This window comes from Arthrobacter sp. R3-55 (assembly GCF_054161505.1).
Genome location: NZ_CP096423.1, coordinates 223,211 through 277,067, shown reverse-complemented (window position 1 = coordinate 277,067; position 53,857 = coordinate 223,211). Strand labels below are relative to the sequence as shown.

The window sequence follows — 53,857 nt, the reverse complement described above, 5'->3', positions numbered from 1 at the left end:
CTCTTCAGGAATGCGAAGTACGTGGTTTCAAGAAGGTGATCGCCCGGAGCCAGCGGGAGCGGTTTACGCCGGCCCAGGGCATCACCGACGCTCGGCAGATTGGTCTCCCGTACCCGGTCAAGCAGTAGCACTGGATGCGGCGAGGATGTCACCGCCTGGGCGAGCAGTACCGTTCCGTCCGCACTGGTGAAATGCCGATCCGTCCCGGCATCCTGGGCGTTCTTCAGGACCTCCGCCACCCGGCGCGCAGGAAAGGGACGGTTGAGCTCGTCACCGTTCAACTGTTCGATGCGCCAGAACTGCACACTGCGCCGTGCCATCCATACTCCCCTGCCGTGGTGGCTTTTCCTTCTGATCCCAAGGTATCGGCGGGGTCCGACATTAAAGGCGGGCGCCGCCGTCGTGCGTTGCATCAGCTCACATGCTGTACTTGGGTCCCTCCACAAACAGTGCGTCCATCTCGTCGTGGCTACGCGTACCAGCGAGACCGGCCCAGTTGCCGTCACCCAGGATTTCTTTAGCCACCCGCGCAACTTTGGCGTAGGCCGCTTTGGCAGTGTTGCCGCCGATGCTGACGCGGCGCACGCCGGCGTCGTGCAGTTCCAGCGGGGATGGCGCACCTACTCCCGCCAGGGCGTTCAACGGCGCCGGTATCCGGCTGGACAGTTCGTGGAGAACATGAAGATCGACGACGCCGGGCACGAAGACGCCGTCCGCGCCGGCCGTAAGATAGGATTCGGCACGCCGCAATGTCTCGTCGAAGGCTGTGTCCTCGAAGCCACCGGACAGATAGGTATCCGTGCGGGCATTGATGAACAACGGGATCCCGCGGTCGTCTGCGGCCGCACGGATGAGGGCGATCCTGCGCGATTGTTCGGCGATATCGGTGAGCGGTTCCATGGCGGAGTCCTCGATGTTGATGCCTACGGCCCCTTCGTCCAGGACGGCGTGGACGGTAGCCCTCAGTTCATCGTCGGTACGCCCGTATCCGGTTTCGATGTCGGCGGTGACTGGCAGCGTGGTGGCGCCGACTACGCGGCCCAAGGCTGCCATGGCCAAGCCCCACGGCACATGGTCCCCGTCCCGGAAACCCAGGCTCCAAGAGACGGCGGAGCTTGACGTAGCGATCGCCGTCGCCCCTGCGTCCTGGACCACCCGGGCGGATGCAGCGTCCCACACGTTGACCAGCACCAGCGGCGTGGGCCCGGCGTCATGGAGTTTGTGGAATTGCTCGGCCTTGGTCACGGATCCGCGGTGCGCTGTCATAGCTACATTCCAGCCCTTCCGCATCGCAAGGTAAAGCGCCGAATGCCAGACTAGGAGATATTTGAAAACAACTGTTGCCTCATTAGCAACATCCAGGAGTATCCTGTCACTGTGACCCACGAAACATTGGATGCCGGCGCAACGTTGCCCGCTGAAGCCATCGACGCCATTGAGCGTGCCGCCACGGCCGCCCACCCGCACGAGGAACTGTTCTCGGCGCGGGCCGCCAACATCAAGCAGTCCGCAGTTCGGGATGTCTTCGATATCTCGATGCAGCCAGGACTTGTCTCCCTCGCCGGAGGCAACCCCTACCTTCAATCCCTGCCGCTGGAAAAGCTGGGACAAACCGCCGCCCGCATCATCGCCGAAGAAGGAATGACCGCACTGCAGTACGGCGGCGGCCAAGGTACCGAGGAACTCCGCCGGCAGATCTGCGACGTCATGGCAGCCGAGGGCATTACCGATGCCCTGCCGGAAAACGTGGTGATCACCGCGGGCTCACAGTCGGCACAGGACGTTGCCACCAAGGTCTTCTGCAACCCGGGCGATGTTGTCCTCGTGGAAAACCCCACGTACGTGGGCGCGCTGAATACTTTCGAGGCGTACCAGGTTGAGGTGCAGCCGATCGACATGGACGACGACGGCCTGGTACCCGAGCTTCTCGAGGCCAGGATCGCAGCGCTCCAGTCCGAGGGCAAGAACATCAAGTTCCTGTACACCATTCCCAACTTCAATAACCCCTCCGGGATCACGCTGGCGGAAGAGCGCAGGCAGCGGATCGTTGATATATGCCGCAACGCGAATATTATCGTCCTTGAAGACAACCCCTACGGACTCCTGCGCTTCGACGGGCACCCGATCGCACCAATGCGCGCCGCCAACCCGGATGATGTCATCTACTTCGGCTCCTTCTCCAAGATCTTCGCTCCCGGGCTGCGCATTGGCTGGGCACTGGTCCCCGCGCACCTGCAGCGACGTTTCTACCTCGCGTCAGAGGCAGTGACCCTCTGCCCGCCCCCGCTGAACCAAATGCTGGTCTCGGCATACCTCCGGGAATACGACTGGAAAGGCCAGATTGACACGTACCGGACGCTCTATGCCGAACGCTGCCAGGCGCTTCTGTCCGCGCTCGATGAGTACATGCCCTCAGGCCTGACATGGACGCGGCCGGACGGCGGCTTCTTTGTATGGGTGACGTTGCCCGAAGGCGTGGATACCTATCCGCTGCTCGGAAAAGCGATTGACGCCGGCGTCGTCTTCATCCCCGGCGCAGCTTTCTCCCCAGCCGACGGCCCTTCCAACAAGCTCCGGTTGGCTTTCAGTGCGGTGCCGCCGGATACGATTGCCGAAGGCGTCCGCCGCTTGGCACCAGTTTTGGCAGCAGCCATCACAGCCATCAATGAAGGAGCAGCACAATGACCGGAGTTGTGATTGTCGGAGTAGACGGCAGCGAGACGGCAATGAGGGCAGCCGAGGCCGCCCGGCAACTGGCGATCGGCCTCGGGGCCAGCCTGCGCGTTGTCAGCGCGTTCGACAGCAACCGCACAGAGGTGGTTGAGATTGGCACCGACAAATGGATCGTGTCCGACGCCGCCGAAGCAGAAACCGTAGCCCGAACCGTTGCCGAACGCCTGGCGCATGAGGGCCTCACCATCACCTACTCCGCAGCCCGCGGGAAGCCCGGCGAAGCCTTGGTGAAGGAAGCCGAAATGCAGGATGCCAGCCTGATCGTGGTAGGGAACCGCCGCATGCAGGGACTGGGCCGGGTACTCGCCAGCGTGGCCAACACCGTGGCGCACACTGCCCCGTGCGATGTCTACATCGCCAAGACCGACCAGCCGTAAAGCGAGCCGCATCACGCCGCCGGGTGGGGAGCCTCACCCGGCATTTGGCGTTTTTTGGGCCTTGCCCCTGAAGTCATCGTTATAAAATCGAGATGCCCCAATGGCGCGTGCTACCTCCACTTACTGACTTCAAGGGATCATTTTCTTGCTTACTTTGCAGCCGCGCCAGCGCGTGGGACACGACATCCTTCTTGCCCGCCACGGGAACAGCATCAGCACCATGCGCTATGACCGCAGCAACGACCGCATCATCGCGATGCTCGACGACGGCTCTTGGGACAGCGCCCCCAACGTCATCAGCCCCGGCCTGGACATGCCGGAGACCTTTGGCAGCGTGTTCCGCAAGGACTGGCGCTTCCTGTCCCTGGCATGCGTGGCGATGGTTACCATCGCAGCTGTTGCCATGGGCATCAGCGTGGAAATGGCCAACAACATGTCCACCACCGAACTCCAGGCACTCCTGGTCAGCTACCCCGCGTTCTAGGCCGGAACGCTGGGCCAACGCTGCGGATTGTGCCAGTGGTTTCGAAAGCCTAGAGCATCCATTCCCGCAGCAGCCACCACAGCCCGGCAATCACCACTCCGCCAAACAGTGAGCCAACAATCACCTGGCCCAGGGTGTGGGCGCGCAGGACCAACCGCGACCAGCCCACCGCCGGTACCAAAAGCAGCACAGGCAACCAAGCAGGTCCAAACATCGCGACCACAATGACCGCCGCCGCAGCCAGGGCAGAGGCATGCCCGCTCATCTTCCAGAAGGCGCTCACCACTGCCAGTATGGCGATCCCGCCAATGAGCGCGATGATCATTACCGAGACGCTGGCGGGGCCGTCCAGCAGCTGCAACACTCCCAGCCCGACCACCACCGAGACCAATGCCATCAGCAACAACGCCGGCCGTTGGCGACGGTCGCTGACATGGTGGTCCGTGATCCTGCCGAGCCTGACCATGACCAGCACGTATGCCAGTGGCAGAACACAGACGAACACTGCGGCCAGGAGACCGAACCACATGGTCCCGGGAAACCCTGGTTCGATTGCAGGGCTGATCAACAGCAGGACCATCACCACAACCGGCGGTTGAAACACTTCCGTCAGTACCCTGGCAACGGTGCGCCATGCCCCCGTGACCAGCTGAGGGGGTACATGCCCGGAATCCGTGGCCCCAGCCTCGGGGTAGGAAGCCGTCCCCGGACCCCGAGATGCTGACCCGTCAGTCAAGCAACAGCGCCGGTTCTTCAAGAATGGCTGCGACATCGGCCATGAAGCGTGCAGACAAGTCGCCATCCACCACCCGGTGATCGAACGAACCGCCCAGCGTGGTGATCCAGCGCGGAATGACTTCCCCGTCCAGGACCCACGGTTTCTGCTTAATCGTTCCGAAGGCAATGATGGCCACCTCGCCCGGATTGATGATGGGCGTTCCGGTATCGATGCCCAAGGCGCCGATATTTGTGATGGTCAGGCTTCCGCCCTGCATCTCCGCCGGTTGGGTCTTGCCCGCGCGCGCCTTGGTGGCCAGATCGTTGAGGGCCAAAGCCAATTCCTTGAGGGAAAGGTCCTGGGCGTCCTTGATGTTGGGGACCATGAGGCCACGCGGGGTTGCGGCCGCGATGCCCAGGTTCATGTAGTGCTTGACCTGGATCTCGGCGTTTCCGTTTCCGTCCGCGTTGTCCACCCACGTGGCGTTGACGCTGGGGTTGCGTGCCGCGGCCCAGATCACGGCCTTGGCGAGGATCAGCAAGGGTGAAACCTTGATGCCTTCGAAGTCCCGGGATACTTTGAGTCGTTTGACGAACTCCATGGTCCGGCTGGCATCGACGTCCACAAAGATGCTGACGTGCGGGGCCGAGAACGCCGACTCCACCATGGCCTTGGCGGTCGCCTTCCGCACACCCTTGACGGGCAGGCGTTCGATGCGCTGATCCTGCGGCTTCTTGGACGCACCCCAGAACGAGTCAGCCTGATCGTGCTCGGCATCGCGCTGCGCTTGGTAGCTCACCAGATCCTCACGGGTCACCTCGCCGCGATGGCCTGTGGCCACGACATCCGCGAGGTCAATGCCCAGGTCACGGGCAAACTTGCGGACCGGCGGCTTAGCCAGGACCCTGTTGACCAGGCCGCTGATGGTGCCGCTGAGGGCAGCACCGCGGGATACCGCTACCGGGGTTCCCGCTCCTTGGCTTGGCTGCACGGTCGGCGTTTGGGTAGCCGGCGTTTGGGTAGCCGGTTGCTGGGTGACCGGTTGCTGGGTGACCGGAGAGGCAGTGACGGACCCGACAGCGGTGCGTGCCGGCGTCGTGCGGTGCGCAACCGGCACTTCGGCCGCCTTTGCTTCAACGACTGCCTGGTGGTCCTGGACTGTGCCTTCGGCGTTTTCGGCGATCGTGGCTGCTTCAACGGCACCGGCCGGACGCTTCCGCGCACGGCGCTTGACGGCATCGGCCTTTGGTCCGGAGCCCACCAACGGGCCCCCGGCGGGACGGTTGTCGTCTTGGTCTTCATCAACGGACAGCTTGCCGTACATCGGCATCTCGAGGGCGGGGGCTTCCGGTGCTGCGTCGCCCGTGGAGCCTGCTGCGTCCCCGGTGCCTGCGGTGCCGCCGGCACCTGCTGCGTCGTCTGCGCCTTCGGATACAGCGATGATCGCCGTGCCGACCTCCACCGTGATTCCCTCTTCCACCAGCAACTCCGTCACCGTTCCGGCGAAGGGAGATGGCAGTTCAACGAGGGATTTGGCCGTCTCGATCTCACACAGGACATCGTTGATTGCCACGACATCGCCCGGCTTGACCTTCCAAGCCACTACCTCGGCCTCGGTCAGTCCTTCGCCGACGTCCGGCAGGTTGAATTTCTTTACAGTCACAGTGGTCCTCGATTTCCGGTTACCAGGCAGCGAAGCCGGGCAGGATCAGGGCGGTTGAGTAGGCCAGGCGGGCGCTTAGTAGGACAGCGAACGGTCGAGTGCTTCGAGGATCTTGTCGATGTCCGGCAAGTAGTCCTCTTCCACCTTGGCGACGGGATACGGCATGTGGAATCCGCCGACGCGGATCACGGGAGCTTCCAAGTGGAGGAACGCCCGTTCGCTGATGCGTGCTGCGATTTCGCCTCCGATGCCGCCGAAAGTGGGGGCCTCGTGGGCGACGATCAAACGGCCCGTTTTCTTCACTGAGGCTTCCACGGTGTCGAAGTCCAGAGGTGAGATGGAGCGGAGGTCAATAACCTCGATGCTCCGTCCGTCTTCGGTGGCGGCATTGGCTGCCGCCAGGGCCACGGGAACCAGCGGTCCGTAGGCGACGATGGTGGCATCGGTGCCCTCGCGGACAACGTGCGCCTTGAAGGGGTCTTCTGAAAGACCGGCATTCTGGACATCCACTTCGCCCTTGAGCCAGTAGCGGCGCTTGGGCTCGAAGAAGATGACAGGGTCCTGGCACTCAATGGCTTTCTGGATCATCCAGTAGGCATCGTGGGCATTGGACGGGGAAATGATGCGCAATCCCGCGGTGTGGGCGAACAGTGCTTCCGGCGACTCGGAGTGGTGTTCGATCGAGCCGATACCGCCACCGTAGGGAATGCGGATGACCACCGGAACGGTGAGTTTGCCAAGGCTGCGGGCATGGATCTTGGCCAGCTGGGTGGTGATCTGGTTGAAAGCGGGGTAGACAAAGCCGTCGAACTGGATCTCGCACACGGGTGAGTACCCACGCAACGCCAACCCAATGGCCGTACCCACGATGCCCGATTCCGCCAACGGCGTGTCCAGGACGCGATCATCACCGAACTCCTTGATCAGGCCATCGGTAACGCGGTAGACACCGCCAAGGTGTCCGATGTCCTCACCCATGAGCAGTGACTTGGGGTTGTTCGTCAGAGATGCGCGGAGACCCTCGTTGATGGCCTTCGCAATGGTCATTGTTGCCATCAGTGAGCTGTCTCCTCGTCACTTTCGAAGCCGGCCGAGTATTCCTCGAACCAGGCCAGTTCCTCCGCAATCAGCGGGTGTTGTTCGGCGTAAACGCTGGCAAAGGCCTGCCGGATGTCCGGAACCTCAAGGCCATGCGTGGTGCTGCGGACGTACTTGGCCAGTTCATCGCCGTCGGCCTTGACCTGATCGAAGAATGCCTCGTCGGCAAGCCCTTCGGCGCGAAGGTACTTCTCCAATCGGTCCAGCGGATCCTTCTCCCGCCAAGCGGCTTCCTCGGCGGATTCGCGGTACTTGGTGGGGTCATCGGCGGTGGTGTGTGCGCCCACGCGGTATGTATAGGCTTCGATGAGGACCGGACCGCGGCCCTCCCGGGCATGTTCCAGGGCCCACTCGGTGACGGCATGGACTGCGATGACATCATTGCCATCCACCCGGATTCCCGGGAAGCCGTAACCCTTGGCCCGGTTGGCCAGCGGAACCTTGGTCTGGACTTCAGTAGGCACGGAAATGGCCCAGTGGTTGTTCTGGCAGAAGAACACCACCGGCGCGTCGTAGGAGGCGGCGAAGACCATGGACTCGTGGACATCGCCTTCCGAGCTGGCTCCATCGCCGAAGTAAGCGATGACGGCGGCCTTCGGGTCCGTGGCATCCGTTGCTGCTGTAAGCTTCTGGTCGCGCTGGATGCCCATGGCATAGCCAACGGCGTGCAGTGTCTGGGCTGCCAGGACCAGGGTGTACAGGTGGAAGTTGTTTTCGCGGGGATCCCAGCCACCGTTGGAGACACCCCGGAACTGCTTGAGGAGTTCGGCAAGGTCTACGTTGCGGACAAGTGCCACGCCGTGTTCACGGTACGTGGGGAAGATGTAGTCCTGGGGCTGGCTGGCGTGGCCCGAACCGATCTGCGCAGCCTCCTGGCCGGTCAACGGCACCCACAGCGCCAGCTCACCCTGACGCTGCAAGGCGGTGGCTTCCTGGTCGAAACGACGGATCCTGGCCATGTCCGCGTAAAACACGCGCAGCTTCTCGGGGTCGATCCGCTTGGCATAGTCCGAGAAGACCGGATCCGAGCCCAGCTTTCCGTCAGAGCCTAGCAACTGAACCATTTCCACCGGTTCGCCTGGCGCGGCTGCTGCCGCGGAGGTTGCCGCGAGAGTGTCTTCCGTCCCGGGGGGCAGTTGTGTCGAGCCCATTCCGTCTCCTTGCTTGCCGCGGCGGGGCGCCGGGCAATGTCTGTCGCTGGGATATATGCCCGTTCCGGAATGCATTCCGGAACGGGCATACTATTGGCTTTCGTCCCTTACTTTATCGGCAGTAAGTTCGGTTTTAGCATTTGTTAACCGCTAGGAACGCAGCGGTGCCTTTGTATAACCTGCACAGAGTTCCAAGAACCGGGTGTTGGCTTCCACCTCGCCGATGCTTACCCGGACACCCTCATTGGCGAAGGCGCGGACAGACAGCGCACGCTCCGCCGCCAAGGCCGCAAACTCGCCACTGTGCTGACCAAGGTTCAGCCAAATGAAGTTACCCTGAGCCTCCGGAACAAACCATCCAAGCTCGCGGAGGCCGGCCGTGACGCGGTCTCTTTCGTCCACCAGGCTTTGTACCCTTTCCACAACCTGATCGAAATTCTCGATAGAGGTCACGGCGGCGCGTTCGGCGATCTGGGAAACGGCGAATGGCGTGGCAGTGACCCGGAGATGCTGCGTGAGCAAAGGGCCCGAAACGCTGTAGCCGACCCTCAGCCCGGCCAGTCCATGCGCTTTGGAGAAGGTCCTCAGGACCACCACGTTGGGATACTTGCGGTAAAGCTCGATGCCGTCCACGGCCTTCGTATCCCGAACGAACTCTTGGTACGCCTCGTCGATGACCACCACCACGTTGGGGGGAACGGACTGGATGAAGCGCTCAGTTTCCTCTGCCGTGAGGATGGGACCCGTGGGGTTGTTCGGTGTGCACAGGAGGATCACTTTGGTGCGGACTGTGACGGCCGCAGCCATGGTCTCGAGGTCGTGTCGCCCATCAGCCAGCAGCGGGATCCGAACACTGGCTGCCCCAGCGAGACCCACACAGATGGGGTATGCCTCAAAGGATCGCCAGGCGTAGATGACCTCATCCTGCTTGCCATCGTCATTCTGCCCCGCGAATGTTGCAAGAATCTGGTTCAGTGCCCCCAGGCTGCCTGCGCCGGTGACAACATCGTCAGCCGGAACGTCAAGGAAGCCTGCCAGAGCGGTTCGCAGCTTGGTGGCGAGTGGATCGGGGTAGCGGTTGATATCGGATTGGTCGGCGATTGCCTGCAACACTGCAGGAATCGGAGGCAGCGGGTTCTCGTTGGACGACAATTTGTAGCTGGTGAGGCCCTCGATCGCGGCGGGGGGTTTTCCTGCCGCATACTTCGGGAGCCTGTCCACGACCGGGCGAGGGAGTACGCCCTCCGGTACGTTGTCAGTAGTAGTCATGGCTTCAAGCCTACTTGCCTGCTTATGGCTGATGCTGAGCTTATTAACAGGCGCATGTGAAAGCATGGGCCCATGGGTTCATTCATCATTCGCGTCCTCATTAACGGGCTTGCCCTGTGGGTAGCCACTTGGCTGCTGCAAGGCATGGATATCACTACCAGCGCTACCGAGAAGGCTGCCACCAATGCAGGACTGACCCAAGGCGCCGATACCGCCGGCATCATTCTGGCGTACCTGTTCATCGGCCTGATCTTCGGCGTGGTGAATGCAGTGGTCCGCCCCCTGGTCAGGCTTCTGTCACTGCCGGTGACCATCCTGACGCTTGGCCTGTTCACTATCGTGATCAATGCAGCCATGCTGTACCTCACTGCCTGGCTGAGCTCATTCACTCCGGTACACCTCACCCTCGATTCGTTCTTCTGGACTGCCATCCTGGCTTCCCTCATCATCAGCATCATCTCGATGGTGGCAGGACTGATCCCCGGTACCCGCAAGCGCTAGGAGCACGGCAACTACCGTGTTCCAGACCCCGCTTTGGTGTCCTGGACGGTGGGCTGACCAGGTTGCAATGCCCACGGGGAAGCGGGCATCGGCGCCCTTTCCAGTTTGATCCGGCTCACTCTTGCTACCCCACCGGTGCCCACAATGCCCGCGAAGACGGCAGTTGAAGCCATCAGTGACTCGTCCCGGCTTGCAGCAACCAGCTCTGCTCCTGCTGCATAGTTCTCCTGGTCATGTCCGGGACCAAGGCCGGGATCTTGTCCTGCTGGTGTCTTAACCTCGTTGGTCAGCGACACCGTCACCCTGTCTTTCGTATCACTGTTCACCCGGCCATCTGCTCCCGGGACCCAGTCCTGAACATGTTCCAAATGGAGTGAACTGATACCAGGTTCGGGGGTAATTCCGCCTACAGGAGCCCCGGCCGTCAGCACATACTTGAGGTCGAATTCACTGAGAAAGGCCTGGTTCCGGCTGAGGTTCATGGCGTGCACGCCTCCTTGGCTGTGCCCCACCGCCACTACCTGCTCTCCGGCGTCCGCGCCGGCCTCACGAAGAGCCTGACCAACGGCGGCGACTACTTCCTCCGAGTCGTAGGCAACAGCATCACCGATTCCCGGGATATCGAGTGGGTTCGTGTTCGGTGAGAAGGGCTGGGTGCCGGGTATCAGCACCATCCAGGATGAAGAACCGTTCTGTTCGAACTGGATGACCTCAATCTCTCCGCTGTTCCTTGCATGCAGCCTCTCCAGGCGCCGGAGGCTCTCCGCCATGGAGGGCTCGATCTGTTCCGCGGACTGCTCCATCGCCCCGATGCTGACGTGTCGGGGCTGAAGTGCCCCCAAAAGCGGCGACTCCAGAATTCCGTGCAGGATATCCCTCGTTTCCGTCCAAGGGGGAACCAGCACTCCCCTGACGATGTTATGCGTCATGTCACGGCCAGGGAGCAACCATCCGACCCCGGAAAACCTTATCTCTCGGAGGCTCAGCTCACGCCGGAAACCATTTGAGGCCTCCACTAGCTCGTAGTCACGGTGGCTGGCCCGCACATTCGCGCTGATCTCCACCAGGTTCTGGCGAACCCTTGCCACGTCCTTCCGGCTTTCGGCAACAGCGTCGATGGCAGCCGGACCGGTGTCGTAGGAGTCGTACAGAAACGTTTCCAGAGAGTCCTGAACCCGAATAGCCTCGTCCTCGATGTCGCGAAGCTGCTGGACCACCTCATCCAGCTGAATTACGCCCCGCAAGAGTTCTTCCAGCTGGAACGACATCCCGCCCACTCCACCCCGTATGGTGAGGAAGCCGTCCGCTGCCGGAGGCAAGGGCCGGGGCGCTCCTCCGGCTCCCACTGGAGCTGAATCGGCCATTACTGTCCCCTCTCGCTGGAAACTGAGACGTTCTGGGAATGGCGAAGTACCAAGGCAACGGCGGCATCCATGGACTCACGGGCACGCATCAGCGCCGAAGCATGCAATGCAATGGTTGTTCGGTAGGCGCGTCCCGCAGGAGACTGCCAATCGTTCAGTTGGATTCTTCGCAAAGAGGCAAGAACAGCGTCTGCTTGGTCCACGCACGTCTTGATACGCCAAGCGAGCCGTTGGACTTCATGGCTTCGGGAAGCACACTCCAGGGGGTCGAAGGTGGGCGGGTTGGCTGCAGGCATCAAGCCGACGCTCATGTACGTATACTCCGTTGGTTGTTCTGCTGTTCGGTACGATCGACGCTACGGAGCGGCAGAACCCAACGGAAGCAGCGTTGTCGCGTATGTGGATAACCCGGGACGCCGTCCACATAGCCTTGTCACCGACTCGGGCACCATGGCGGAACATGAAAGAATAGGCACCATGGCTGAATCCCCTCGCGTGTCCCTCGCTTCCGAACCCCTCGCCCTTGGCGCCCTTGACGGCCGCTACCGTGCTGCCGTCGCGCCCCTCGTTGACTACTTGTCCGAGGCTGCACTTAACCGCGACCGCGTTCACGTCGAAGTCGAGTGGCTCATCCACCTGACCAGCCAGTCCGTTTTGCCCGGCGCGGGCCCTCTGTCCGAGGATCAGATCGCCCGGCTGCGAGCGATCGTCACCGAATTCAACGCCGCATCGGTCAATGAACTTGCCGAGATCGAGGCTGTCACCGTCCACGACGTCAAGGCTGTGGAGTACTACATCGGCCGTCGCCTTCCGGCCATTGGCATCGAGAACCTGACGGCCATGGTGCACTTTGGCTGCACATCCGAGGATATTAACAACCTCTCCTACGCCGTAGGCATCAAGGGCGCCGTGGAGAACGTGTGGCTTCCGAACGCCGCTGCCCTCGTGAAGCAGATCGAAGCCATGGCGGAAGAGAACCGCGCTGTGCCCATGCTGTCCCGTACGCATGGACAGCCGGCCACGCCCACCACGCTCGGCAAGGAACTGGCGGTGATCGCCCACCGCCTGAACCGCCAGCTGGCACGCATCGCCAAGACCGAGTACCTCGGCAAGATCAACGGCGCCACCGGCACATACGCCGCGCATGTAGCGTCCGTCCCCGGCGCTGACTGGGAAGCCGTCGCCAAAACGTTCGTGGAGGGTCTGGGCCTCACCTGGAACCCACTCACCACGCAGATCGAAAGCCACGATTGGCAGGCCGAGCTCTACGCCGACATCGCCCGCTTCAACCGCATCCTGCACAACGTCTGCACGGACATCTGGAGCTACATCTCCATCGGCTACTTCCGCCAGATTCCGGTGGCCGGGGCTACCGGCTCCTCCACCATGCCGCACAAGGTCAACCCCATCCGCTTCGAGAACGCCGAAGCCAACCTGGAGATCTCCAACGGACTCCTGGACACCCTCGGCGCCACCCTGGTTACCTCCCGCTGGCAGCGCGACCTCACGGACTCCTCGTCACAGCGCAACATCGGTGTCGCTTTCGGACACTCACTGCTGGCTATCTCCAACGTCGCCAAAGGACTCAAAGCACTGGACGTCGCCGAGGAAGTCCTCGCCGGTGATCTCGACACCAACTGGGAAGTCCTGGGTGAGGCCATCCAGATGGTCATGCGCGCAGAGGCGATTGCCGGCGTCGAAGGCATGGAAAACCCTTACGAACGGCTGAAGGACCTCACTCGCGGCCAGCGCGTGGATGGTGCCCGCATGCAGGAATTCGTCCAAGGCCTTGGCCTCTCCGCGGACGCGGAGGCACGCCTGCTCGCATTGACTCCGGGCAAGTACACGGGCATCGCCGACAAGTTGGTGGACCACCTGCACTAGGACCGAATCCTCGACGACGGCGGGCCGGGGCTGTGCCCGGGTCTGCCGTCGGCGTTTAAGCTGGATTGGACACCACGGACACGAAGGCAGCAAGGCAGCGCCGCGAACGCCCAGCAGCCCAGTCCAGTCCAGTCCAGCAGCCCAGCAGCCCAGCAGCCCAGTCCAGTCCAGTCCAGCAGTCCAGCAGTCCAGCCCAGCAGTCCCGCCCAGCAGCCCAGTCCAGCAGCCCAGTCCAGTCCAGGGGACCCGGACCACTAACGATGTAAGGAGCGGAGCACCCATGAAGCTCCTGTTGATCAGGCACGGACAAACACCCGGCAATGTTGCGGGTCAACTGGATACGGCCTTCCCCGGCCCCGGGCTGACCGAACTCGGTGAACGCCAGGCAGCGGCCCTCCCGGACGCTTTGGCCGACGAGGCCATTGAAGCGCTGTATACCTCCACACTGCTGCGCACCCAGCGGACGGTCGCTCCCTTGGCGAAGGCCACTGGTTTGGACCCTGCCATTCTGGATGGGGTCCACGAGATTGAGGCAGGTGCCCTTGAGAAGAAGACCGACCATGAATCGCACCTGCGCTACTTGAGCACCGTCTTTGCCTGGGCGGACGGGGATTTGGACGTCCGGATGCCGGGGGCTTTCGACGGGCACGATTTCTTCGCACGGTTCGATGCCTCCGTTGAGAAGGTCGCGGCCGCGGGGCACGGGACAGCTGCAATTGTCAGCCATGGTGCTGCCATCCGATGCTGGGCAGGACGCCGTGCAATGGACATCGACACGGTGTTCGCTGAAACCCATCAACTGCCCAACACCGGAACCGTAGCTCTCGAAGGCGACCCCCGGAGTGGCTGGAAGGTTCTGCACTGGGACCAGATTCCTGTGGGTGGCCTGGCCTTGGCAGATCCAACCGCCGAGGACCCCACTGGCGAGGCACTTCAACCCTGAGCCCGGCAGGACACAGGGCGGAGCAGCAATTCTCCCGACGCTTACGCGCAGGAAACACCGCGGTAACCACAGCTCCGTAGGCTTGAGACGCATAGACACCTCCCCGAAACCCGGCGAAATGAGGCAAGATGCAGACCAACCCACGGCTCAACATCCGGCAGGTCACGTGGGCCAACCCCGTGGGCGCTGACCTCCGTGCCGCGCAGCAGGCTGAGCTGGATGCACGGTTCGGAAGCACGGATCATGAGCCCGGACCGTCTCCCTCGGAGTCGGACACCGCCGTATTTGTGGTGGCCTATGAGAAATGCTCCGGACAACCACTGGGCTGCGGCGGGCTGAGGATGCTCGATGAAAAGACGGCGGAGATCAAAAGGCTCTATGTAGTCCCCTACGCCCGTGGTTCGGGAGTGGCGAGCTCGATCCTGGCCGCTCTTGAAGCCCAGGCCCACTCCCATGGCTTCACAGTGATCGCGGCGGAAGCGGGTTCAGCCCAGTCGGACGGCCGCAGCTTCTACGAGAGCGCAGGATTTGCCTTGGTCCCCAACTTTGGGCCGTACATCGGCGTGGATGAATCGTATTGCTACTCCAAAAGGATCGATTCCTACAGTGCCTCGCACACGGCGATGGCCTGAGCCGTTACGATCGCTTCGACGCAACGTCAAGCGGAGGTCGCCCCAGTTCGATAATCTCAGATTATGGAAAAAGCAGACATCACCTTCCGAACCCGCAAATGGGTCCGGCCCGAGGACCTTAACGCCAACGGCACACTCTTCGGTGGCAGCCTGCTGAAGTGGATCGACGAAGAGGCCGCGATCTACGCCATCCTCCAATTGGGCAACGGGCGTGCCGTGACCAAGTACATCTCCGAGATCAACTTTGTCAGCTCCGCAGTTCAGGGCGACCTGGTGGAAATGGGCCTGACGGCGAAGCGCTTCGGCCGCACGTCCCTGACCATGCGTGCCGAGGTCCGCAATATGATCACCCGCGAGGCCATCCTGACCATCGAGGAAATCGTCTTCGTCAACCTCGGTGCCGACGGACGTCCCCAACCGCACGGGTACACCGAAATCACGTACGACCGCGACCGCATCCCCACGCATCACCTGACGGAAACGCTCGACGAAGACTGAGCCGCCCGGCGTCGTGCGTTTTAAGTAGTTAAAACAGCCTCACCAGCAAGGCGGGATGCCGCGTAAACTGCCCGGCCCACCGTTGAACCCGTTCGAGCAGCAGGGTAAAACGGAAGGATGAGCGATGTGAACTCCTGGATGGATCAGTACGAACGTGCATGGACCTCGAACGATCCCGAAGACATCCGGGCTCTCTTCACCGAGGACGCCGTTTACAACGACCGCCCCCACACAGCGAAACCGTGGAACGGCCACGAGGAAATTGTGAAGGCGTGGGCCGATGCCGGCGACAAACCGGAAGATTGGACCTTCGAGTGGACGCTCCTTGGCCAGGACGGCGACACAGCGTTCGTCCAGGGGCTGACCACGTACCTGAACGACGAGCCCACCTACGACAATCTGTGGGTCATCCGTTTCGCCGAAGACGGCCGGGCACGCGAATTCACCGAGTGGTACATGGCGCGCAAATAAGGCAGGCCGGAACCCTGGAGGTCAGCGGGAGCGGATCAGCACGTTGTGGTGGATCTTGGTCCACCCCTGATACTTCGGCTGGCCGGCGTCCACGCCGTCATTAATGAGCTTCGCTTGGGTCTGGTCAGACGTCGTCAGCGTGAGGATCTCCTCACCCGTGGCAACCGCTGCGCACCCCGCCCTCCATCGCTCCGGGAGACCTGCAGGCACCGCATACAAGCAAACGGATCCGCCAGTCTTGCTCTTGGCCGCGTAATACTTCACGTCGCCGTGGGTGGCCAACAGACGGGTCGAGCCGGGCTCCACCTCAAGATCCACGCCGGTAAGGCTAACGTTCCCCGGAAGTTCGTCCTCCGCTGTCGCTTCCCTAGCCAGGACATCCGGTCCGGTCGGCTAGGAACAACCAGCCAACCCCAACGCAGCAACGACGGCAAATACAGCTATGACACGACGATTCATGGCACTGCCCCCTCAGGCTCTCGTTTCATCGAGCCTAGCCCACCGCTTCACCCACCCACGGCACGTCAGTAGCTTTCGCGCTCAGCCGTTTCGGACACCGGGATGAACGTTGCTGCGAACCCCTCGGAGGCCCGGGCGAGGACAGCAACGTCCGCGCCCACCAGCACGAAGGAGGCACCGGCGTCGAGATAGGCGCGGGCTGTTGCCTCGTTGAAGGCGTTCACGCCGGCGGGCTTACCTGCCGCTTTGGCGGCTGCAAGGCAGTGTTCGACGACGGCCCTCACCAAGGGATTTTCCTGCTGCCCCAGCAGGCCCATGGAGGCGGCGAGGTCCGAAGGGCCCAGGAAGATGCCGTCAACGCCATCGACGGCGAGGATCTCTTCCACCGCTGATGCCGCAGCTTCGGATTCGATCTGCACCGTGAGGCTGATGGATTCCGAAGCGGACGCCAGGTAGTCCGGTACCCGGTTCCAGCGTGATGCCCGGGCAAGCGCCGAACCCACACCCCGGACCCCGTGCGGCGGATAACGAACTGCGGAAACCGCAGCTGCCGCTTCGAAGGCCGAGTTCACCATGGGAATCAGCAGGTTTTGCACGCCAAGGTCCAGGTATTGCTTGATGACCACGGTGTCATTCACGGGAGGCCGGACCATGGCCTGGACCGGATAGCCGCTCACGGCGTGAAGCTGGGCAAGGATGGATTCGAGCCCGTTGGGACTGTGTTCAGCGTCAATCAAGACCCAGTCCAGGCCGGAGCCGGCGCAGATCTCCGCTACCAACGGACTGCCCGAGCACACCCACATGCCGGCGAGTGGACGGCCGGAACCGGAGAGGGCCGAATAGAAAGTGGGGCCTAGCTGAAGTGGCATGTCACAACTCCCAACGGTCCGTAGTCCGCGTGCACGGTATCACCTTTGTACACCCAGAGGGGGCGGGTAAACGAGCCCGCCAGGATGATATCTCCGGCTTTCATGGAGTCCCCATGCGCGGCGATTTTGTTGGCCAGCCAATGCACCCCGTTGGCCGGGTGGTCGAGCACTCCGGCGGCCACCCCGGTCTCTTCCACGGTCTGGTTTTTGTACAGGATGGCGGAGACCCAACGGAGGTCGACGGCGTCGGGCCGCACCGGTCGGCCGCCCACCACCATGGCGCCCATCGCGGCATTGTCCGAGATGGTGTCCACGATGGTCCGGCCCTCCATTTCAATCCTGGAGTCCAGGATTTCGAGGGCCGGAACCACGTAGTCGGTGGCGTTGAGGACGTCGAAAATGGTGCAGCCAGGGCCCTTAAGGCCTGACTTCAGCACGAAGGCCAACTCCACTTCCACCCGGGGGTGCGTGTACTTGTCCCATGACACGGAGCAGCCGGTTTCGAGGACCATGTCATCGAAAATGGCGCCATAGTCCGGCTCGGTGATGCCTGTGGCGGCCTGCATGGCCTTGGACGTGAGGCCGATCTTCCGCCCCACCAACGTGCGCCCGGCTTCCTCGTTCCGCCGCATCCACAGCTGCTGCACGGCGTAGGAATCCTCCACCGTCATGTCTGGATAGCGGGCGGTCAGCCGAGGAACGGGCGTACGGGAACGTCCGGCTTCGAGGAGCCCGTCGGCAATGGCTTCGATCGTCTTCGCGTCCAGCATGGCTTAGACCTGCGCTCCGAGCTTGAAGCCTTCGGCTGCTTCGTCCGAGCCGCCGGAGGGGCGGGTGTAGGAGAAGCCGTCGGCGCCCACGGTGACTGCCATTTCGGACTTGTCCTCGCGCTCGATGATCGGCTGCGGCTTGCCGTCGAGGTCCAGGACCAGGGACGCTTCGGTGTACCAGGACGGGACTACGGGGTTGCCCCACCAGTCGCGGCGCTGGTTGTCGTGGACGTCCCAGGTGACGGTGGGGTTGTCCGGGTCTCCGGTGTAGTAGTCCTGGGTGTAGATCTCCACGCGGTGGCCGTCCGGGTCCAGGATGTAGAGGTAGAACGCGTTGGACACGCCGTGGCGTCCGGGGCCGCGTTCAATGCGGTCGGAGATGCGCAGGGCGCCCATCTTGTCGCAGATCTGGATAATGTTGTGCTTCTCGTGCGTGGAGAACGCGATGTGGTGCAGGCGCGGGCCGTTGCCGCCGGTCAGGGCGGTATCGTGCACGGTCTGTTTCCGGTGCATCCACGCGGCGTACGTGACGCCGTCGGAATCCTTGATGTCTTCGGAGACGCGGAAGCCGAGGTCCTCCAGGTATTTGCGGCCGCGGGGGACGTCCGGGGTGACCTGGTTGAAGTGGTCCAGCCGGACCAGTTCGCCGGCGGAGTAGAGGTCATAGCGCTGGGTGAGGCGTTCGACGTGCTCCACGTCGTAGAAGAACTCGTACGGGAAGCCCAGCGGATCCTCCACACGGACGGAGTCGCCTACGCCCTTGGTGAAACCTTCCTTCCGGCGCTCAACCCGGCAGCCCAGTTCGCGGTAGTACGCCTCGGCGGCGTCGACTTCGGCCGGGGACTTCACCCGGTAGGCGAATGCTGCGGCTGCGGCCACCGGGCCCTTGCGGAGGACCAGGTTGTGGTGGATGAACTCCTCGAAGGAGCGCAGGTAAATGGTGTTCTCATCTTCCTCGGTGACGTGCAGGCCCAGGAGGTCCACGTAGAAAGCGCGGGACTTGGCCAGGTCCGTGACCACCAGTTCCAGGTAGGCGCAGCGGACAATGTCCGGTGCCGGGACGGTGGGAGTGGGGATGGGGCCGGTGAAGGGGTTGCTCATGGGATTCTCTCTTCGTTGAAAGGGTCAGTTGGATGGAGTTTTTGTACAGATACGGCCCTTTAGAAGGGGTTTTAGGGGCGTTATCTGTACAAAAACTCCGAGTTTAGGCGCCGAACTTAGGGGTGTGAACAGAGCCCAGCGTGATGTGCACGGCCTGCTGGTCGGTGTAGAAATCGATGGAACGGTAACCGCCCTCATGGCCCAGGCCCGAGGCTTTCACGCCGCCGAACGGGGTACGGAGATCGCGGACGTTGTGGCTGTTGAGCCACACCATCCCGGCCTCCACGTTCTGGGAGAAGTTGTGGGCCCGGGTCAGGTTCTGGGTCCAGATGTAGGCCGCCAGGCCGTACTTGGTGTTATTGGCCAAGGCGAGGGCTTCGTCGTCGTTCTCGAAGGGCGTGATGGCCACGACGGGACCGAAGATTTCCTCCTGGAAGATCCGCGCGTCAGGCGCGACGTCGGCAAACACCGTGGGTGCGATGTAGTTACCTTCGGGCAGGTGGTCGGGTCGGCCGCCGCCGGCGAGGAGCCTGCCTTCGGACTTGCCGATCTCCACGTAAGAGGCCACCTTGTTGTAGTGCTCCGGATGGACCAGCGCACCCACTTGGGTCTTGGGATCGTGGGGGTCACCCACCACGATGTTCTTGGCCCGGGCGGCGTACTTTTCGCAGAATTCGTCGTAGATGGCCCGTTCAACCAGGATGCGGGAGCCTGCGGTGCAGCGTTCGCCGTTGAGGGAGAACACCCCGAACAGCGCCGAATCGATCGCAGCGTCAAGATCGGCGTCGGCGAACACGACGCACGGCGACTTTCCGCCGAGCTCCATGGACAGGCCCTTGAGGTTGGCAGCGGCGTTGCGGAAGATGGTCTGGCCCGTGGTGGTCTCGCCGGTGAAGGAGATCAGTGGCACGTCCGGGTGCTTCACCAGCGCGTCGCCGGCTTCCTCGCCCAGGCCATTGACCAGGTTGAACACGCCGTCGGGCAGGCCGGCGTCCCTGAAGATCTGCGCCCAGAGCGAGGCAGAAAGCGGGGTGAACTCGGCCGGTTTCAGGACCACGGTATTACCGGTAGCCAGCGCCGGGGCGAGCTTCCAGGACTCCAGCATGAACGGGGTGTTCCACGGGGTAATCAGGCCTGCGACGCCGATCGGCTTGCGGTTCACGTAGTTGATCTGCGAGCCCGGGACTTTCATGGCGTCGTCGAACTGGGCCACGATCAGGTCCGCGAAGAAGCGGAAGTTCTCCGCAGCGCGCAGGGCCTGGCCTTTAGCCTGGGTGATCGGCAGGCCGGTATCAAAGGTTTCGAGTTCGGCGAGGCGGGCTTCCTGCGCTTCAACGGCGTCGGCGATCTTGTTCAACACCCGGGCACGCTCCCGGGGCTTCATCTTCGGCCAAGGACCGTTGACGAATGCTTCGCGGGCGGCGGCGACGGCAAGATCGATGTCTTCCTTCTGGCCAGCGGCAGCAGTGGCGTAGTTGCCGTTGGATACCGGGTCCAGGACATCAAAGGTCTTGCCTGAGATGGAGTCAACAAACTCGCCGTTGATGAAGTGCTGGATATGGGACGGCAGGTTCTCGGGGGTGTAGTGCTTGGTGGTCTCTACGGAGGTAGTCATCGTTGTCTTCCTTTGTTCATCCAAAGCTTTAGTTGGTGGTGGAGAGGTACGCGTCCAGGGTGGAGGCGCGGTGCTGGCGGGCGGCTTTTTCGATGGTGTCGGCGTCCGCCCCGCCCTCGATAAGTTGCAGCAGTGCTTCGTGTTCGCGCACCGACTCCTGGGCGCGTCCGGGAACAAACCGGAACGTGGAGGACCGGATGGAGGCCAGCCGGTTCCAGCCCCGATGAACCAGGTCCAGAATGTGCGGGTTGGGGCAGTGCTCAAACAGGACGCTGTGGAAATCCTGGTTCAGGGCAGTGAAACGGACGGGGTCGAAGTGCTCCAGGCACTCACGCATTTGCTCGTTCACCGCGCGGGCCCGGGCAATGGCCACCGAGTCGATCAGCGGTGCGGACAGCGCGGTGGCGGCGCCCTCCACGATGCTCAGGGTCTGCATGGTGTACAGGTACTCGGTGGGGTCGATCCCGGACACCGTGGCGCCCACGTTCCGCTCGAACTTCACCAGCCCTTCGGCCTCGAGGCGGCGGATCGCTTCCCGCACGGGGACCACGCTGAAGCCCAAATCCTCGGCGATCTTGGCCAGCACCAGCCGGTAACCCGGCGTGTACGTGCCCTCCACGATCCTCGCCTTCACGGCGGCATACGCTTGCTGGGATTTGCTTTGGGCAGCGGGGTTTTCGACGGCGGAACTCCCGACGGCGGTTTCAGTCACTGTGGGCTCCTTGCCGGCTCTGCCACTCCTGGAAGCGCGCCTGCCATTCCTTGTTCATGGGGTACAGCCCGTCCACGCTGTTGCCTTCCTGGACCATCTGGAAGATGAATGTCTCTTCCTTTTCCTGCTGTATGCAGTCATCCACCAGTTCTTCGGCGATGGCCGGCGGGATCACCAGGATGCCGTCGGAGTCTGCCACGATGATGTCGCCGGGCTGGACAGTGGCTCCGCCGCAGGCGATGGTGATGTCCGTGTCCCACGGAATGTGCCGGCGTCCCAGCACAGCCGGGTGCGGGTTGGCGAAGTAGGTGGGCATTTCCAGGTCGGCCACAGCCGAGTAGTCGCGGACGCCGCCGTCGGTAATGATGGCAGCGGCCCCGCGCACTTGGGCACGCAGCGCCAGAATGTCCCCCACTGTGCCGGTGCCCTTCTCGCCGCGGGCTTCCATGACCAGGATTTCGCCTTCGTTCACGGAGTCGATGGCACGTTTCTGGGCGTTGAATCCGCCGCCGTGGGTCTTGAACAGGTCTTCACGGTTGGGCACGTAGCGAAGGGTCCGGGCAAGTCCCACCACTTTGCGGTCCGGGCGGGTGGCCTGCAAGCCGTCGATGCTCACGTTGTTCAGTCCCCGCTTACGGAGTTGGGAAGACAGGGTTGCAGTAGCAACAGACTCCAGCTTCGCTTTCAGCTCCGGCGTAAGCACCGAAGCCTGGGAAATCGGAGCAGGCAGCCCGGCGGCTTCCCGCGACCCGTAGGCCTCTTCCCGCTGGGTGTCATCAGTCTTGGGCCGGGCGCCAAAGTCCGCGAACGGCGTCGTGCCTTCCATTACTTTGGTGGCCAGGCGGCCGCTGCTGAAGTCACCGCCGGTGACCTCAACTTCGACGACGTCACCTGGCTTGGCAACGGAGGCTCCGGCGGGGGTGCCGGTGAGGATGATGTCACCCTCTTCGAGCGTGAGCAGCTGGGAGAGGTCAGCGACGAGTTGGGCGAACGGGAAGAGCAGGTCCTCGGTGGTGTCGTCCTGGACGAGGTCTCCGTTGTGCCAGGTGCGAATCCTTAAGGCAGCGGGGTCAACGGCGTCGGCCGGGATCAGGGCCGGCCCGACGGGAGTGAAGCCGTCGCCGCCCTTGGACCGGACGTTGGAGCCCTTGTCTGCGTAGCGGAGGTCGTAGACGCCGAGGTCGTTGGATGCAGTGATCCATTCGACGTGGCTCCACGCATCCTCCAGCCCCACGCGGCGCGCGGACTTGCCGATGACCAACGCGATCTCGCCCTCGTAGCCGAGCAGTTCGCAACCGGCCGGACGTTCAACCGTGCCGGGAGCATCCGCGGAGCCGAGTGCCAGGGACGATGACGGCTTCAGGAAGTACGACGGCTGTTCGGGAGTACGCCCGCGCTGCGCCGCACGGCTGGGGTAGTTGATGTGGACGGCAATGACTTTGCGCGTCCGGGCCAGCATGTCCTGGCTGACTTCCTGGGTCCGGAACTCCAATGTCACGGCGCCTCCTCTTCTTGAAACTGGATCAAGTACGAAATCGTATACGAATCACTATGACCCGGACTGTGAGCTGCGTCAACCCCTCCCCAACCCAACTCAGATGGGGGATGCTGGTACCAGATCAGCGGAGGGAAACCATGGAGCCCAAAAGAGAACCGGAGTTGCTGAGGTTTGCCAGCGGCGCAGAGTGGGAGGACTGGCTCGCCGCCAACCACGGCACTCAGGCCGGGGCGTGGTTGGTGATCGGGAAAAAGAACTCCGGCGCCGGCCTTATTGAGATTCAGGATGCCTTGGACAGCGCCCTCTGTTTCGGCTGGATCGACGGCCAGCGCAAAGGCAACGATGAGAAGACCTTCCTGCAGAGGTACTCCCGCCGCCGGGCCCGAAGCTCGTGGTCCCAGGTGAACGTGGGCAAAGTGGAAGCACTGATCACCGCAGGACGGATGCGCCCGGCGGGGTTTGCGGAAATAGAGTCAGCCAAGGCCGACGGCCGCTGGGAAGCGGCCTACGTTTCGCAGGCCAACGCCGAAGTTCCAGAGGACCTGAAGGCGGCGCTCGCAGGAAACACGTCCGCTGGAAAAGCCTTTGAAAGCCTGGGCAAGACGGATCGCTACCTCATCATCCTGCAGGTACTCAAAGCCCGCACGCCGGAAGCCCGCGCCAAGATCCTGGCGAAGACAGTGCAGAAGTTGGCGGAAGGAAACCAGCCACCCTTACAAACTGTCGGTGGGCTCCCGTAGGGTACCCGCATGGACATCATCCTTGTACCCGGTTTCTGGTTGGACGCGTCATCGTGGGAGGAGGTGACGCCACCCCTTGAAGCAGCGGGCCACACGGTTCATCCGCTGACGCTGCCGGGACTGGAGTCAGTGGAAGCATCACGCGCAGGCATCGGTCTTCGGACACACATCGACGCCGTAGTGGCGAAGCTGGATTCCTTGGACGGCAAGGTCATCCTGGTGGGCCATTCAGGCGGCGGCGCCATTATCCATGGCGTTGCGGATGCCCGCCCTGACCGAGTGGCCCGCGCCATCTACGTTGACAGTGGGCCACTGGGCGAAGGCGGAGTCATCAATGATGAACTGCCCGAGGACGGCGACGATATCCCGCTGCCGCCGTGGGAAGCCTTCGAGGACGAGGACCTGGTAGACCTGACTGACCAGCTGAAGGAAGCCTTCCGCGCCCGCGCCATCCCCGAACCCAAGGGCGTTGCGTTCGACCAGCAGCATTTGGGCGACGTCCGCCGTTACGACGTTCCGGCCACGATCATCGCGTGCCAGTTCCCGTCCTCGCTCCTCAAGGAATGGATGGACGCGGGGCACCCCTTCACTGCCGAACTCGCGCGGATCCGGGATGTGGAATACATCGACCTCCCCACCGGCCACTGGCCACAATTCACCAAACCCACTGAGTTGGGCCAGGCGATTGCCGGGGCGGTGGAACGCAGCACGGTGGATCACAGCTCATAGAGCCCGACGCCGGCGCTCACCGGCCGGCGCCCCTCACCAATAAACGGTCAGGCTTTGGGCGGCGTGTTCGTCGCGGGACCTTCCGGCGCCGCGCCGCCCTCATCGGTCCAGTCGCTTCCGGTGGCGTCATCCCGCGCAGGATCAGAGACGACGTCGGAGGCAACTGGATCAGCCGTGGGAACTGTGGTGACCACTGGAACGGTCGTCACGGTAGGACCGCCGGGCCGCTGCTCCGAGTTCGGCGAGTGCTCCGACTTCGGCGAGGTGATGCCGGGGAACATGGCCTCGGCCTTCTCCATCAGCTTCTTGCCTGCCTCATAGAGATTGTCCAGGATGTCCGGAACCGACTCCTGCACGGCTTCGGCGGCGTGGTGAACGTTCTCCTGAACCTCCGGGTTCTTCAGCACCTTCTCGGTGCCTCCGCGGAGCCGCTTGTACACCTCCGGCCAGGACTTGGATCCCCATACGTAGCCAACGGCCACTCCAACGGCGAACAATGCTTTCCCTTTCACAGGAATCACTCCTTTCGAGGCGTTATTCCTCGACACTATCCCCGCCGGGCACACCGTGTCACCTGCCGATTGTTTCGCATGGGTTAATAGCAATTTGCCGAAATAAAACATTCGACTAAACTGTTATGTCAACCAGCGGATAACCGCAGGAAGCAACCGCATCAAACCCGAGGAGTGAAAACCATGGGACTGGATGACAAGATGACGAACGCCACTGAAGAAGCGAGCGGCAAGGTCAAGGAAAAGACCGGCGAAGCAACCGGCGACAGGGACCTGCAAGCCGAGGGCGCCGGAGAGCAGTCGAAGGCCAACCTCAAGCAGTCGGGCGAGAAAGTGAAGGACGCCGCCAAGGGAATCGGAGACTCCCTCAAGGACCGCTAGCCCGCGAATCCCCGGAGTTCCGGGGCTGCAGGCAAGGGCGGCCTAATAGTCAGGTTACTTGCTACTAGCCCTCGGAGCCGCTAGCGTTGCTGGTGTAGTACCTAGTCCGACCCAATCGGCAGGAGTGCTTTATTGGCTGTATTTCATAAATTCATCGGGGTTGCAAAATAGTTCCACTCCCCCACATTCCATAGGGCCTCCAGGGGCCCCATTGCGGTGCCTACACCTTGGAACAGGCACCCGGTGAAATTACTCGCTTCATCACGTTCATGGAATTTCCATCAACAAGAAAGTAGGAGCAAAAATGGGTTTCTTTGGTTTTCTTCTGCTCGGTCTTTTGGCCGGCGCTATCGCAAAGCTTATTCTTCCCGGCCGCCAGGGTGGCGGCTGGTTGATCACCCTCCTTTTGGGCGTCGTCGGCGCACTCTTGGGCGGCTGGATCGGCGGCCTCATCTTCGGTACCGGTCTGCAGGAATTCTTCTCGCTCACCACGTGGCTCCTGGCTATCGGCGGCTCCATCATCGTGCTGCTGATCTACGGCCTGGTCACTAACCGCAGGACCCACCATGGCTAACAACCAGAACCACGACGCCAACGGCGAAGAACTCGAGGGCCAGTACTCCGAGGGCGACTACGGCGATTCCGGGGTGTCCCCGGAGACGCTGAAAGAGGACGCCGGAGGCGACTACACCGCAGGTGACTACACCGAAAAGACGGTGCCCTCGGCCGACGCCGAGCTGGACGAGCACAACACGGAAGACACTCCCCGTGACCGGCCCTTCTCATCCGAACCGGATGAAGAAGCGTCTGGCTCAAGTCGTCCGTAACTCGCAGCCGGTGGAACTTGGCCGGTAAGAACCGAATAACATCAAGGACCCGGAGTACTGCAACCGCAGCACCCGGGTCCTTGCGTTGTGTCCCCCGGAATGCCCCCGCGAGTTTGATGCCCATGTTTTGCCGCCCGAAGATGGGTTTAAGTGTCAACTCGCGCAGGGGGGAGCCCCAACCCAAGGGGGTCGCGAGGGGACCTGATACTTTCGGGCAAGGATAGGTGGGGCATCACCCCCACACCCTGCGTAGCGTCAGAGGCAGGAATGAAGACGGCGGGCAGGACGAGGGAACGGAACAGCATGCAGGAATGGAACCGGGCAATAGAGGCAATCGAGCAGGACCTCACGGCAGAGATCGACGTGGGGACTTTGGCCCGTATAGCCCTGACATCCGAGTATCACTTCCGGCGAATGTTCTCCTCCCTGGCAGGACTTCCCGTTTCGGAGTACATCCGGCGGCGCCGCCTCACAGCGGCCACCGCTGAAATAGTCGACGGCGGCACAGTCCTGGCCGTTGCCGTCCGCTACGGCTATGCCTCTGCTGAGGCGTTCACCCGTGCATTCAAAGCCATGCACGGCCTCACTCCGTCTGAAGCGAGGCAAGCCGGCGCCGTTCTCCATTCCCAACCTCAACTGAGGTTCCATCTACGCGTCGAAGGGAATACCGACATGAAGCACCGTATAGAAGACAAACCAGCTTTCCGCCTGATCGGCGTGAAAGCCCGCGTGCCCCTGGTCCACGAAGGGCCCAACCAGGCCATCATCGATTTCCAACGCGGCCTGGACCCCGCCGTCACCAAGCAGTTGCTGGGACTGGCAGATCTGGAACCGACGGGGCCCCTGTCCGTCACGGACAACATCGATGAGCGGCGCAGCGAGGGAAGTGAGCTGGACTACTGGCATGCTGTTGCGTCCAGTCAGCCGGCACCGGAGGGGTTCGAGGTCCTGGACGTTCCGGAGGGGCTGTGGGTGGTCTTCGAATCCGAAGGGAAGTTCCCTGAGGTCCTGCAACGCATGTGGGCGGACGCAGCAACGGAATGGTTCCCGGCCAACCCCTACAGGTGGGCACCCGGTCCGGAAATGCTCAGCGTCCACGTGGAGCCCGGCGGCACGCACGGCCGGGGCCAGTTGTGGATTCCGGTGGAACGCGAGGAATCAATGGAGCGGTGAGAACCCGGCCAGCCGCACTAGGCTGACCGCTGGGATTCAAGGAATCCCAGGATCTCTTCAAGCGGCAGTACTGCTTGGCGGTACTCGCGGGTAAAGACCCGCAGCACCGATTCGGCGGCCTCCGCATTCTCGGTACCAATGGCCTCGGCAGCGTAGATCACCCTGATGTTGTGGGCGAAGGCGTCGGCCGCGGTCTGGGCGATGCAGTTATGGGCCGAAATTCCGGCCAGCACCACGGTATCCACGCCCCAGTTCCTGAGGCGCATGGCGAGGTCCGTCCCGAAGAAGGCGCTGTCCCGGGTCTTGGTGAGCCTGGGAAGATCGGCAGTGAGCAGGCCGGGGACAAACTCTGCCTGCTCACTGCCCCTGAAGATGAAGCCCTGATCGTCGTCGAGCATGTTCAGGCTCCAGGTGGATTTGTCCCTCTCGTGCACTGTGCCCACCAGGAGGACTTTGGCGCCGGCTTCGCGCGCTGCGCTGGTCAAGGAATTGCAGGCAGCCACAACTTCATCCTGGCGTGACTTCAAGGCAGGATCCTCGAAGTAGGCGTTCTGCATGTCGATGACCAGCACGGCGATCATGGTCGTCCTCCTATTCGGCGGTTCACAGTCCCTTGCCTCCTGTCACGGGCAGCACTGCTCCGGAAATGTAGGAGCCTTCGTCAGAGGCGAGCAGCACATACGCCGGAGCCAGCTCAGCCGGCTGCCCGGCCCGGCCCAGCGGGGTGTCCTGGCCAAACGTGGGCAGCTTGTCCGGCCATTCCGTGGCGGGAATGAGCGGGGTCCAAATGGGTCCCGGGGCCACCGCGTTGACCCGGATCCCCTTGGGTCCCAGTTCCTCTGCCATGGCCTTGGTGAAGGCCACCTGGGCCGCCTTGGTCATGGCATAGTCCACCAACTGGGCCGAGGGGTTGAAGGCCTGGATGGAGGCCGTAACAATGATGGATGCTCCCGGCCGGAGGTGTGGAATGGCCGCCTGGGCCGTCCAGATGAGCGAGTAGAGGTTGGTTTTGAAGACGCGGTCGAATTCTTCCGTGGGGATGGTTTCCAGGCCTTCGCGGTTCTTTTGGTAGGCCGCGTTGAGCACCACGATGTTGAGCCCGCCAAGTTCCTGGACCGTTCGTTCGACGATCTCCGCTGCGAAGCCCTGATCCCTCGCATCGCCGGGCAGGAGGAGTACCTGTGAACCGCATTCACGGATCCATTCCGCCGTGGACCTCGCGTCTTCTTCCTCCTCGGGAAGGTAGCTGATGGCCACGTTGGCGCCTTCGCGGGCATAGGCGATGGCCACGGCGGCGCCGATCCCGGAGTCGCCGCCGGTGATCAGGGCCGTCTTGCCCTGCAGCCGGCCGTGTCCCACGTAGCTTTTCTCGCCGTGGTCCGGCTGGGGGTCCAAGGGCGCCGTCAGGCCGGGCTGCTCTTGTTCCTGCTGCGGGAAGGTGCCGGAGTGGTATCCGCTGCGGGGGTCCGCGGGCGGGGAGGTGAGTCGGTTCTTGGGCTGTCCGGAACTGTTCGGGTCATGGTGGGTCATGCTTGTTCCTTACCCGCTTTCGGCGTCTCCTAATCGCGCTTGCCGTTATCAACAGCTCCGGAAACTAGGTCCGCAACGTCCGGGCCTTGACCATCAGGAACAACCCGTAGGCAATAAGTCCGAGTGCCACGGCAGCCAGCAGGTACACCCCGTAAGGCTGCTCCCTGAGCGCCTTCAGGCCGCCGTCGAGCCCCGTTGACTGCTCCGGTTCGGCGCGCACGGTGGCAATGACCACCAGCAGGCCCACCAGGAAAAGGGCGATCCCCTTGGCGATGTATCCCACTACGCCCACCCCCAGTTGGAACTTGCGCACCGAAGTGTTGGAGGACAGCGTGAGGTCCTTGGTGAATTTCCGGCGAAAGCCCCGCACGGCGAAGACGATCCCGGTGATGGCGATGCCCGCACCCACGGCGACCAGCAGAAACACGCCAAACGGCGCCTTAAGGAGAGCCACTGTGAAGTCGCTGCTGGATTCCCGGCTGTTCTGGCCCTTGCCTGCGATGAAGGAGACGATGGTGGAGGCCAGCGCGGCGAAGACGATCGCCTGCCCTATGGCGGACAGTTTCTTGGTGATCTTGTCCGAGCCGTTCCTGTGCCCCAGGATGGCGTTTCCCAGTTGCCACAGTGCCAGCGCCGCGCAGGCCGCGAAGCAAGCCCAGAGCAGCAACGGTCCGTATGGCTGGCTGGCCAGGGACGTCACGGCTCCGCTGACATCGGCTTCGCCGCTGCTGCCGAACGCCAGTTGGAGGGCGATGATGCCAATGAGCACGTGCAGGAGTCCGCTGACCACGTATCCGCCGCGTGCAACCGCGGCGAAGGCCTGCGAATTCGACGCTTCCTCGGCCACATCGGCGGCCTTCCTCATCTCTTCCTTGATGACAAGCCTCCTTATTTATTGAGCTGCACCCATCGTCCCTTAAATGGCGCCAGGCAGGGTACCTCCTGAAGGGGAGGGGTCCCTGCCCGTGTCAAAACTCCGTCGAAACTCTATCGAAAACTCTGTTGAAACTCCGTTGGAACCGTCCCGATGACCGCTAGAACCCGACCACCGACTGCGGCCAAATACTGCGCAGCCCCACACCCAGCGGATTGAACTGCTCACGGACGGCAACCCGCGTCTGGCCGAGGACCTCGCCGACGTGGCGCACTGCCTCCCCGGCGCTGGAAAGTGGCTCGTGGACAGCGGTGGCACTGGAGGACTGGGTGGAGATCTGGTCAGTCATTTCGGTGGTCCTTCCTGGAAGCTCCATCAGCGGGTGGCTGATGTTTCAACCATCGGACGGGGTCCTCAAGAAGGGCGCCGGCTCATCTCAAGATTCGCTCAAGATTCCGGGCCCGCACCTCACAAGGCAAACGCAACCTCCAACACCTGTCCCGCCCCCATGTTGAGGCGGGCGCTCACCCGGGTGCCGTCGTCGAACAGTTCAAAAGCGGGTGAAATCCCGACGGCGGGAGGCACCCAGGCGGGCGGCTCACCGCCGAGGTACACCAGGGAGGCGAAGCAGGTGCGTTCGCCGGAGAGCCGGCCCTCCAGATAACCACACGCCGACAAAGCACCCAACGGCGACTCCCCTTCTCCCCGGTGAACGCCCCCGTCCGTCAAGCCATGAAGGGGCCGGATGGCTGTGTACAAGCGGCCGTCAGTGAGGACGCCGGGCGCTAGGACACTGGGGTGGCCGGCGAGCGCGTATCCGCCATCACGGACTGTCCCACCAGAACCTGCCGGGGCCGCCACGGCGTGTACCCGGAGTTCGTACCCGCCTGCGGCCGCGGTCCCCGTCGCTACCCGCCAGGGAGAATCGGCGGGATCCTGTGCATCGCTCCACACCGGGCCGTGCCAGCTCGCGGCCTGTCCTGCGCCGGCGGCAAGGCGGTGAATCCGCGAGCGCCGGCTGGGCGTCCCGGCATCGTTGAGGACGGCGAAGTGGTTGTCGACGGGGTGCTCGGTGAACAGCGGCGCCGTATGGCTTGAATAGGCGAGACGGCGGTAGAGGGGATCGTCCGGACCGGGCGCATAGTATTTGTCGCTGCCATGGTTGAGGAGGCGGGCGATACCGTCCGAGGCCGTGGAGTGGAGCAGGTAGTTGGGGGCCTCGGCGTGCTTTGCGCCGTCTGCGGCTTCCAGGGGCGAGGGCTCCTCAACGGCGGTCCACACCGGGTGGTCCGGGGGTAGGAGCAGTCCGACGAACGCCTTGGAGGTCCAGTAGGGCGAGGCCGGTCCGGAGTATTCCTGGGTCATGGGTTCGAAAGCGCCGAGCCACCCCAGTGACGGCAGGCCGTCGTCGTAAGCGCCGCCGTCGAGGAAGTATTTTGCCGCGCCGCTGGCGATCCTGCGGGTCTGGCCGGGGGTGAGCGGCGTGGCGCAGATTGCCTCGCCCATGAAGAGCGGTGCGACGGCGGCGTAACGGTAGATCAGCGAGCGGCCTTGGAACACCGGGGCGCCGTTGGCACCGAAGAACCGGACGTGGTCCTCAAGGAATGCGGCGAGGCGGCGACGGGAGATTTCCAGGCGTTGGTCTGCTTGGGGATGCCGGTCGGCAGCAAATTCCGCCCACAGGATGGGGTACAGGTGCATGGCCCAGCCACAGTAGTAGTCGAAGAAATCGCCTGTGCCGTCATTGTCCCCGTCCCTGTACCAGCCACCGCCTGCGTACCAGTCGTCCAGCCTGTCCAGGCCCTGCACTATGTGGTCTGCGTTGTGGTGGAACCCCGCAGTAGCCAGGAACTCGGCGATCATTACTTGGAAGAGCACCCAGTTGTTATCTACGCAGGTGCTGCGTGAAGAACCCTGCAGCCACACCGCCACCTGCTCCTGCTCTCCCGCTGAAAGCGTGTCCCACAGCCATGGCTTGGTGAGCTGGAGCGCCAGGACAATCGACGCGGCTTCCACCATGGGCTGTGAGCGGTCCGTGATGGGCAGCCATGCTTCCGGCCCATTCATCACCGTGCCGTGCAGGAGGCCCGCCCTATAAAGTCCAAGGTGGCCGTGGGGATCGCTCCCGCCCTCCCCCGCCACCCGGAAAGCCGCCAGCAGGAACGTCCGCGCGAAGCCTTCCAACCCGTCCGACACAGCGCCCGACGACGACGGGCGGCCGGCCAGCAGGATGGCCGCCTTCAGCGGGGAGAAGCGGGGTCGCACCGCGAGTAATTGCTGATCAGCGAAGGCAACCCAGTGGTCCCGGGTCCAGCCCGTGATGGGGCTGAGGTTGAAGTCCGGGGCGGGCATGGTGAATGCGGTTGCCATGATTCTCCTGCAGGGGCACGTAGTAGTAGCCCCACCACAGTAGGAGTTCCATCCTTGGCATGGCGCGAGTTGAACAATAGTGAACCCGCAGCCGGACCTGCTGCATGAGCCGTCCTGGCTAAATTGGGGACTTGCGCTCACGGGTGATGCACGTCACTAAAACTCGTGCGTGAGGAATCCCGGTATCGGCACGTCTTATTCATGACGGCGCACAACAAGCGCTGCAACCAACGGACAGGAGCAATCGCCATGACGATCCAGACTCACACCCCCGCAGATGTTCCCGCCAAGAACACCACGGCAGACGTTCCGGCCAAGAACCCCGCCGGGGCACCTGAGACCAACACCCCTGCCCTGAATAAGGGCAAGGACGGCCGCGGGGCCACCACGGTTGCCGACGGAGTTGTTGCCAAAATAGCCGGCATCGCCATCCAGGAAATCCCGGGCGTCCATGCCCTTGGCGGCGGCGCTGCCCGCGCCATCGGCAACCTGCGCGAAAAGGTGGGCCAAAAAGACCTCACCCAGGGCGTCAGCGTTGAGGTGGGCCAGACCCAGGTGGCCGTGGATGTCACCCTGGTTGTCGAGTACCCCCACCCGCTCCAGGAAGTAGCGGACAACGCCCGCGACGCCGTCTACACCGCCATCGAGGACCTGGTGGGCATGGAAGTCACCGAGGTCAACATCACTATCACCGACATCCACGTTCCCACCGAGGATGAAGACGCAGACGACGCCGGCCGCGAGCCGAGGGTCGCATGAACCCCACCCTCACCGGCATAGCCATCGGAGCGGTCCTGGCCCTGGCTGGGTTGGCCTTTGGTTTCCAGGGCCTGTTGCTGACAGCGCTGTTCATGGGCATCGGGGCCATGCTGGGCCGTTCCGCCGAAGGAAAGCTTGACCTCCGTGGCGTGCTGGACGCACTGCGGGGCAAGCGCTCCTCGACATGAACCGCGCCGACATGAACCGCGCCGGAAGGAACCGCGCCGGACATACCCGCATCACCCCGAACGCCATCCGTAAAACGTTGGAAGCCGTTACCGCCCAGGCGTTCAGGGTGGATGCGGGCAACGTGGCAGCTGACGTGGATGACGATGCCGGCAGGCTCGGAGTCAGGCTTTCCGTCAGGCTGTCCCTCCCCCCGCTCCTGGGACCGCGGAAAGCTACGGGCACGGTCTTCGAACAAGCCCGGGCAGCACGAACACAAGTGGTGTCCCGAGGCTTGGAACTGACCGGACTGGAGATCGGCAGGGTAGACATCCGGCTTGCGGCCGCCAAGGAACACTTCACCGAACACGGCAAGGAAAGGAGGGTGCAATGAGCCAGGACCGGACCCTGCGGCGGTTGATCCGCCGCGAAACACACTCTTCGCGGGCTCTCCCATCCATCATTTGCGCCTGCATCCTGATGCTCGCTTTCCTCTGGCTGGCACTGGAAGCAGTGCTGTGGATCCTCAGTGACCAGCCGCTGCTGGCAAGTCCCGCACAAATGTCCCAATGGCTGATCGGCCTCCCGGCCGCCACGCTCCCGGCGGGCATGGCAGCGGCCGGAGCCGGCCTCGGCATCCTGGGCCTGGTACTCCTTGGAGCTGCCCTGGGCAAAGGCAGGAAGGCCCGGCGCTCCGTAGCGGGCCGGCGCGCTGCAGTGGTGGTGGACGACGACGTGATTGCCGCGGCCGTCTCCAGCACAGCACGGCTCGCCGCCAACTTGGCCCCCGGGCAGGTGACCACCACCATCGGGGGACGGTCCGTACGCGTCCAGGCCCGTCCGACGTCGGGCGTTCCGCTGGACCGCCAAGCCATCACAACAGCGGTCGACGACGAGCTGGCCGCCTTAGCGCTGGACCGCCGGGTCTCCTCGAGCATCCGGATACTGGACCAAGGAGCGGTAGGGCAATGAGGCAAACAAACCGTGCATTGAACCGCATCCTGCTGGCCCTGCTGGGCATCGCACTGCTGGGAGCCGGCGCCGCAGTCATCGCGGCCGGAATCCTGCCTGGCGCAGCCGATACCTGGACAGCCGTGGCATCATCCGCACAGCAATACGCCAGGGACCTCGTGGGCACCGCACCCCTTCCGGAGCCGGTCCGGAGTTGGTGGATAGTGGCGGGCCTTGGGGTACTGCTCCTTGGCGCAGCCCTCAGTGCAGCCTGGCTCGCTTCCCAAGGCGGTGGCCGCACTCCACGCCTGGCCGAACAACTTGACGGATCCGCCCAAGCTGACGGTTCTGACGCCGCAACCGGCCGGACCGTAGTAGATGTGGGGCTGGTTTCCGCAGCCATCCGGGAAGCCCTCAGCGGGAACCGCGACGTCCTGGCCACGTCCGTCTCAGCCTGGGAATCCCGGCGTGGAACCGCACTCCGCCTCCGCCTTGAAGCCCGCAAGGGAAGCTCACCACGCCAACTCGCCGACACCGCAGAACAACTCATCCGGGAGATGGATACCCTCTTGGGACATCCAATCCCCGTCCTGGTCCGAATTACCAGCGGCGCCCGAACCCAGGTGTCTGGACCGCGACGCGCCCGGTAACCAAAGGACCTCATTTCTCTCCACCCGAACCATGCGCGGCACAACAGAGCACGCGCACAGAAAAAGAAAAGGGAACACCATGGGAATCAATGACAAGATCAACAACGCCGCCACCGAACACCTGGGTGCCGCGAAGGAGGGTGCCGGGAAACTGACCGGGGACCAGTCCTTGGAGCGCGAAGGCCAGCACGATCAGGCTCAGGCAAAGCTCCAGCAAGCAGGGGAGAAGGTCAAGGATGCTGCCGCCGGGATCGGCGACAACATCAAGGAAGCAGCCCAGAAGCTCAAAGAGGGCTTCACTAAGAAGTAGGCATCTCCCGGACGGCCCCGCAACGATGGCGGGGCCGCTCCACTTCCACCATGACCCACCACTCCACCGGGAAGGCAGAACGTGACTGGTTCACCCGCGGCGCAGCACCAACTGGACCTCGTTCCGGATGCGTTGCTGGCCGGGCGGGCAGCGGACGGCGACACGGCCGCCTTCGAAGCCCTCGCCCGACGCCATGGCCCACTGATGCGCGCCACCGCCCGCCGGCTGACGGGCAGCCTGGCGGACGCCGATGACGTAGTCCAGGAAACGTTGGTGCAAGCCTGGAAGCAGTTGGACACCCTCCGGGACCCAGCCGCCGTCAAGGGCTGGCTCATGAGGATTGTGGGCAGCCGCAGCATCGACCACCTCAGGAAACGACGCAACCACGTGGACCTGGACGACATGGAAAACCAGCGGGACGATACCCCCCGGACCATGACCCACGATCCGGAAAACAATGCTGTCAACGGCTCGCGCGTGGAGGCCCTTAAAGCCGCGCTCGCCGCGCTCCCCGAGGAACAACGGCGCTGTTGGGTCCTCAAGGAATTCAATGACCAGAGCTACGAGGAGATTGCGCTGACCTTGAACATCAGCCCGGACAGTGTCCGTGGCCGGTTGGCCAGGGCACGGATCACGCTCGCACGCACCATGGAGGAATGGCGATGAACACTCCCGGCGACACCCTCGATTGCGGGCACAGCCTCGCGGATCTCAGTGCCTACCTGGACACGGGACAGATTGACGATCCAACCCATCTGGAGCGATGCCCCGAATGCCAGGCCGCGTTGTCCTCGCTGCGCCACCTCTCGGAACTCGGCGGAGACCTGCTCCGGTCCGATGTTGCGGACGCGGGATCAGGAACCGACGACTGGATGCAATCAATCCTGGACAACCTGCGGCTGGAACTGCGGCCCGGACGGAGCATTCCCTTGCGGGCCGAACACCCGGATGACACGCTGTGGGAAACCGAAGGAGCCGTCTCCGCCCTGATCCGCTCCGTGGCCGACGCCCTCCCCGGAACAGCCGCCGGAAAGTGCCGGCTCCAGGGAGACGTGACCACTGCGGGAGCCCCCATCACCGTGGAGGTGGAAGTGGCTGTGGTGTACGGACACTCCATGGAAGAACGCGCCGCAGCCCTCCGCGAGGAGTTGGCGAAGACTCTGGCACGGCAGACCGAACTGGACATCCAAGCCATCAACATCACGGTGACCGATGTCCTTGAGCCGCCACCAACATCTCACCCCACCGGCACACCCGGCGCACCCGGCGCACCCGGCACCACTGACCCGCTGAACACCGAGGACCAGCCATGACCGAGTTTTTGGAAGCCGAAAACACATCCCCTGCAGCCGGGCAGGCAGGGGCCCCGACCGCCACGACGCCAGCCGGGCTCAACGATCTGGCTGGGGAATTGCTCGGCATAGTTCAAGCGGTGGACGGGGTCCACTCGGTGTATCCCGCGCAGCCGTTGTGGCAGTCCATAGCCGGCGCCGCAATGGCCGCGGTCACGGGAGAGGCCCTCCCCCTCATTGCCTTGAACGGCCCCGGGGGTCCGGCAGGTCCGGCAGGTCCGGCAGACATGCTGACTGTGAAGGTCCGGATCGGCGTGGAGGGATCCCGTTCGGCCCCCGAGGTGACCCGTGAAGCAGCCGGGGCAATCCGGAAGTACCTGCACCCACAGGCTGCCGTCGTCGAGATTTCAGTGGTGAAGCTGGGCAGTTAGGCGTCAAGGATCCACGCTTGCCCCGTCCTGGTTCATAATGAACGAACTGAACACAAGTGAACTTGATAGGCGGACACCTGCATGCTGACCGAGGATCGTCAACAGCTCATCCTGAGGGAACTGGCACTGAACGGCTCCCTCAATGCCAGCGAATTCGCAGCGAAACTGGGAACCTCGGGGATGACCGTGCGGCGGGACCTCGCAGTGCTCGCCGGGCAAGGCCTGCTGGAGCGGGTACATGGCGGAGCCATTCCGATGGGCGGAAAACTCACGGCGGGACCCGCAACGCAGCCTTCCACGTCATGGCGTCCGGGCGGGAGAAGGCCCTTGGCCACCATCGGGATGATCGTGCCGTCGGCGTCGTACTACTTCCCTGGCGTGATCCGCGGTGCAGAAGCCGCTGCGCAGGAAGCCGGCGTCCGCTTGGTGCTGGGTGTCACCAACTATTCGGATGCCGAAGAGCGGCGCCAACTGCGGCGGCTCTACGAGCACGGCGTGGACGGCATCCTCATCACGCCCAGCGGGCAATCGCTGGCCGGGACCGAAACGCTGGACCTCTTGGCCGAGGCTGAGGTGCCGGTGGTAGTGGTGGAGCGGTCGATTGACGACGCCCTGGACCACGGCCGGCTCGAAGCCGTCCGGAGCGACCACGTGCGTGGCTCGGAGATCGCCGTGAACCATCTTTTGGGCCTTGGCCACCGGAAGATCGCCATCTGCCTGCGCGAAAACAGCCCCACGGCCCCTCAGCTCATCGATGGCTACCACCTCGCCATGCAGCGGGCCGGGCACGCCCGCGATGACTCCATGGTGCGCGCCATGTCCCGCGCCCAAAACGACCCCCAGGCCCACCGCGAATTGGTGGACAGAATCCTTGACTGGTGTGCCTCAGCGCAAGTGACAGCCGCCGTTGTGCATACCGACGAGGACGCACTCCAGTTCGTCAGCGCCTGCCTCGAACGGCAGATCCGAGTCCCGGAGGACTTCGCAATCGTCTCCTACGACGACGAAATTGCCGCGCTCGGCGCCGTTCCGCTCACCGCGGTGGCACCGCCGAAATACGACGTCGGACACCAGGCTTTGGTGATGTGCCTGAGCAGGATCGGGGCGCGGCGCGGAAGTACGTCGGCGTTGCAGCGGGTTAACTTGTCCCCGGCGTTGGAAGTGCGCGGCTCCACCCAGCCGTAACCCAGACCCCGCCCTCCGTCCGCCCCATTCCTGTTTACTTCTGTTCATCTTATTGATGATGTTCATTTTTGTGGATTTCATAGTGCCTAGTCCGAAAGTGCCCCCAGAGCACCACGACTTTCGCATCGTGAACTTCAAAGGAGAACAGAATGAAGCGTCGCCAGCTTCTACTTGGAGCAGCCGGCATCATGGCCAGTGCTGCCCTCATCACCGGCTGTGGCAGTACCCCGGCAGCCACGCCAACCCCCACCGAAGATCCCACCGGCGCCATCACCTTCTGGTCCTCCATGGCCGGCATGGACAAGGTTGCCGAGGCGTTCAACGCCAGCCAGGACAAGATCAAGGTCACCTTCGAAACCATCCCCAACGGCGGCGCAGGCGGCTACGCCAAGCTCTCCACTGCCATCACCGCAGGCAACGGCCCCGATGTTGCCACCATCGAATACCCGCAGCTGCCCCAGTTCGTCAGCAACGGCCAACTGCAGCCGCTGGACGGCTACATCAACAAGGCTGAAACCGTGGACAAACTCACGGACGAAACCAAAGCCTTGGTGCAGTTCGGCGAGCAGACTTACGCACTGCCCTACGATGCCGCGCCGATGATCATGTGGTACCGCAAGGACATGCTGGACAAGGCCGGTGTCTCCACGCCCAAGACCTGGCAGGACTTCGAAGAAGCCGGCAGGAAGCTCAAGGCCGTAGCCCCCGAGGCACACCTCGCCAGCTTCAACCCGAACGAGGCTGCGCTCACTGCTGCCCTGTCCTGGCAGGCGGGCGGCAGATGGTTCGGCACCGAAGGCGACAGCTGGAAAGTGGGTGTCAATGACGAGCCCACCAAGAAGGTCGCCACCTACTGGCAGAAACTGATCGACCAGAAGATCGTCAAGGTCCAGCAGTCCTTCAGCGACGAATGGTCCGCGGACCTGGCGAGCGGCGCCGTCGTCGGAGTCCTGGGTGCCAACTGGAGCGCCACCGGTATCCAGAAGCGGACCGAGGCCAGCGGCCAGAAGGGGCAGTGGATCGCCGCAGAAGTACCGAACTGGGGCACCCCGGCCGACGCGTTCTACGGCGGATCCAGCTTCAACATCACCAAGAGCAGCAAGAATCCGGCTGCAGCCGCGAAGTTCATCGAGTACCTGGCCACCAGCAAAGAGGCCATCACTGCCCGCGGCAACACCGGCTCCGCCTTCCTTGCCTTCCCTGGCTTGACCCCGGTGGCGCAGAAGGCCTTTGACGCCAGCTACTTCGGCAACGACATCTACGAGGTCTTCAACAAGGCCTACGGCACCATCACCCCGGGCTGGCAGTGGGGTCCCAACTGGGACATCACCAACACCGCGCTCAAGGACGCTTACGGCACGCTGACCAGCGGCGGCAAGGTGCTGGACGCCGTCGATACCGCCCAGGACGCAACCGTGGCCGGACTCAAGCAGAACGGCCTCTCCGTCAAGGAGTAGGCCCGCACGGTGGGGCGGCTCAATAAAGGGCCGCCCTGCCAGCGAGGAGAAACATCATGGCTACCCAAGCCGCAGCATCCACTTCACCCACGCAAGCCACTGCAGTCGAACCCCGCAAGACCCGCGTCATGTCCGGAACCGGTGGCCGGACAGCCGCACTGTTCCTGACCCCCTTCTTTGCAGTTTTTGCCCTCGCCCTGGTGGCGCCGGTTGTGTATGCAATAGTGCTGAGCTTCTTCGCCCAGCAGAAGTCCGGACTCGGCTTCGGTGAGGCCAAGACCGCGTTCGTGGGCCTGGAAAACTATGTCCAGGTCCTGGAATCCGAGAGCTTCGTGGGCGGCATCGGACGCCTCGCCCTGTACTGCCTGCTCTACATCCCCTGCATGGTGGGCGGCGCCCTGGCGTTTGCGCTCCTGCTGGACGCTGCCGTGGCGCGGGCCAGGAAACTGTTCCAGTTGCTCGTCTTCCTCCCCCACGCAGTTCCCGGGGTCATTGCCGCGTTGATCTGGGCTTATCTCTACACGCCCGGCGTGAGCCCGATCGTCTCGGTCCTGGAAGCCGGCGGGATCTCGCTGAACTTCCTGGACAACCAACTGATCCTGCCGTCCATTGTGAACATCGCCGTCTGGGAGTGGACGGGTTACAACGTGATTGTGCTCTTCACTGCGCTCCAGGCCGTCCCCCGGGAAATCCTGGAAGCCGCCCGGGTGGACGGGGCCGGCGAAATCCGTGCAGCCATCAGCATCAAGCTCCCCCTGATCCTGCCGGCCCTGAGCGTCATCATGCTCTTCACCGTCATCGGCACGCTGCAACTGTTCACCGAACCGAACATCCTGTCCAAGGCCACGGCGTCGGTCACCAGCACCTGGGTGCCCAACATGTGGGCCTACGACGCCGCGTTCAACCGCCACAACCTCAACCAGGCAGCGGCAGCCTCCATCATCATCGCGCTCATGGCAGCCATCCTGTCCTGGGCAGTGACCCGCTTCAGCTCAAGGAACACAGCATGAGCACCTCTACGATCTCCCGCCCACGGCCCCTCCCGCCCGCTCCGCCACAAGGCAGGCGACGCCACGCCCGCAACGGCGGCTTCGCGAGTACGTTCACAGTGAACGCCCTCCTCATCCTGGGTTGCGCCTACATGGTGCTTCCCGTGGTGTGGCTGTTCTTCGCCTCCACCAAGAACTCCGCAGACCTTTACGGAACCGCCGCCTACGCGTTGGGGGAACCGGCCTTCTTAGAGAACGTCACGGCGGTCCTGAACCAGGACGGCGGAATGTTCCTCCGATGGATGGCCAACTCCATGTTCTATGCCGCTTTCGGCGCGATCCTTGGCGGGCTCATCTCCGTCATGGCCGGTTACGCGTTCGATAAATTCCAGTTCCGCGGCAAGGACTCGTTCTTCGGGGTGGTCCTGGTGGGCGTCCTGATTCCCAACACTGCCACGGTGCTCCCCATGTACCTGCTGGCCTCCGTTTTCGGCATCACCAACACCATCTGGGCCATCCTCATCCCGGTGCTCTGCAACCCGTTCGGCGTTTACCTGGCCCGGGTGTACTCGGCGGCTTATGTTCCCGCCGAGACCCTGGAAGCAGCCCGCGTTGACGGCGCCGGACCCATCCGGTCATTCTTCTCCCTGGGCCTGCCCATGATGATGCCCGGTTACATCACCATTGCCCTGTTCCAGTTTGTGGGCGTCTGGAACAACTTCATGCTCCCGCTGGTGATGCTGCAGGACCAGAAACTTCTGCCCGTCAGCGTCGGCATCTCCATCTGGCAGGGGTATTCCATCCCTCAACCGGAGTTCACGCCCATGGTCATTACGGGCTCGTTGCTCTCAATCATCCCGTTGCTGCTGGCGTTCATCATGCTGCAGCGGTTTTGGAAGTCCGGCCTCACCGCAGGGAGCGTCAAGTGAGGTTGAACGTTGCCTTGGCCATGCCGGCCCACACCGCACGGGCGGTATTTCCGTCCAGGAGCCTGGATCCCTTGGAACCGGCGCTGACACTGCTGAGCCGCGACCCCATCCAGGACTTCACGACGCCGGAAGGCCGCGCCATCCTCGCCGAGACGGATATCCTCCTCACCGGCTGGGGCTGTCCCATGATCGACCACACCGTCCTGGACGCCGCACCCCGGCTCCGGTATATCCTGCATGCCGCGGGCAGCGTGAAACACCACATCAGTGATGCCTGCTGGGAACGCGGCCTCCAGGTCAGTTCCGCCGCAGACGCGAACGCCATCCCGGTTGCCGAGTACACCGTGGCCATGATCGTCCTGGCCAACAAGCGGGTCCTGCAGATCGCCCGCGCCCTGCACACCACCCGGACCGACGTCCTGGCTGAGCAGCTCTTCCCGGACATGGGCAACTACCGCAAACGCGTGGGCATCATAGGGGCGTCGAAGATCGGCAGGCACGTGATCAGGCTGTTGGCTCCGTATGAGCTGGAAGTGGTGGTGGCCGATCCTTATCTTTCCCCCGAAGAGGCGGCCGACCTCGGCGTCGGGCTGGTGGATTTGGAGGAGCTGGTGGCAAGCAGCGATGTTGTCAGTCTCCACGCGCCGTCGTTGCCGTCAACCAGAAATCTCATCGACGACGGCTTGATTGAACGTATGCGGCCGGGCACCACGTTCATCAACACCTCGCGCGGCGAGCTGGTGGACCAGGATGCGTTGCTCGCCAGGGTGGAGCGCGGCGATCTCTACGCGATCCTGGACGTCACCACCCCGTGGGTACTGCCTGCCGGCTCCCGCTTCTACACGCACCCCAACGTGCTGCTCACCCCGCACGTGGCAGGGTCCTTGGGCAATGAGCTGGAGCGAATGGCGGCGAGCGCCGTTGACGAGGCACTCCGGCTGTCCCGTGGGGAAGCCCTGCGGTTCCCGGTGCGGCTGGAAGACCTGGCGTTTATGGCCTGAGCGCCGTACACGTACGGCCAGCAGCGCGGCCAGCAGCGCAAAGCGACAAACCGTAAAGGCGAACAACGCACGACGGCGACCTGCCGCCGTCGTACGTTGTTCGCCTTTTAGCTGTTGCTTCCTTAGCGCGCGTCCTTCTTCGCTTGGCGTTGGGCGCCCTGGGACTGGCTGGAGGCGTCGCGCTTCACACCGCCGGTGGTCTTCTGGTGGGACCGTGCCCGGCCCGAATTGGTGCCGGACTTGGTGCCTGTGCCGGACGACTCGGGCCCCGTGGACTTCCCGGCGCTGGCGCGTTCCAGCCGTTCGTCCTTCAAGGCTTCAGCGGCCTCGTGGGCCAGCCGGGCCAGTTCGGTGCTGACGATCGAGAGTGCTTCCTCGAAAACGAAAGCCCTGGCCCGCGCTTTGTCTGACTTGTTCGACGCAGCTCCTCGGGCGCCGGCTTCCAGAACCTCGTCAGCGGCTTTGCGTCGATAGTTGGTGGTGTACTTGTTGCGGGCCCGCCGAACCCGTTTGTGCAGCTTCAGCAGGCCTTCCTCATCGAGGAGCTCAAGCCTGGCTGGCTCCAATTCGCGAATCAAATCAAGTTGGTCTTGCTTCAACACCCACAGATATTGGTCCATTTGCCGATACTTCCATACCTCCCCAATGAGGGGTAGGGGGTGGTGGAGTTCTCATCCGAAGCGGGGGATGGCTGGGGCTCATTCGAAGAGTTCCGGCGCCGCGGTGAGCGCAACATAAGCCCACACGTCCAGGCCCAAAGGTTCCAGCGCTTTGACGACGGCCCGGCGAACGGCGTCCTCCTCGCCCACGTTCCACTCGGATCCGGCCACCACAAAATCAACCTCGACGTACAGCTTCCGCCCTACTTTCCCGGACCGGATGAGCGGTTCCTGCAGCCCGTATTCCGTCCGGACACCCTGTATCGCTGCGGTGATGGCGGCATCGAGCTCTTTGGACGGCGCACCTTCGAGGAGCTCGTTCAACCCCGTCCGGATCAACCCGATGGGGATGTACGCCAGGATCAGGCAGGCCAGCAAGACCAGGACCGGGTCAACATAGAGGGCAACATCGTTCAACCCGAGGTTTTGCAGGACCAACGCCACCCCTGCGCCCAGGAGCATCATGACGCTGAGGATGGCCCCGGCCCGCCATTGCGCGATTTCCGCCACCACCAGGTCCGAGTCCGGTGCCGCCCGCCGCATCCATGCGGCCACGCCGAACCCAATGGCCGCCGTCGCCCCTCCATAGATGGCGATGATCGCCGCGTTGACCGGCGAACCGCCGTCGCGTATCACCACCACTGCATCCCCCGCTGCCACCAGCAACGTCCCCGCCACCGCCAGCCCCTGGATGAGCACTACCAGTGGCGTCAGAGCGTCCCGCCCGAAGGGAAAGCGGCGCGTGGGTCCACCGGCTGAAGCGGAAGATGCCTTCAAAGAGATCGCGGTGAGCACCAGCCCAATGCCCATGTAGGCGCCGTCGAACACAATGATCCTGGTCCCGCTGAGCACACCCAGCACCAGTGCCCCTGCGGCCGACACAGCGGAGACCCATAACGAAGCCCGCAACGCGCGGCGCTCGGCCCCCAGCTGTCCTGCCGGCATCAGTCGCTCCGGGTGGCGAGGGCGTCCAGCAAGCGGATGAAGACGGCGATCCATCCATAAATGATGACGAACGCAATGAGCTCGAACGCCGTCAGGTTGAAGTAGCCCACCGGGTAGAACAGCACCAGGGACACGATCAGGGCCGCCAGGAAACTGCCGCACACCAGGAAGAAACGGCGCGGCAGGCCCCGGAGAATGAAGGGCGAGGCCAGGAGCAGCAGGATGAACACCACGGCCATCCCGGAGGCGAACAAGGTGTGAATCAGGAAACTGACGGACAACGGGACCACCCCCACCCCTGCCAGCAGCAAGCCCATGGCCACGAACGCACCCGAGCAAAGTCCGGCGCTCCAAGGTTTGACCAGAACACCCTGGGCGATCAGGGAACGGAGATCCCGGTCCAGATACACGGCGAAAGTGGTGATGAAAAACCCTGCCACCACCAACGACAGATTGAACAAACCGCTGGAAGCTCCGCCCAACGTACCCAACTGGCTGAAGTGGTACTCCCACCACTTGGGGTCCTGGGAGGTGGCCATGCTGGCGACGATGCTCATCACCATGAACAAGACCAGGAGGCCGGACAGCTTGCGGGTGCTGATGTCGTACACCGAGAGGTAGATCCAGTACACGGCCAGGCCTGAGGCCACCGCCATCCCCACAGTGGCAGCATAGATATCCACGGTGAGCCCCTGGAAGCTGCGCTGCAGGAGCAGGAAAACCGCGACAGTTGCGATCGCCGCTATCAAGGCATGGACCAGGGCCACCGTCGTGGCGTCCACGATGAATTTCCACGCTGGAAGGCTGAGCCGCCAATGCTGATCCGGCTGGTACCGCGAGCGCCAGTAGCCGATATATGCCGCCACTAGCCCGAGCACCAGGATCGCGCCCGCGGTCACCAGGCCCAGGGATACGCCGCCCCATAGCGGAGGGGTGCGGCCGAAGAAGATGAGCAAAGCTGCGATCCCGGCCAGCACTGCGGCGGAGGAAGCAGCCAGGAGTGCCTCCGACTCGTTGGCCAGGCGGGGTTGTTGGGGGCTGGCTGGTGCTGGGCTGGCTGGTGCTGGTGCTGAACTGGGTGCGGGCAGGCCGGACCGCGCCGGTGAGTTAGCGGGAATGGTCGCCGAAGCAGGAACGGTCGCCGAAGCAGCAGGGAGGTCCGACGCCGGTTCCGTCACGGCGCGGTTCTTCCGCCGGGGCGGGCCCGGTCCCGGTGCAGGTCCCCGTGCAGGTCCCGGCGGGCATCCCCCTGCGCTTCCTGCGGCGCGCCCCGGCCATCTTCCTCCGGAGAGAGCCGCAGCCAGGCTCTCGCTTCAGATGCCGAAGTAAAGAAACGGGTGGGGCAGGGAGGCTCTTGAACTGCCAGCTGGTAGTCGGCGAGCATGCGGTCCACAGCGTTGTTTCCCAAGAGGGCAATCCTGGAGGCAGCGCAGGGTTCGGCGAAGACATCGCGGGCCGCACGGCTGAGGTGGGCGGTCTCGGCCATAGTTACCAGGAGGGGATATCGGCTGCCCGCTGCAAGGTGGTTAACGGCCTCGACGGCGGCACGGGCGTTGGCGGCTTCGATCCGGACACCGGTTTTCCAGGCCAGGAACATGACATCATCCGGTCCGATGCCTATGAAGTAGTCGCAGGGGTCCTGCTGAGCCATGGATGTTCTCCCTCTCTGCGGCCCTGGCCGGGGTGCCACGATCTGACTCAACCCTGCACCCGCGGACAATCACCTTGTCTCATCCGAAAAGAGTGATCTTTGGGTGCACTGATGGTTGGGGCCCGTTCAAGGCACCCGGTCAGCTCAGCCCGCCGAGGATGAGTCGGCCGCCTCGGTTTCTTCCGCGGCTGTCTTCGCGTAGGAAGCCGAGACCCGTCGGTAGACCGGGGTCAGGAAGGCGAGTAGTGCCACGGCAATCATGATGAGGCCCGCAGCCAGGAACACCAAGGCGATGCCGCGGGAAATGCCTTCTCCCAGCAGCGGTTCCAATTGTGCTGCGCCCTCGGATGACCGGGCGTAGGGGATGATCCAAAACTGGGCGATCGGAGCAATGAGGAAAGCGGTGATGGGCGCGGCCGCGGACTCGAACGCCATGGCGAAGCCAAAGACCCTTCCTTGCCGTGGCAGGGGGACTACTTTCTGAATGACGGTTTGTTCGGCGGCTTCCACCACAGGAACCAAGGCCATATACAGCCAAATCCCTGCAATGTAGAGCCAAGCCCATTCCCTCACGGTAAACAGCGCACCGATCAAGCCCATGATCATCACCGCGATCAGCATGGTCCGCAAGGGGTTGGACCCAAGGCCGAACTTGCCAATCAAGGCGCCGCCCACCACAAACCCTGTGGCTCCAATGGCGAAGACGGTTCCCCACATTTCCACGGAGAACATTTCCAGCCCGTAGGGGTCCATCAGGGCCATGTAGACGCCACCAATGAAGTTGTTGAACGTGGAGAAGAGGATCAGGGCAAACAGTCCGGAAATCGCCATGACCGCAGCCCATGACCCGCGCAGGTCGAATCCGCCCTCAGCGTCGGAGGCAGCTGCCCGTACTTCCTCGGGCATCCGCAGCGTGAGGAGATGCCCGAAGGCCACCGCAGTGAGCACCAGGGCCACAACCACGGTCCAGCCCATGCCCAGCAGCCCCACGGACAACCCGGAGAGCACCGAGGTGACAATGAACATGAGGCCTTGCACCATGCCCACCAAGCCGTTGGCGTTGGCCCGGCGGTCAGGTTCGATCAGGATGGTGACCGTGGTGGACAGTGCGATGTTGCGCATGTTCTCCACTACTGCGCCTAATAGGATGATCATGGTGAAGATCCAGAACCATGGCTGCGTCAGGTCCAGCAGCGCTTCCTCGGGTGTCAGCAGGAACATGACTCCGGACAGGACGAACATCACCAGGGTGAACATGGCAGCAAAGCGCATGACGGCGAGTTTCCGGTAACGGTCCACAAAGGTGCCGAAGCTGATGCTGGAGAGTGCGATCAGCAGCATGTAGGCGCCGCCGATCACCCCTGTGGCGATCACGTTGCGGGTTTCCAAATACACCCAGAACGTCAATGCGAACCAAAGATAGCTCGTGGTGATGTTGGCCATCGCCGTGTTGACCAGGATCCCTGTGAAAGTGCGGGACCTTTGTGCCGGGGTTCGTACGGAGAGATCGATGGTGTCAGTAGACGCGGCGGTGGCCGGTTCCTGCTCGGTCATGCGTTCCAGTAAACCACCGGGCCCAACCTCCCGGTAGTATCGGCAGGTAATTGACGAAACTCTTGGGGGATTGTTTTTTATGACGGAAATACAGGGGCAGCTGTCTTTCACGAAAGACACCGCCAGGGACTTGGAACTGCAGGAGTATGGGCTTGATCCCGCCGTGGATTCCACGCTCCTGCCCAATGCCGCCGTCATGAGTGCCCTGCAGAACCTTGTGAGGCTCGCCACCGAGTTGTGTGGCGCACCGTTTGGCGTGGTCAACATCATCAGCGCCGAGTACCAGCACCAGATCGGCGCGTGGGGCGTGGACCCGGGGGTTTGCTCCCGTGAAGACTCCATGTGCGCCAAGGTCTTCCTCTCCCGTGAGAGGACCGTGGTGGCGGATGCGTCCAAGGATCCCCGTTTCGCGGACAATCCTTTTGTCACCGGCGAGATCGGCGAAGTCCGCTTTTATGCCTCCGTTCCGTTGCAAACCGAGTCCGGGTTCGTCCCCGGAACCCTCTGCGTCTTCTCGGACAAGACCAAGGAGTTGAGCCCGGAGCAGGTCAGCATGCTGGAGGTCCTGGCCAAGCAAGTGGTTGAGTTGCTGGAGCTGCAGCATCGCACCGTCCAGCTGGACCGCACATATTCCGAGCTCAGGGAGAGCAACGCGAAACTTGCCGGGTTCGCGGGCCGCGTCAGTCACGATCTCCGCATCCCGCTGACCACCATCCTGGGCTATGTGGAACTGGTGGAGGACGATCCCGATGTGGAGCCCCAGAGCACGGCTGCGCGGTACCTGGACCGGATCGGCGCCAGCGGCCGCCGCATGCTTGGCATGTTGGAAGATGTCCTGAGCTACTCCCGCGTGGGCGGTGGCATCCAGCCCGCGCTTGTCTCATTGGGCGAGGTCACTGAGGAAGTGGCCCGGGATCTCGGGATCGAGAACCAGGGCATTTTGGCGGTCCAGGACCTCAAGCTCCACGCGGACCGCGGCCAGCTCCGCACCCTGTTGCAGAACCTTCTCTCCAACGCCATGAACTACAGCAGCCCGGATCGCCCGCTCAAGATCAGCATTAGTGGCGTTTCCAACTATCACGGTGCCACCGTCTTCGTGGCGGACAACGGCAAGGGCATCGCTCCGGAGGACAGGGCCAAGGTCCTGGAACCCTTGGTGCGCCTGCGGCGGCAGGGCGACGGACCGGGTTCCGGACTTGGCCTGGCCACCTGCAGCAGCATCGCCAAAGCCCATGGCGGCGACCTCACGCTCGCGGAGACCCCGGGCGGCGGAACAACGGTGGCGGTCAGCTTTCCCTCCGGAAGCTGACACCCTGCACGCGATATGAGTCGCTGAATTTACGGTCGCATAACTTACGGAAGAGTCGCATGACTTACGGAAGATAAGGCACGACGGCGGCAGGCCGCCGTCGTGCGCTTGTTACCCGGGTCTGGGCTACTTGCCGTTGCCGTTCTCGGATTTCTTGCCGCTCTTGCCCTCGCTCTTTTGGCCTGCGAGTTCCTTGCCGGTGAGGGGTGCTTCACCGACGCCCGGTTGGTCGGCAGGCACAGTGTCCAGCTCGGCCTGGGTGGTCTCCGGGAGGATGACCACTTCAGCCGACCCCGCACCTGTTGACCCCGCATCCGTGGACCCTGAATCTGTGGTCCCGGGAGCCGCCGGGGCTGGTACCGCAGGCGAGGATGCTTCGGTAACAGTCTCTGCGGGTGCCGCGGGGACATTGGGCATGGCGGGTTGCGGATCGGCCTGCGAGATACCGGGATCTGCGGGCTGTGACTGATCCTGCGGGTTGCCGGCCAAGCCGATGCCCTGGGTGAGGAGCAACAAAGCGATCGGGATGGTGACCGCCGCTGCCGCCACACCCCGGACAGTTTTGGGGCGGCGCTTGGTGAAGGTCCGGATGCTGGTGACGGTGGCCTGCTTCCGCGTGGTTGAACGCAGTGGCTGCCGCGGAGGGACCGACGGCAGCAGTGCGGTCCTGCGCCCGGACTGGATCCCTTCCTCGGCAAGAGCCTGTTCCACTTCCTGCGCGCCTGGCCGCTTGTCGGGATCCATGTCCGTCATGGCTTCCAGGAGCGAGCGCAGCGGGGCCGGCAACTCCACGGGAATCTGCGGCGCGCGGTGAAGACGCGCAGAGGCCGTTTCGATCGGCGTACCCGGGTACTCCGCTTTGCCGGTGAGGCACTCCAGGAGAACCAGGCCCAAGGAGTAAATGTCGCTCGCCGGAGTCAGGTGCAAACCCTGGGCTTGTTCGGGGCTTAGGTACTGGGCTGTGCCCACGGTGAATCCAGTGGCAGTCAGGCGGTTGTCGTTCATCACCAGTGCCACGCCGAAGTCCGCCAGCTTCACGGACTCTCCCAGCCCGTCGTCGTCGGAGACCAGGATATTGGCCGGCTTGATGTCCCTGTGGATGACGCCCTTGGCATGCACCTGGGACAGCGCCCCTGCCAGCCGGATCCCGATGCGCGCGGTCTCCGGGATGGTGAGCGGCCCCTCCGTCAGCATGGCCCGCAGGTCCCGGCCTTCGGCCAACTCCATCACCAAGTAGGCACGTTCTTCGTCGTTCCTGGTGTCCACGCCCGCGTCCAGGGCAGCTACCAGCCCGGGGTGGTCGAAGGCGGCCAGCAGCCGCATTTCGTTTTCCTGGCGGGCGCGGAACGAGTCGTCGCCGGAGCCCGGGAGGAAGATCTTGATGGCGACATCGCGTCCGAGGAGCAGGTCTGTGGCCCGGTAAACGGCGGACATGGCGCCCCTGCCCAGCACAGGTCCCAATTGGTAGCGGCCGTCAAGTGTGTCGTCGATGGAATCGGGGACACGGGAGTCCACGGCGTCGTCATTGTTGCCCACGAAATGTCACGTCCTTCAGGCATACCTGGAACCACGGACCCAACCACTGTCCTTGCGTCACCAAGCAATGCCGTCATTCAAACTTTCACGATGGCCGCGCGGCCAATCTGCTTCAGCCACGTGCGGCCCAGGCAAGGAGCCCAAACAGCATCATCCGGTTTCACCAGATAAGTTATCAGGATACTGATTAAACAGCTCGATGAACAATGACGGGTGTCACGCACACCGATCCACGCCACCCCCTGCTCCGAACCTCCATCAAAAGGTCAGGAGCACCCGAACACCATGGAAGATCAACCACCGTCCCTGCAGGACAACACCGAGCTTCAATGCACGATGGTTCCCACCACGCTGGGGCCGTGCGCCGTGCGCCTCCAGTCCGCCCCGGCTCCTGGCAACCTGACGGCGGACGTGTACCTCCACGGTGCCGCGGGATCATGGACGACGTTCCAGCCCCTGCTGTCAACATCCCCGGACCGCACCCGTATATTGATCGACCTGCCCGGCTGGGGTGACTCCACCCAGGGAGCACAGCTGGCCTTTGCCACGGTCGAGGCCATGGCCGGGGTCGTCGTCGAGGTTGTGGAGGACCTCGGATACACCAAATGGAACCTGGTGGGGCATTCAATGGGCGGCGTCATTGCCCTGCATATCGCTGCGGCCCGGCCCGAACGGACGCTCAGCGTTGCAGCAATATCACCCACGGTGTTCGGCGCTGCAAACTCGGTCCGGCGCCCCTGGCGCGGGCTCGCGACGCTGCCCTGGTTTACGGGGATGCTGTTGATCATGCGCTCCATGGCCTTCCTCGGGAACGCCGGAAAGGTGCTGATTCGCGTCGTTGCAGCCACGCCCCTGCTGCAGCTGCTGTTGCGGCCCCTCTTCGCGGACCCGGCCGCCGTACCGCCCCACGTTATCCGCAGGCTGGGGCAGGAAGCCCGGCCTGGAGCCTTCTGCGCGGCAGCCCGGGCCCTCGCCGGCTACGACTTTGCGACATGGCACAGCATCAGGTGCCACGTGCTGGTTTTGCGAGGATCCGCGGATGTGTTCACCCCGCAGTCCGATCTCGATCACCTGGCCGCCCTCGGCCCGCACATCCGTACCCTGACCCTCCCGCGCTGCGGCCATTTCGGTGTGGCAGAGCAGCCGGTAGCCGTTCAGCAACTGCTGGAGGAACTGTGGCAACGCTGAACGCACGACGGCGACCTCCCGCCGTCGTGCGCTTCCTTGCGTGACGTACGGAACTGCGGCGGCCCCACCTTGCAAGGCACAATGGATGGCATGACCCTCACAACATTCGCCCTCGTCCGCCACGGCCAGACCGACTGGAATGCGGAGCGCCGGTTGCAGGGGTCAACGGATATTCCACTCAACGACGTCGGCCGGGAACAGGCGCGCGAGGCCGTCGCCTTCCTCTCGGACCAGCAATGGGACACCGTGGTGGCCTCACCCCTGAGCCGCGCAGCCGAAACGGCGGAGATCATCGCCAAAGGCCTCGGGCTGAAGGTCGCCCGGCTGGTTCCCGAGCTCACCGAACGCAGCTTCGGCCCCGCCGAAGGCTTGCAGGCCGGCCCTGAGCTGGAGGCTTTGCGTATCCCGGGCGGCTTTCGCGGCGGAGAAAGCGACGATTCTGCCGCTGACCGGGGCATCGCTGCCTTGGAATCCTTGGCTGAAGAATTTGCCGGCCGGCGCGTCCTGGTGGTGGCTCACGGAACGTTGATCCGGCTCACGCTCAGCCGCGCCATCGGACGCACGCTGGACAGTGTCCAGAACGCAGTCCTGAACCTCGCCCACCACCATGTAACCGAAGGCTGGCAGCTGGAGTACTTCAACGGCGAGCGCGTCAAGGTGGACGTCGAGGCCTGATCCCGCCGACTAGCTGCGATTCCCCGGTTTGGGGTTGAGCGCAGCGTCCAGCAAACGGTCAAAGCTGGACATTCCGTTCCTGGGAGCGGCTGCCGTGATCACGGCGCGCCACTTCTCCGGAGCATCTTCTTCCCGCGCCAGGACCCGCTGAACCTGCAGTCGCAGCCCAGGCACGCCGCCGACCATGAGCGGCCATGGCTCTCCGCTCCGGATGAGCCGGTTAAGCTGCCGACCCGAAAGCCCCTGGCCGGAATTGCCTGTCACTTCGCTGATGGTGTCATTGACCCTCCGGGCAACTCCCCGCATGAAACTCCGTTGAGCTGCGATGACAGGGATGGTGAGGAGGCCGGCGAAAACCGCCGAGAACAGGGTGAGCGCTCCGAAGCTCCTGAACGCCGGCAGGAAAAACATCAGGATCAGCCCCATGATGACCCCCAGCACGCCAAAAATGACGAATTTGATGGCAGGTTCGTCACCCGGCTTCCGTTCCCAGTGGACCACAGTGACCGCATCCCGGGGGTTTGGTGGTTGTACTGGCTCATTCATGGCCGGGGTCCCTTCACTTCCATGAGCGCTTCGGCCAACACGACCGCCTCGCGGGCTTCCCGCAGATCGCTGAGCAATTCAGGATCCGGGGTTGATGCACCGGCACCGTTGGCGCCGGAAAGCTCATAAAGGGCGCTCTTAAGGCGCCGCCGGTCTTGGGATGCTGCACGGGATGCCTTCAGCTTGGCTACGCCCGCCTCCAGTTCTCCCAAGGAATGGTGGATGGCGTCCCGCTGATCTTGGAGCTGGTGCAACTTTTCAGTGATCCGCGAGGTCTGCCCATGGTGGAGTGCCACCATTTTCACGGCAGTATCGTGGAGTTCTCCCAGAGCGGTGTACACCTCCACGTCTCCGGTGCAGCGGTCCAATTCCATGGCGGCCCGGGCCCGCCGGCGCTCCCATTTCAAGGAGGCCCTCTGGTACTCCTCCAAGAGCAATGAGACCGCACCCAGGGCCTTGATCACGGACCGGAGCCGGCTGCTGAGACGGGCCGCTGCGCGGTCCATCCTCTCAATGAACGCAGCGTAGTTGTCCGGGGGACCGTCCGGCGGACCGCCCGGGAGATTGTCCGGCGGTCTGTCCGGGGGCGGACGCTTGTCCCTGCGGTTCATGGAGCACCCACCCGCCTCGATGATTGACCGGTCCCTTTGCGCGTCAGAGCCCCGCCCCCCCTGCGCAGCGGGAGCCCGGCAAGGAAAACGCTGCCCCAACGCCCATGACACGAGGATAGAAGCTCCAGGGCGCTTGTCATAGGGCTCGCTGCGATGGGTTCGGCTTTAGAGGGTTCAAATAGCGGCAGCAGAGCCGCGATCAATGATCTTGGGTGCAGGTCGGCGCACGATGTGGCTCTTGACCTTCTCGCCCGCGATCATGCGTTGAAGAACCTCGTAGCCGCGCACCCCGGCCTCGTAGAGGGGCATCTTGATGGTGGTCAATGCCGGTCGATAGTAGTCCGCCTGCGGTATGTCGTGATACGCCACAACGGAAAGATCTTCCGGCAGGCGCAACCCCAAATCCGCCACCGCTGCGATCAGCCCGCGGGCGGCCACGATGTTGTCGATGATGATGGCAGTGGGGGGCTCAGAAGACTGCATCAGCTGCGAGACCGTGGCTCGGATGGCCGTGGGGTCGTAGCCACGGACAACTGCCTCGGCAGGGGGCGGAGTAAGGTCCCGGGCAGAGAACGCGTCACGGAAGCCGTCCACGCGGGTATCTTCGGTGAAGGGCGTGGGGGGACCACCCAGCATCGCTATGCGCCGATGCCCCAGTTTCAGGAGGTGCGTGGTTCCCACAAAGATGCCGCGGTAGTCGTCCACCCACACGCACACGTTGACGCCGTCGGTGGGACCATTCAGGACCACGCACGGGACGCCACGCTGCTGGAAGATACTTATGTTCTCTTCCGCTGCCGTATGGAAACGGACCAGGAACCCGTCCACCATGCCGGTACCCACCAGCCGGCTCAGGAGGTTGCTGCCAGGGGAAACCCTGTCCGAGTCGGCGAGAAGGATGGCGCCGCGATTGGCATCCGCCGCATCCTGGACACCACGAAGCGCCTCATCGAACACCGGGTTCGAAAGATTGGGCGTGATGGTCGCAACCAAACCGGTTCGCGATGTTTTCAGTGCCTTCGCAGCGTGATTGGTGACATACCCCAGTTCACGGATCGCTTCCTCTACCCGCTTGCGGGTAGAGGGGCTCATCCTGACGGATTTACTGCCGGAAACCG

The 53,857-nt window shown here is 63.4% G+C and carries 63 protein-coding genes (2 of these 63 cut by a window edge); 32 read left to right on the top strand and 31 right to left on the bottom strand.

The genetic code is table 11. The features are described from left to right. Both M1D51_RS01405 and M1D51_RS01400 read right to left on the bottom strand, forming a co-directional pair. Positions 1–320: the start of a hypothetical protein gene (locus tag M1D51_RS01405; RefSeq protein ID WP_458108250.1), read on the bottom strand. It extends 754 nt beyond the left edge of the window; only the first 320 of its 1,074 coding nucleotides appear in the window; it begins with the start codon at positions 318–320; its stop codon lies beyond the left edge, outside the window. Between the two features lie 97 nt (positions 321–417). Then, positions 418–1,266, bottom strand: coding sequence for an isocitrate lyase/PEP mutase family protein (locus M1D51_RS01400; RefSeq protein ID WP_458108249.1), 849 nt, complete (start codon positions 1,264–1,266; stop codon positions 418–420). Positions 1,267–1,377: 111 nt separating this feature from the next. On the opposite strand from M1D51_RS01400, the gene M1D51_RS01395 reads away from it, so the two are divergent. From M1D51_RS01395 to M1D51_RS01385, 3 genes are all read left to right on the top strand, one after another. Then, complete coding sequence (locus M1D51_RS01395) at positions 1,378–2,685, top strand: aminotransferase-like domain-containing protein (protein ID WP_458108248.1); 1,308 nt, start codon at positions 1,378–1,380, stop codon at positions 2,683–2,685. Further along, a complete protein-coding gene (locus M1D51_RS01390; RefSeq protein WP_458108247.1) occupies positions 2,682–3,110 on the top strand; it encodes a universal stress protein in 429 nt (142 codons plus the stop codon). Before M1D51_RS01395 ends, M1D51_RS01390 begins: the two co-directional genes overlap by 4 nt. A 172-nt stretch (positions 3,111–3,282) precedes the next feature. After that, positions 3,283–3,594, top strand: a complete 312-nt coding sequence (locus M1D51_RS01385; protein ID WP_172323727.1) for a hypothetical protein — start codon at positions 3,283–3,285, stop codon at positions 3,592–3,594. A 49-nt stretch (positions 3,595–3,643) separates the two neighbouring features. Here the strand turns inward: M1D51_RS01385 and M1D51_RS01380 are convergent, their stop codons facing one another. From M1D51_RS01380 to M1D51_RS01360, 5 genes are all read right to left on the bottom strand, one after another. Then, positions 3,644–4,198, bottom strand: coding sequence for a phosphatase PAP2 family protein (locus M1D51_RS01380; RefSeq protein ID WP_458108246.1), 555 nt, complete (start codon positions 4,196–4,198; stop codon positions 3,644–3,646). A gap of 124 nt (positions 4,199–4,322) precedes the next feature. Further along, positions 4,323–5,975: a 2-oxo acid dehydrogenase subunit E2 gene (locus M1D51_RS01375; RefSeq protein WP_458108245.1), complete on the bottom strand. Its 1,653-nt coding sequence runs from the start codon at positions 5,973–5,975 to the stop codon at positions 4,323–4,325. A gap of 75 nt (positions 5,976–6,050) precedes the next feature. Beyond that, the gene (locus M1D51_RS01370) at positions 6,051–7,031 is read right to left on the bottom strand and encodes an alpha-ketoacid dehydrogenase subunit beta (RefSeq protein ID WP_172323714.1); all 981 of its coding nucleotides are present in this window, start codon (positions 7,029–7,031) and stop codon (positions 6,051–6,053) included. Then, positions 7,031–8,224: a pyruvate dehydrogenase (acetyl-transferring) E1 component subunit alpha gene (gene pdhA, locus M1D51_RS01365; protein WP_458108244.1), complete on the bottom strand. Its 1,194-nt coding sequence runs from the start codon at positions 8,222–8,224 to the stop codon at positions 7,031–7,033. Before pdhA ends, M1D51_RS01370 begins: the two co-directional genes overlap by 1 nt. Before the next feature lie 150 nt (positions 8,225–8,374). Beyond that, on the bottom strand, positions 8,375–9,493 hold the full coding sequence (locus tag M1D51_RS01360) for a histidinol-phosphate transaminase (protein ID WP_172326426.1): 1,119 nt from the start codon (positions 9,491–9,493) through the stop codon (positions 8,375–8,377). A 72-nt stretch (positions 9,494–9,565) separates the two neighbouring features. Between M1D51_RS01360 and M1D51_RS01355 the strand changes: the two genes are divergently transcribed. Next, a complete protein-coding gene (locus tag M1D51_RS01355; protein ID WP_026543035.1) occupies positions 9,566–9,994 on the top strand; it encodes a phage holin family protein in 429 nt (142 codons plus the stop codon). A gap of 11 nt (positions 9,995–10,005) precedes the next feature. On the opposite strand, the gene M1D51_RS01350 is transcribed toward M1D51_RS01355, so the two are convergent. After that, positions 10,006–11,358, bottom strand: a complete 1,353-nt coding sequence (locus tag M1D51_RS01350) for a hypothetical protein (protein WP_458108243.1) — start codon at positions 11,356–11,358, stop codon at positions 10,006–10,008. Next, entirely contained in the window at positions 11,358–11,669 is a 312-nt protein-coding gene (locus M1D51_RS01345) for a hypothetical protein (RefSeq protein ID WP_458108242.1), read from the bottom strand. The genes M1D51_RS01350 and M1D51_RS01345 overlap by 1 nt, the downstream gene beginning before the upstream one ends. A 166-nt stretch (positions 11,670–11,835) precedes the next feature. On the opposite strand from M1D51_RS01345, the gene purB reads away from it, so the two are divergent. The 5 genes from purB (at position 11,836) to M1D51_RS01320 (ending at position 15,786) form a co-directional block, all read left to right on the top strand. Next, entirely contained in the window at positions 11,836–13,242 is a 1,407-nt protein-coding gene (gene purB, locus M1D51_RS01340) for an adenylosuccinate lyase (protein WP_458108241.1), read from the top strand. Between the two features lie 280 nt (positions 13,243–13,522). Continuing rightward, positions 13,523–14,185, top strand: coding sequence for a histidine phosphatase family protein (locus M1D51_RS01335; protein ID WP_458108240.1), 663 nt, complete (start codon positions 13,523–13,525; stop codon positions 14,183–14,185). A gap of 128 nt (positions 14,186–14,313) precedes the next feature. After that, positions 14,314–14,817 (top strand): GNAT family N-acetyltransferase, encoded by a 504-nt coding sequence (locus M1D51_RS01330; RefSeq protein ID WP_458108239.1) that lies wholly within the window; start codon positions 14,314–14,316, stop codon positions 14,815–14,817. A gap of 63 nt (positions 14,818–14,880) precedes the next feature. Next, complete coding sequence (locus M1D51_RS01325) at positions 14,881–15,315, top strand: acyl-CoA thioesterase (protein ID WP_017198826.1); 435 nt, start codon at positions 14,881–14,883, stop codon at positions 15,313–15,315. 117 nt (positions 15,316–15,432) lie between these two features. Next, a complete protein-coding gene (locus M1D51_RS01320) occupies positions 15,433–15,786 on the top strand; it encodes a nuclear transport factor 2 family protein (protein ID WP_458108238.1) in 354 nt (117 codons plus the stop codon). 21 nt (positions 15,787–15,807) lie between these two features. Here M1D51_RS01320 and M1D51_RS01315 read toward each other — a convergent pair whose 3' ends face one another. The 7 genes from M1D51_RS01315 to M1D51_RS01285 all read right to left on the bottom strand — a co-directional run bounded on the left by M1D51_RS01315 (position 15,808) and on the right by M1D51_RS01285 (position 22,771). Continuing rightward, positions 15,808–16,104: a hypothetical protein gene (locus M1D51_RS01315; protein WP_458108237.1), complete on the bottom strand. Its 297-nt coding sequence runs from the start codon at positions 16,102–16,104 to the stop codon at positions 15,808–15,810. Positions 16,105–16,310: 206 nt separating this feature from the next. Further along, positions 16,311–17,114, bottom strand: a complete 804-nt coding sequence (locus M1D51_RS01310) for an aldolase/citrate lyase family protein (protein ID WP_458108236.1) — start codon at positions 17,112–17,114, stop codon at positions 16,311–16,313. Beyond that, positions 17,099–17,884, bottom strand: coding sequence for a 2-oxo-hept-4-ene-1,7-dioate hydratase (hpaH, locus tag M1D51_RS01305; protein ID WP_458108235.1), 786 nt, complete (start codon positions 17,882–17,884; stop codon positions 17,099–17,101). Before hpaH ends, M1D51_RS01310 begins: the two co-directional genes overlap by 16 nt. Positions 17,885–17,887: 3 nt before the next feature. Next, positions 17,888–18,985 carry a 3,4-dihydroxyphenylacetate 2,3-dioxygenase gene (hpaD, locus tag M1D51_RS01300; RefSeq protein ID WP_458108234.1) on the bottom strand — a complete coding sequence of 366 codons (1,098 nt, stop codon included), beginning with the start codon at positions 18,983–18,985 and terminating at the stop codon, positions 17,888–17,890. A 103-nt stretch (positions 18,986–19,088) separates the two neighbouring features. Further along, a complete protein-coding gene (gene hpaE, locus M1D51_RS01295; protein WP_458108233.1) occupies positions 19,089–20,600 on the bottom strand; it encodes a 5-carboxymethyl-2-hydroxymuconate semialdehyde dehydrogenase in 1,512 nt (503 codons plus the stop codon). Positions 20,601–20,628: 28 nt separating this feature from the next. Further along, a complete protein-coding gene (locus M1D51_RS01290) occupies positions 20,629–21,312 on the bottom strand; it encodes a GntR family transcriptional regulator (protein WP_172326298.1) in 684 nt (227 codons plus the stop codon). Further along, positions 21,305–22,771: a fumarylacetoacetate hydrolase family protein gene (locus M1D51_RS01285; RefSeq protein ID WP_458109527.1), complete on the bottom strand. Its 1,467-nt coding sequence runs from the start codon at positions 22,769–22,771 to the stop codon at positions 21,305–21,307. The genes M1D51_RS01290 and M1D51_RS01285 overlap by 8 nt, the downstream gene beginning before the upstream one ends. 176 nt (positions 22,772–22,947) lie before the next feature. On the opposite strand from M1D51_RS01285, the gene M1D51_RS01280 reads away from it, so the two are divergent. Both M1D51_RS01280 and M1D51_RS01275 read left to right on the top strand, forming a co-directional pair. Further along, a complete protein-coding gene (locus tag M1D51_RS01280) occupies positions 22,948–23,550 on the top strand; it encodes a YdeI/OmpD-associated family protein (RefSeq protein WP_172325673.1) in 603 nt (200 codons plus the stop codon). 9 nt (positions 23,551–23,559) lie between these two features. Then, positions 23,560–24,279, top strand: a complete 720-nt coding sequence (locus M1D51_RS01275; protein ID WP_458108232.1) for an alpha/beta fold hydrolase — start codon at positions 23,560–23,562, stop codon at positions 24,277–24,279. Positions 24,280–24,326: 47 nt separating this feature from the next. On the opposite strand, the gene M1D51_RS01270 is transcribed toward M1D51_RS01275, so the two are convergent. Then, entirely contained in the window at positions 24,327–24,791 is a 465-nt protein-coding gene (locus M1D51_RS01270) for a hypothetical protein (RefSeq protein ID WP_458108231.1), read from the bottom strand. Between the two features lie 183 nt (positions 24,792–24,974). On the opposite strand from M1D51_RS01270, the gene M1D51_RS01265 reads away from it, so the two are divergent. The 4 genes from M1D51_RS01265 to M1D51_RS01250 all read left to right on the top strand — a co-directional run bounded on the left by M1D51_RS01265 (position 24,975) and on the right by M1D51_RS01250 (position 27,172). Beyond that, positions 24,975–25,172: a CsbD family protein gene (locus M1D51_RS01265; protein ID WP_458108230.1), complete on the top strand. Its 198-nt coding sequence runs from the start codon at positions 24,975–24,977 to the stop codon at positions 25,170–25,172. Positions 25,173–25,476: 304 nt separating this feature from the next. Beyond that, positions 25,477–25,746: a GlsB/YeaQ/YmgE family stress response membrane protein gene (locus M1D51_RS01260; protein ID WP_017198839.1), complete on the top strand. Its 270-nt coding sequence runs from the start codon at positions 25,477–25,479 to the stop codon at positions 25,744–25,746. Further along, a complete protein-coding gene (locus M1D51_RS01255; protein ID WP_458108229.1) occupies positions 25,739–25,999 on the top strand; it encodes a hypothetical protein in 261 nt (86 codons plus the stop codon). Before M1D51_RS01260 ends, M1D51_RS01255 begins: the two co-directional genes overlap by 8 nt. Positions 26,000–26,302: 303 nt before the next feature. After that, on the top strand, positions 26,303–27,172 hold the full coding sequence (locus tag M1D51_RS01250; protein WP_458108228.1) for an AraC family transcriptional regulator: 870 nt from the start codon (positions 26,303–26,305) through the stop codon (positions 27,170–27,172). 17 nt (positions 27,173–27,189) lie between these two features. Here M1D51_RS01250 and M1D51_RS01245 read toward each other — a convergent pair whose 3' ends face one another. The 5 genes from M1D51_RS01245 to M1D51_RS01225 form a co-directional block, all read right to left on the bottom strand. Continuing rightward, positions 27,190–27,753, bottom strand: a complete 564-nt coding sequence (locus M1D51_RS01245; RefSeq protein ID WP_172325679.1) for a cysteine hydrolase family protein — start codon at positions 27,751–27,753, stop codon at positions 27,190–27,192. Between the two features lie 22 nt (positions 27,754–27,775). Beyond that, positions 27,776–28,702: an SDR family oxidoreductase gene (locus M1D51_RS01240; protein ID WP_172325680.1), complete on the bottom strand. Its 927-nt coding sequence runs from the start codon at positions 28,700–28,702 to the stop codon at positions 27,776–27,778. Positions 28,703–28,766: 64 nt separating this feature from the next. Continuing rightward, positions 28,767–29,567 (bottom strand): DUF1206 domain-containing protein, encoded by an 801-nt coding sequence (locus tag M1D51_RS01235; RefSeq protein ID WP_458108227.1) that lies wholly within the window; start codon positions 29,565–29,567, stop codon positions 28,767–28,769. Positions 29,568–29,736: 169 nt separating this feature from the next. Beyond that, the gene (locus M1D51_RS01230) at positions 29,737–29,925 is read right to left on the bottom strand and encodes a hypothetical protein (RefSeq protein WP_172325705.1); all 189 of its coding nucleotides are present in this window, start codon (positions 29,923–29,925) and stop codon (positions 29,737–29,739) included. 119 nt (positions 29,926–30,044) lie between these two features. Then, complete coding sequence (locus tag M1D51_RS01225) at positions 30,045–31,946, bottom strand: DUF2264 domain-containing protein (RefSeq protein WP_458108226.1); 1,902 nt, start codon at positions 31,944–31,946, stop codon at positions 30,045–30,047. A 249-nt stretch (positions 31,947–32,195) separates the two neighbouring features. On the opposite strand from M1D51_RS01225, the gene M1D51_RS01220 reads away from it, so the two are divergent. The 14 genes from M1D51_RS01220 to M1D51_RS01155 all read left to right on the top strand — a co-directional run bounded on the left by M1D51_RS01220 (position 32,196) and on the right by M1D51_RS01155 (position 42,065). Then, complete coding sequence (locus M1D51_RS01220) at positions 32,196–32,705, top strand: Asp23/Gls24 family envelope stress response protein (protein ID WP_458108225.1); 510 nt, start codon at positions 32,196–32,198, stop codon at positions 32,703–32,705. Continuing rightward, positions 32,702–32,893, top strand: coding sequence for a DUF2273 domain-containing protein (locus M1D51_RS01215; protein WP_458108224.1), 192 nt, complete (start codon positions 32,702–32,704; stop codon positions 32,891–32,893). The genes M1D51_RS01220 and M1D51_RS01215 overlap by 4 nt, the downstream gene beginning before the upstream one ends. Then, positions 32,890–33,264 (top strand): hypothetical protein, encoded by a 375-nt coding sequence (locus M1D51_RS01210; RefSeq protein ID WP_458108223.1) that lies wholly within the window; start codon positions 32,890–32,892, stop codon positions 33,262–33,264. Before M1D51_RS01215 ends, M1D51_RS01210 begins: the two co-directional genes overlap by 4 nt. After that, a complete protein-coding gene (locus M1D51_RS01205; protein ID WP_458108222.1) occupies positions 33,261–33,842 on the top strand; it encodes a hypothetical protein in 582 nt (193 codons plus the stop codon). Before M1D51_RS01210 ends, M1D51_RS01205 begins: the two co-directional genes overlap by 4 nt. Further along, complete coding sequence (locus M1D51_RS01200) at positions 33,839–34,471, top strand: hypothetical protein (protein WP_458108221.1); 633 nt, start codon at positions 33,839–33,841, stop codon at positions 34,469–34,471. The genes M1D51_RS01205 and M1D51_RS01200 overlap by 4 nt, the downstream gene beginning before the upstream one ends. 79 nt (positions 34,472–34,550) lie before the next feature. Continuing rightward, positions 34,551–34,781 (top strand): CsbD family protein, encoded by a 231-nt coding sequence (locus M1D51_RS01195; RefSeq protein ID WP_172325712.1) that lies wholly within the window; start codon positions 34,551–34,553, stop codon positions 34,779–34,781. Positions 34,782–34,862: 81 nt separating this feature from the next. Next, the gene (locus M1D51_RS01190; RefSeq protein WP_458108220.1) at positions 34,863–35,447 is read left to right on the top strand and encodes an RNA polymerase sigma factor; all 585 of its coding nucleotides are present in this window, start codon (positions 34,863–34,865) and stop codon (positions 35,445–35,447) included. Continuing rightward, positions 35,438–36,094 (top strand): Asp23/Gls24 family envelope stress response protein, encoded by a 657-nt coding sequence (locus M1D51_RS01185; RefSeq protein ID WP_458108219.1) that lies wholly within the window; start codon positions 35,438–35,440, stop codon positions 36,092–36,094. The genes M1D51_RS01190 and M1D51_RS01185 overlap by 10 nt, the downstream gene beginning before the upstream one ends. Next, positions 36,091–36,504, top strand: coding sequence for a hypothetical protein (locus M1D51_RS01180; protein ID WP_458108218.1), 414 nt, complete (start codon positions 36,091–36,093; stop codon positions 36,502–36,504). The genes M1D51_RS01185 and M1D51_RS01180 overlap by 4 nt, the downstream gene beginning before the upstream one ends. A gap of 81 nt (positions 36,505–36,585) precedes the next feature. Further along, positions 36,586–37,689, top strand: a complete 1,104-nt coding sequence (locus M1D51_RS01175) for a substrate-binding domain-containing protein (protein ID WP_458108217.1) — start codon at positions 36,586–36,588, stop codon at positions 37,687–37,689. A gap of 149 nt (positions 37,690–37,838) precedes the next feature. Then, a complete protein-coding gene (locus tag M1D51_RS01170; protein WP_458108216.1) occupies positions 37,839–39,146 on the top strand; it encodes an ABC transporter substrate-binding protein in 1,308 nt (435 codons plus the stop codon). A 56-nt stretch (positions 39,147–39,202) separates the two neighbouring features. Continuing rightward, positions 39,203–40,156: a carbohydrate ABC transporter permease gene (locus M1D51_RS01165; RefSeq protein WP_458108215.1), complete on the top strand. Its 954-nt coding sequence runs from the start codon at positions 39,203–39,205 to the stop codon at positions 40,154–40,156. Continuing rightward, a complete protein-coding gene (locus tag M1D51_RS01160; protein ID WP_458108214.1) occupies positions 40,153–41,064 on the top strand; it encodes a carbohydrate ABC transporter permease in 912 nt (303 codons plus the stop codon). The genes M1D51_RS01165 and M1D51_RS01160 overlap by 4 nt, the downstream gene beginning before the upstream one ends. After that, entirely contained in the window at positions 41,061–42,065 is a 1,005-nt protein-coding gene (locus M1D51_RS01155) for a hydroxyacid dehydrogenase (protein ID WP_458108213.1), read from the top strand. Before M1D51_RS01160 ends, M1D51_RS01155 begins: the two co-directional genes overlap by 4 nt. A gap of 122 nt (positions 42,066–42,187) precedes the next feature. Here the strand turns inward: M1D51_RS01155 and M1D51_RS01150 are convergent, their stop codons facing one another. From M1D51_RS01150 to M1D51_RS01130, 5 genes are all read right to left on the bottom strand, one after another. Beyond that, positions 42,188–42,685, bottom strand: a complete 498-nt coding sequence (locus M1D51_RS01150; RefSeq protein WP_458108212.1) for a hypothetical protein — start codon at positions 42,683–42,685, stop codon at positions 42,188–42,190. A gap of 78 nt (positions 42,686–42,763) precedes the next feature. Next, entirely contained in the window at positions 42,764–43,669 is a 906-nt protein-coding gene (locus M1D51_RS01145) for a cation diffusion facilitator family transporter (RefSeq protein ID WP_458108211.1), read from the bottom strand. Next, the gene (locus M1D51_RS01140; protein WP_458108210.1) at positions 43,669–44,847 is read right to left on the bottom strand and encodes a DUF998 domain-containing protein; all 1,179 of its coding nucleotides are present in this window, start codon (positions 44,845–44,847) and stop codon (positions 43,669–43,671) included. The genes M1D51_RS01145 and M1D51_RS01140 overlap by 1 nt, the downstream gene beginning before the upstream one ends. Next, positions 44,844–45,320 carry a DUF7793 family protein gene (locus M1D51_RS01135; RefSeq protein ID WP_458108209.1) on the bottom strand — a complete coding sequence of 159 codons (477 nt, stop codon included), beginning with the start codon at positions 45,318–45,320 and terminating at the stop codon, positions 44,844–44,846. The genes M1D51_RS01140 and M1D51_RS01135 overlap by 4 nt, the downstream gene beginning before the upstream one ends. Positions 45,321–45,464: 144 nt before the next feature. Beyond that, complete coding sequence (locus M1D51_RS01130; protein ID WP_458108208.1) at positions 45,465–46,874, bottom strand: MFS transporter; 1,410 nt, start codon at positions 46,872–46,874, stop codon at positions 45,465–45,467. Between the two features lie 79 nt (positions 46,875–46,953). On the opposite strand from M1D51_RS01130, the gene M1D51_RS01125 reads away from it, so the two are divergent. Beyond that, complete coding sequence (locus M1D51_RS01125) at positions 46,954–48,183, top strand: GAF domain-containing sensor histidine kinase (protein WP_458108207.1); 1,230 nt, start codon at positions 46,954–46,956, stop codon at positions 48,181–48,183. 126 nt (positions 48,184–48,309) lie between these two features. Here the strand turns inward: M1D51_RS01125 and M1D51_RS01120 are convergent, their stop codons facing one another. Further along, on the bottom strand, positions 48,310–49,719 hold the full coding sequence (locus M1D51_RS01120) for a serine/threonine-protein kinase (protein WP_458108206.1): 1,410 nt from the start codon (positions 49,717–49,719) through the stop codon (positions 48,310–48,312). A gap of 285 nt (positions 49,720–50,004) precedes the next feature. Here M1D51_RS01120 and M1D51_RS01115 point away from each other — a divergent pair, with 285 nt between their 5' ends. Then, a complete protein-coding gene (locus M1D51_RS01115; protein WP_458108205.1) occupies positions 50,005–50,907 on the top strand; it encodes an alpha/beta fold hydrolase in 903 nt (300 codons plus the stop codon). Positions 50,908–50,988: 81 nt separating this feature from the next. Continuing rightward, on the top strand, positions 50,989–51,582 hold the full coding sequence (locus tag M1D51_RS01110; protein WP_458108204.1) for a histidine phosphatase family protein: 594 nt from the start codon (positions 50,989–50,991) through the stop codon (positions 51,580–51,582). Positions 51,583–51,591: 9 nt separating this feature from the next. Here the strand turns inward: M1D51_RS01110 and M1D51_RS01105 are convergent, their stop codons facing one another. The 3 genes from M1D51_RS01105 to M1D51_RS01095 form a co-directional block, all read right to left on the bottom strand. Next, entirely contained in the window at positions 51,592–52,128 is a 537-nt protein-coding gene (locus M1D51_RS01105) for a hypothetical protein (RefSeq protein ID WP_458108203.1), read from the bottom strand. Next, the gene (locus tag M1D51_RS01100; protein WP_458108202.1) at positions 52,125–52,739 is read right to left on the bottom strand and encodes a hypothetical protein; all 615 of its coding nucleotides are present in this window, start codon (positions 52,737–52,739) and stop codon (positions 52,125–52,127) included. The genes M1D51_RS01105 and M1D51_RS01100 overlap by 4 nt, the downstream gene beginning before the upstream one ends. 174 nt (positions 52,740–52,913) lie before the next feature. Then, positions 52,914–53,857, bottom strand: the 3' portion of a protein-coding gene (locus M1D51_RS01095) for a LacI family DNA-binding transcriptional regulator (protein ID WP_458108201.1). It continues 61 nt past the right edge of the window; only the last 944 of its 1,005 coding nucleotides appear in the window; the start codon falls outside the window, past its right edge — the gene reads right to left on this strand; it ends in the stop codon at positions 52,914–52,916.

Excerpts from the sequence above, each read along its gene's own strand:
- M1D51_RS01400 (WP_458108249.1), bottom strand. The coding sequence starts at position 1,266 with ATGACAGCGCACCGCGGATCCGTGACCAAGGCCGAGCAATTCCACAAA.
- M1D51_RS01390 (WP_458108247.1), top strand. The coding sequence starts at position 2,682 with ATGACCGGAGTTGTGATTGTCGGAGTAGACGGCAGCGAGACGGCAATG.
- M1D51_RS01370 (WP_172323714.1), bottom strand. The coding sequence starts at position 7,031 with ATGGCAACAATGACCATTGCGAAGGCCATCAACGAGGGTCTCCGCGCA.
- pdhA (WP_458108244.1), bottom strand. The coding sequence starts at position 8,224 with ATGGGCTCGACACAACTGCCCCCCGGGACGGAAGACACTCTCGCGGCA.
- M1D51_RS01360 (WP_172326426.1), bottom strand. The coding sequence starts at position 9,493 with ATGACTACTACTGACAACGTACCGGAGGGCGTACTCCCTCGCCCGGTC.
- M1D51_RS01355 (WP_026543035.1), top strand. The coding sequence starts at position 9,566 with ATGGGTTCATTCATCATTCGCGTCCTCATTAACGGGCTTGCCCTGTGG.
- M1D51_RS01350 (WP_458108243.1), bottom strand. The coding sequence starts at position 11,358 with ATGGCCGATTCAGCTCCAGTGGGAGCCGGAGGAGCGCCCCGGCCCTTG.
- M1D51_RS01345 (WP_458108242.1), bottom strand. The coding sequence starts at position 11,669 with ATGAGCGTCGGCTTGATGCCTGCAGCCAACCCGCCCACCTTCGACCCC.
- purB (WP_458108241.1), top strand. The coding sequence starts at position 11,836 with ATGGCTGAATCCCCTCGCGTGTCCCTCGCTTCCGAACCCCTCGCCCTT.
- M1D51_RS01335 (WP_458108240.1), top strand. The coding sequence starts at position 13,523 with ATGAAGCTCCTGTTGATCAGGCACGGACAAACACCCGGCAATGTTGCG.
- M1D51_RS01330 (WP_458108239.1), top strand. The coding sequence starts at position 14,314 with ATGCAGACCAACCCACGGCTCAACATCCGGCAGGTCACGTGGGCCAAC.
- M1D51_RS01325 (WP_017198826.1), top strand. The coding sequence starts at position 14,881 with ATGGAAAAAGCAGACATCACCTTCCGAACCCGCAAATGGGTCCGGCCC.
- M1D51_RS01320 (WP_458108238.1), top strand. The coding sequence starts at position 15,433 with ATGAGCGATGTGAACTCCTGGATGGATCAGTACGAACGTGCATGGACC.
- M1D51_RS01310 (WP_458108236.1), bottom strand. The coding sequence starts at position 17,114 with ATGCCACTTCAGCTAGGCCCCACTTTCTATTCGGCCCTCTCCGGTTCC.
- hpaH (WP_458108235.1), bottom strand. The coding sequence starts at position 17,884 with ATGCTGGACGCGAAGACGATCGAAGCCATTGCCGACGGGCTCCTCGAA.
- hpaD (WP_458108234.1), bottom strand. The coding sequence starts at position 18,985 with ATGAGCAACCCCTTCACCGGCCCCATCCCCACTCCCACCGTCCCGGCA.
- hpaE (WP_458108233.1), bottom strand. The coding sequence starts at position 20,600 with ATGACTACCTCCGTAGAGACCACCAAGCACTACACCCCCGAGAACCTG.
- M1D51_RS01285 (WP_458109527.1), bottom strand. The coding sequence starts at position 22,771 with ATGCTGGCCCGGACGCGCAAAGTCATTGCCGTCCACATCAACTACCCC.
- M1D51_RS01280 (WP_172325673.1), top strand. The coding sequence starts at position 22,948 with ATGGAGCCCAAAAGAGAACCGGAGTTGCTGAGGTTTGCCAGCGGCGCA.
- M1D51_RS01275 (WP_458108232.1), top strand. The coding sequence starts at position 23,560 with ATGGACATCATCCTTGTACCCGGTTTCTGGTTGGACGCGTCATCGTGG.
- M1D51_RS01265 (WP_458108230.1), top strand. The coding sequence starts at position 24,975 with ATGGGACTGGATGACAAGATGACGAACGCCACTGAAGAAGCGAGCGGC.
- M1D51_RS01260 (WP_017198839.1), top strand. The coding sequence starts at position 25,477 with ATGGGTTTCTTTGGTTTTCTTCTGCTCGGTCTTTTGGCCGGCGCTATC.
- M1D51_RS01255 (WP_458108229.1), top strand. The coding sequence starts at position 25,739 with ATGGCTAACAACCAGAACCACGACGCCAACGGCGAAGAACTCGAGGGC.
- M1D51_RS01250 (WP_458108228.1), top strand. The coding sequence starts at position 26,303 with ATGCAGGAATGGAACCGGGCAATAGAGGCAATCGAGCAGGACCTCACG.
- M1D51_RS01245 (WP_172325679.1), bottom strand. The coding sequence starts at position 27,753 with ATGATCGCCGTGCTGGTCATCGACATGCAGAACGCCTACTTCGAGGAT.
- M1D51_RS01240 (WP_172325680.1), bottom strand. The coding sequence starts at position 28,702 with ATGACCCACCATGACCCGAACAGTTCCGGACAGCCCAAGAACCGACTC.
- M1D51_RS01235 (WP_458108227.1), bottom strand. The coding sequence starts at position 29,567 with ATGAGGAAGGCCGCCGATGTGGCCGAGGAAGCGTCGAATTCGCAGGCC.
- M1D51_RS01230 (WP_172325705.1), bottom strand. The coding sequence starts at position 29,925 with ATGACTGACCAGATCTCCACCCAGTCCTCCAGTGCCACCGCTGTCCAC.
- M1D51_RS01225 (WP_458108226.1), bottom strand. The coding sequence starts at position 31,946 with ATGGCAACCGCATTCACCATGCCCGCCCCGGACTTCAACCTCAGCCCC.
- M1D51_RS01220 (WP_458108225.1), top strand. The coding sequence starts at position 32,196 with ATGACGATCCAGACTCACACCCCCGCAGATGTTCCCGCCAAGAACACC.
- M1D51_RS01215 (WP_458108224.1), top strand. The coding sequence starts at position 32,702 with ATGAACCCCACCCTCACCGGCATAGCCATCGGAGCGGTCCTGGCCCTG.
- M1D51_RS01210 (WP_458108223.1), top strand. The coding sequence starts at position 32,890 with ATGAACCGCGCCGACATGAACCGCGCCGGAAGGAACCGCGCCGGACAT.
- M1D51_RS01205 (WP_458108222.1), top strand. The coding sequence starts at position 33,261 with ATGAGCCAGGACCGGACCCTGCGGCGGTTGATCCGCCGCGAAACACAC.
- M1D51_RS01200 (WP_458108221.1), top strand. The coding sequence starts at position 33,839 with ATGAGGCAAACAAACCGTGCATTGAACCGCATCCTGCTGGCCCTGCTG.
- M1D51_RS01195 (WP_172325712.1), top strand. The coding sequence starts at position 34,551 with ATGGGAATCAATGACAAGATCAACAACGCCGCCACCGAACACCTGGGT.
- M1D51_RS01185 (WP_458108219.1), top strand. The coding sequence starts at position 35,438 with ATGGCGATGAACACTCCCGGCGACACCCTCGATTGCGGGCACAGCCTC.
- M1D51_RS01180 (WP_458108218.1), top strand. The coding sequence starts at position 36,091 with ATGACCGAGTTTTTGGAAGCCGAAAACACATCCCCTGCAGCCGGGCAG.
- M1D51_RS01175 (WP_458108217.1), top strand. The coding sequence starts at position 36,586 with ATGCTGACCGAGGATCGTCAACAGCTCATCCTGAGGGAACTGGCACTG.
- M1D51_RS01170 (WP_458108216.1), top strand. The coding sequence starts at position 37,839 with ATGAAGCGTCGCCAGCTTCTACTTGGAGCAGCCGGCATCATGGCCAGT.
- M1D51_RS01165 (WP_458108215.1), top strand. The coding sequence starts at position 39,203 with ATGGCTACCCAAGCCGCAGCATCCACTTCACCCACGCAAGCCACTGCA.
- M1D51_RS01160 (WP_458108214.1), top strand. The coding sequence starts at position 40,153 with ATGAGCACCTCTACGATCTCCCGCCCACGGCCCCTCCCGCCCGCTCCG.
- M1D51_RS01150 (WP_458108212.1), bottom strand. The coding sequence starts at position 42,685 with ATGGACCAATATCTGTGGGTGTTGAAGCAAGACCAACTTGATTTGATT.
- M1D51_RS01145 (WP_458108211.1), bottom strand. The coding sequence starts at position 43,669 with ATGCCGGCAGGACAGCTGGGGGCCGAGCGCCGCGCGTTGCGGGCTTCG.
- M1D51_RS01135 (WP_458108209.1), bottom strand. The coding sequence starts at position 45,320 with ATGGCTCAGCAGGACCCCTGCGACTACTTCATAGGCATCGGACCGGAT.
- M1D51_RS01130 (WP_458108208.1), bottom strand. The coding sequence starts at position 46,874 with ATGACCGAGCAGGAACCGGCCACCGCCGCGTCTACTGACACCATCGAT.
- M1D51_RS01125 (WP_458108207.1), top strand. The coding sequence starts at position 46,954 with ATGACGGAAATACAGGGGCAGCTGTCTTTCACGAAAGACACCGCCAGG.
- M1D51_RS01115 (WP_458108205.1), top strand. The coding sequence starts at position 50,005 with ATGGAAGATCAACCACCGTCCCTGCAGGACAACACCGAGCTTCAATGC.
- M1D51_RS01110 (WP_458108204.1), top strand. The coding sequence starts at position 50,989 with ATGGATGGCATGACCCTCACAACATTCGCCCTCGTCCGCCACGGCCAG.
- M1D51_RS01105 (WP_458108203.1), bottom strand. The coding sequence starts at position 52,128 with ATGAATGAGCCAGTACAACCACCAAACCCCCGGGATGCGGTCACTGTG.
- M1D51_RS01100 (WP_458108202.1), bottom strand. The coding sequence starts at position 52,739 with ATGAACCGCAGGGACAAGCGTCCGCCCCCGGACAGACCGCCGGACAAT.